Here is a 57,671-nt window from a genome sequence, read left to right as displayed (position 1 = left end):
GAGCGTTCAGTATATTAATCAATTATTCAACAACCGGTTTACAATTCTTCTCTTCAATAAACTTTAAGAAGTCATCTTCGCAAAGAGGTTTGCTGAAGTAGAAGCCCTGGGCATAAGTGATGCCAAGACTTTCGAGGTATTCAAACTGTTCTTTGGTTTCAATACCTTCAACAACAATTTTGCGGCCCATTTTGAGAAGCATGGAAATCATATTTTCCAAGAGGATTTTGGCATTCTTAGTTCCTTCAGTTCCGTTTTCCTTAAAGCATGGCCACAAAAGACTCTTATCAATCTTAATGAGTTCAAAATCGGCCTTGGCAATTCTCGAAAGATTTGAATAACCGGTACCAAAATCATCCATTGCAAAAGAACAGCCGAACTTTCTGAGTTCTTCCATATTCTTTTTGAGCATGTAACCCGAAGTAACCGCAATGGATTCAGTAATTTCAAGATTTACACAATCCGGTGAAATATTGTACTTCATAAGAAGTGATTTCATGAGTTTTGGAAGATTTGCATCAACCGACTGCAGCCCCGAAAGATTTACTTCTACATGATTCATATGTTTTTTCCTGAGACTGTTCACAGACATAAAGGAGAAAACCTTATTAAAGATCAGATTACTGAGAGGCATAATCATACCTTTTTTCTCAGCAAGAGGAATAAATTCTTCCGGTGAAATATAGCCTATAGTAGACTCGTCCTTAAGGCGAACAAGAGCTTCAACGTTTGTGTATCTCTTTTCTGCAAGACAATAAATAGGCTGATAGAACATTTCAATATCATTATTTTTGATAGCGTCTGAAACAATATGAATAATCTGGCGGCTTCGTACACGTCTTTCACGGGCCTTGTCATCAATGCGGCGGATAAAGCCGATAGAACGGCCGTAGGTTTCAGAGTCTTCGGCAAAGTCAAGGAGCTCAAGAATCTGACCATCAAAAGGGAAATCTTCCGGACAAAGAAGAACATTCGCATGAGCATTCAGACGAACAGAACGGTCATGAAGTTCCCAGGTGCGTGAGAAGCGGTCTGCAAGGATTTCAAGACAACTGTCGAGTTTATTAATCTTCTTGTTATCCATAATAAAAGCCAGAGTCATACGGTTCATACGATAACAAGGAGTCTTAAAAGATTTTTCAACAAAGCCTTTGATTTCAACAAGAATCTCAGAAATTACATTATTGCTTGCATAGTTTTCAATGATAGAAGCTTCATCCAGTTCCATACTAACAATTGCGTAATTTTTTCCGCGGCTCATATATTCCTGAAGAACAGTTTTGAGCGCGTAGTAGTTAAAGGCACGAGTTTCACTATCCAGATATTCCGAAGGATTTTCGAGCGACAGGAACATCAGAAGGATGATAGCAGAAAGTCCGACACTGGAAATAAGGATCTTTGGTTCAATAATCTGTATACCACCAAAACCAATCCATAGAACCATAGTCATCAGTACACAAATCTGCTGTTTACGGTGTTCTTTATCATTCAAGTGGCGCAGAGTCTGGAAAACCGTAAGGCCCGAATAAATAATCAAAACCGCATAAACACAATTAACCATCAGACCATATGAATAAATGCCATCATCTTCGATGTAATACTCAATAGGTGCAAAAACAACAGAAGCAAAAGCAAAAACATAGGACGTGATAATCAAAGACAGTTCCGGCTTGGTATAACGTCTCTGATTACGGTTAATCATATCTATGTAGAGATAAATTGATGAAAGCGCAACATAAAGGAAAACAATAAAGCCCTGATGTGTAAAACGAACAAACCATTTTGGAGTTGTATCATAATAAACAAGGGCAAAAACTGTGGCAAAATCAAAAATCAGATAGAAAAACGAGCTGATCATCAGAACCGTAAAGATTCTGTTGGAAAGAAGTTTAATCTTTGGGCGTAAAAAGTAGATGACTTCGAGAATCAATAAAATCGAAAGAGAGGCTATCTGAAATCTAATATGGTTGAAAAGGAACGAATTCATCTAAACATATATTTTACAACGAGATATGCTTTAACGCTAGCAAAATATTTCCATATAAAATATACTTTCGCTATGAAATTCACGCATCTGCTTTTTGATATGGACAATACACTTTATCCCGCAAGTTCTGATATGGATAAAGGAATTACACGCCGCATGCTTGAATGTGTAGCTGATTTTTTCCACACAGATTTAGAAGGAGCCAGCGCGCTGAGGGCAGAACGCATTGTTCACTATTCTACTACACTTGAATGGCTCAGAGCCGAGGGAATGAATGATATTGAAGGCTTTCTTGCCCATGTTCACCCGGATAACGAAGCAGATGAATTACTGCCACAACCTCGTTTAAGAGAGTTTTTGCTTTCCCTTAATATGCCAATGTCGATTCTTTCAAATGCGCCTCATGAGCATGCAGACCGCGTTCTTGCAAAGCTTGGAGTAGCAGATCTTTTTGAGGCAGTAACTGATATTCGTGATGCAGACTTTAACGGAAAGCCATATCCGGGATCTTATCTTGCGGCCCTTAAAAAAGTAGGCGCAGATATAGAAACAACACTTTTTCTTGATGATATGCAGAAATACACTGATGGTTGGGTTGCTCTTGGAGGAACCGCAATTTTGATTGGTGATAAAAATGGTAAACCTCTTACCGAAGATGCTCAATCTATGATTGAGGCTCGCAAGGCAAACACAAGCGGAAAAGTGGGAAAAACATTCCGTATGGACTCAATTTATGAATTAACCCGGTGGTTGGGTAGCCCTCAGGGCGTATCGAAACCATAATCAGGAGATCTCAATAATTATGAAAATCTTATGCATCTGTCTTAGTTCAACTTTACAGCGTACAATTTCTTTTAAGGAGCTTAATCTTACACAGGTAAACCGTTCAGAACATTACCGCCTTGATGCTTCGGGTAAAGCAGTAAACTCTGCACGCGTTTTGAATCAGCTTGAAAAAGGTGCTGCGACAGTTGTTTGCCCGCTTGGAGAAAATAATCTTAAAGCATTTACAGATGCTGCTGAACGTGATGAACTTGAGCTTTGTTATGTTACAATTCCGGGAAATACCCGCGAGTGCTGGACTTTGCTTGACCGCAATGCCGGAACTACAACAGAACTTGTAGTTGGAGAGCCACTTCTTGAAGGCGAAAAAGATTTGAAAGCAGTTTCTTCTGCTGAAATCAAAATACTGAAGTTTATTAATGATGCATTGCCACAGGTTGATGCGGTTTTGCTTGCAGGAAGCCGTCCAAAAATCTGGAGTGATGACTTATATGCTACTATCTGCGGAATGACCCGTGATGCGGGAAAGCTTTTCCTTGCTGATTATATTGGTGAAGATATGAAGAAAACCCTTGCGGCTTCTATACCGGACATCATAAAAATCAACGAAGAAGAATTCCGCGCCACATTCCCGGAAATGGACGGGCAGCCGCTGCAGCAGGCCATCACAGAAAAAAGCCGGGCTCTCAACAACATCATCGTAGTAACCAGAGGCTGCGACTCCACATACGCAGCGGCTCGCGGCCAGTTCTCCGAGTGCCCAACCGAAAAAGTCGCCGCGCTCAACACCACCGCCTGCGGCGACAGCTTTAACGCTGGCTTTATTTACGAATACGTTCGCACCGCTGACCTTTCCGCCGCCCTTCAAAAAGGAACCTGGTGTGCCGCCCGCAACGCCGAAAACGAAGCCCCGGGAACTTTACACCCATAAAAACCGAAAAATTTCCCCTGCTAGGTAATACAGCCGATTGAATAAAAGGGCCACTTAATAATATAATGAGAATTAGGCAACCGGTTGCCTAATTACATAGTACCGGGCAAACCCGCCCACAGGAGATTATTTATGAGTATTGAGAAAAAGCCGCTTGTAAACGACCTTTACACAGCTGACCCATCAGCACATGTTTTCAATGGAAAGATTTATATTTACCCATCTCATGACGAAGATATCGACGTTGAAAGTAATGACAATGGCGACCAGTATGACATGAAAGACTATCATGTTTACGAGATGAAAGACACAGAAACATATCCACGCGATTGTGGCTGCGTTTTCACTCTTAAAGATGTAAAATGGGCAAGCAAGCAGCTTTGGGCTCCTGATTGTGCCGAAAAAGACGGAAAATACTACTTCTACTTCCCTGCTCGCGACAAGAACGGAATGTTCCGCGTAGGCCTTGCAGTTGGTGACAAACCGGAAGGACCTTTTACTCCAGAAGATGATTATATCCAGGGAACATATTCTATTGACCCATGCTGTTTCCAGGACACAGACAATAAATACTACCTTACAATGGGTGGTCTCTGGGGCGGTCAGCTTGATCAGTACCGCAATAACAAGTGGAGCGCAGACAACAAAGAACCACAGGGCAAAGAACCTGCTTGTACTCCAAAAATCGCTCTTCTTAAAGACAATATGAAAGAGCTCGCAGAAGACCTTCGCGACCTCGTAATTGTAGACGAAAATGGTGACCCACTCACTGGTGGTGATGATGTTCGCCGCTACTTCGAAGATCCATGGTTGTTCAAGAAGGGTGACACATACTACTTCACATACTCAACTGGTACATCACATCTTCTGTGCTATGCAACAAGTAAGAATGTTTACGGTCCATATACTTATGGCGGATGTATTCTTTCTCCAGTTTTGGGATGGACAACTCACCACTCAATTCTTGAGTTCAACGGTAAGTGGTACCTCTTCTACCATGACTGCGAACGCTCAAAGGGAATCAACCAGAAGCGCAACGTTAAGTTCCGCGAACTGACATTCAAGCCAGATGGAAAGATCCAGACAATGGATGGATTTGACCGCTAATTCTATATAGGAAAAAGAAGGCCCCGGTGGTTGAGCTTGTCGAAACTACCGGGGCCTTCGTTTTTTTTAACCTATTTTAGATAATCATCAATCTGTTTAGCACATTCACGGCCTTCGGAAATGGCCCAGACAACCAGTGACTGGCCGCGGTGCATATCGCCCGCGGTAAAGATTTTTGGAACTGATGTGGCATAGGTGGTTTCGACCCTTCTACCAGGCTCAGGGACCGCAGGCTCAACCACCGGGGTGTTTACTGTACCGCGAGGTCCAAGCTCTACTCCAAATGCATTTGCTGTATATTCTTCACAACCAACAAAGCCTGCAGCAACAAGAAGAAGATCACAAGGAAGAGTTTTTTCTGTTCCAGCACGTTCAACCAACTGACGTTTTCCATCAATCATCTTGAACTCTACTTCTATTGTTTTTACAGCTGTGATATGTCCGTTTTCGCTAATCACTTCTTTTACAGTTGTTTCATAAACACGTGGATCATGTCCAAACTTTGCGATTGATTCTTCTGCACCATAATCAACCTTAAGTACCTTAGGCCACTCTGGCCAAGGGTTATTTGCAGCACGTTCAACAGGAGGACAAGGCATCATCTCAATCTGCACTACTCCACTTGCTCCAAGACGGATTGCAGAACCACAGCAGTCGTTACCAGTATCACCACCACCAACAATCACAACATTTTTGCCACGAACTTCAATTCCAGATTTTGCAGCAAGGGCAGAAGCAATCTGATCATTTGTAGATTCTGTTCCGATTTTTTCTAGAGCTTCATTTGTCTGAACAACACTCTTTGTAACTGCTGTAAGGAAGTCTACGGCAAACATAACTCCACCGGCAGCGCCCTTATTCAGTTTATCCATTCCAGCTGCCGCGAGGGCTCTGGCCTTTTTAGCACCACAGCACAAAGCAACTGCATCAAAATCCTGAAGAATCTGAGAAGCAGCGTAATCATGACCAACATCAGCATTGAAAACAAACTCAAGGCCTTCTGCCTTCATCAGATTGATACGGCGCTCAACAATCTTTTTGTCGAGCTTCATATTTGGAATACCGTACATCAAAAGTCCGCCGGCTTTATCTTCGCGTTCGTAAACGGTAACGCTGTGACCGCGGCGATTGAGCCAGTCTGCACAGGCAAGACCTGCAGGACCCGCACCAATTACGGCAATCTTTTTTCCGCTGCGAACTGCAGGGATTTCCGGCTTCATGTATCCAGTTTCAAAAGCTTTTTCGATAATAAAAAGTTCGTTGTCGTGAACGGTTACAGGGCCGTTAAAGGTGGTTTCGATACACCCGCTTTGCGGGCACTCAACCACCGGGTTACCCAAATTACAGGCTTTTTCACAGAGGGCAGGACAAACACGGCCGGTAAATTCAGGGAAGCTTGAAGTTTTCAAAAGGCGCCAGGCAGCCATATCAAACTGGCCGTTATAAAGGGCGTCATTCCATTCCGGAATATAATTGTGAAGCGGACAACCGGTAACCATTCCGGAAAGCTTCATTGCGCTCTGGCACATTGGAACACCGCAGTTCATACAGCGGGCAGCCTGCTCACGGCGAGCCTTTTCATCAAGTTTAGGATGGAATTCTTTGAAATTGGTAATTCGTACGAGCGGCTCTACACTGCCGTTCTCCACACGCTTATAATCCATGAATCCTGTTGGTTTTGCCATTTTAATCCTCGCAAATAAAAAAGGCGCCGTAAGAAGAATCCGAAATTTCAGACTCTTTTTACGGCGCCTTTGCCTTAAACTAAATTGTTCCTATATTATTGCAAAATGACATATTGTTGTCAAGTTATCAGAAAAAAGCTGATTTCTTATATTACAAAACCACGTGCAAACGCTGGTAACCTTCTTAAGGACCTCCGCACACCTGACTTCAAAAAATATGCTCTCAAAGTTAAAACTCCTGGCAGCGTAAAAGCTCAGGATATGAAAGAGCTTGGAAACAAGTCTAGCCACCTCGTTCAGAAGATGAATGATACACTTGTTGCTCACAAGCAGCACATCTCAGAACTCGGTGAAGATTTGCCAGAGGTAGTAAACTGGAAGTGGCACACACCAGAAGATAAATAATTAAGATTTATCGGATGAAAAAATCCGGCAGTTGGGTTTCTTCTGACTGCCGGATTTTTTTTATTTTTTCAACATGAAGCGTTTAGCAATTGCGATGCCTACTTTGTAGGTGATTGGGCGAAGTGCCTTGTCTGCTTTCTTCAGTTCTTCACGGATAGCGATATTCTGAGGACAATGCTTTTCGCACTTGCCACAGCCTATACACATACTCGCTGTCTGATTCTGCTTACGAAGTCCTACAGTCTGGGCAAATTCCCAACGGCCCGAATGTTTGCTTTCCGTGTACATCTCATTGTAACAGCGGAAGATTGCAGGAATATCAACATTCTTTGGACACGGCATACAATAGCGGCAGGCCGTACAGTTTACTTTCATTTTGGAGTTGATTTCTTTTTTGATTTTTTCGAGGAAATCTAAATCGTCCTGTGTAAACTCACCCGCTTTTGCTTCACTTGCAACGCGGCAGTTTTCCTGAATCATCTGAATGGAATTCATTCCACTCAAAACGCAGGTTACTGCTTCCTGATTAAAGAGCCAGCGGAAAGCCCACTCTGCAGGTGACCAGCCACGCGGATTTTCCTTAATCATCTTTTTTGCAGTTTCTGGCAGAAGGTCTACAAGCTTTCCGCCACGCAAAGGTTCCATAATTAAAACAGGAATACCAAGACGGTGTGCTTCTTCTACACCTGCCCGGCCGGCCTGAGCAAATTCATCAAGATAATTGTACTGAACCAGACAGATATCCCAGTCATAATCATGAAGAATCTTCATAAACATTTCGGTATCGCCATGGAAAGAAAATCCGATATTTCTGATGGCGCCAGATTTTTTCTTTTCTGCAATCCATTCAAGAACGCCGTTCTTTTTCAGATTCTCCCAGGCAACGAAATCTGTGAGATGATGCATGAGATAATAGTCAACATAATCTGTCTGAAGACGCGAAAGTTCTTCATTAAAATAACGGTCGAGTGCAGTATTGTTATTTACCAGATACTGAGGAAGCTTTGTCGCAATTTTTACTTTATCGCGGATATTGTTTTTCTTGAGGATGGTTCCGAGAGCTGCTTCACTACCCGTGTAAATATAGGCGGTATCAAAATAATTAATACCGGCATTGTAAGCTTCCATAATTTCTTTTTCCGCTTTATCAATGTCGATTGCACCCATATTGGTTGTAAAACGCATACAACCATAACCTAAAAGAGAGATAGGATTTCCGTTTTTATCGTTTCTATACTGCATACATAAAAATTACTACCAAATTTGAAAATTTGGTAGTAATTTTTTTTCGGTTTAGTAACTTTTCTACGCTGTGCACTTTCTGAAAGCCGCGAGAACTGCTTCTTCGTGGTCAGAAATAGTCTTTTCCTGCTCGGCGATTTCCTTCATGATGCGAAGATAATCGTTAGGGATGATTTTCTTGAACTTTGTCTTCATGTTATCCCAGTCTGCAAGAATTGCCTTTGCACGTTCACTACCTGTTTCTTTTGCATGCTGTTCGATGAGGGCGTGGAGACGGAGTTCGTCTGTTGTGCCGCTGAGAGTTGTTGTATCATCATCAAGAGCGTACATCTTAACAAGTTCGTGGTTTAGACGCTTGTAGAGATCGTGGTTCTCATCCATAACGTATGCAAGGCCACCACTCATTCCGGCGCAGAGATTCTTTCCTGTTCCGCCGAGAATTACTGCTGTACCGCCGGTCATATATTCAAGACCGTGGTCACCGCAGCCTTCTGCAACTACTGTAGCACCTGAGTTACGTACGCAGAAACGTTCACCGGCAACACCGTTGATAAAGGCTGTACCGCTTGTTGCACCGAAAAGTGCTACGTTTCCTACGATAATATTGCTGTCGGCAGCTCCGTCAAAGGCGGCAGGTTTAGTAATAACAAGTTTACCGCCACTTAAGCCCTTACCGAAGGCGTCGTTGGCGTCGCCTGTGAGACGGAGTGTAAGCCCCTTTGGAATGAAGGCACCAAAGCTCTGTCCTGCACCGCCCTTGAAGTTTACGCAGTATGTATCGTCGGCAAGGGTGTTACCAAACTTCTTCTGAATCTCTGAGCCAAGGATTGTACCGACTGTGCGATCTGTTGACTGGATGTCAATTGCATCAGCGGTGGTTGAGCTTGTCGAAACCACCTTCTTTGCTCCTTCGAAATCTGGAACAAGCTTTGTGAGGTCGATACGCTTTTCGAGTTCGAAATTGAAGAGGGAGCGGTCTGATTTCCAGGCGTCTTTGTCCTCGGCTGAAGTAGCGAGAACTCGGCTCATATCTACTAAGCCGGCACGCTTGAAGCCCTGCTTATCTTTAAGCTTGATAAGATCTGTACGACCGCAGAGTTCTTCAACAGAGTGAACTCCGAGCTTTGCCATAATCTCGCGCATTTCCTGTGCGATGAACTTCATGAAGTTTTCTACATACTCTGGTTTTCCAGGGAACTTAGCACGGAGCTTTTCGTTCTGTGTTGCAACACCAAACGGACAGGTATCCAGCTGGCATACACGCATCATAGAACAGCCCATAGAAATAAGAGGAGCAGTTGCAAAACCAAATTCCTCAGCACCAAGAAGAGCCGCAATTACAACATCGCGGCCACTCATCAGCTTACCATCAGTTTCAATTACAACACGGCCACGAAGACCATTCTGAATCAAAGTCTGATGTGTTTCTGCAAGACCAAGTTCCCATGGCAAACCTGCGTGGTGAATTGAGCTGATAGGTGCCGCACCGGTACCACCGTCGTGTCCGGAAATCAAAATTACCTGAGCACCGGCTTTTGCAACACCGGCAGCAATTGTACCAACGCCTGCTTCACTTACAAGCTTAACAGAGATGCGGGCAGCGCGGTTAGCATTCTTCAAATCGTAAATCAGCTGAGCAAGGTCTTCAATAGAATAAATATCATGATGAGGTGGTGGCGAAATGAGGGCTACGCCAGGAGTTGCATAACGTGTCTTTGCAATCCATGGATAAACCTTTTTACCAGGAAGGTGTCCACCCTCGCCCGGCTTTGCTCCCTGGGCCATCTTAATCTGAATTTCCTGTGCACTGAGGAGGTACTCTTCTGTAACACCGAAGCGGCCGGAAGCAACCTGTTTGATAGCTGAGTTGTATTCTGTACCGAGGCGCTCTGGCTTTTCTCCTCCTTCACCAGAGTTTGATTTTCCGTGAAGGTGATTCATAGCGGCAGCCATGCACTTGTGGGCTTCTTCAGAAATTGAACCGTAAGACATGGCACCGGTCTTAAAGCGCTTAACGATTTCATCTACGCTTTCTACTTCATCAATTGAAATCTCTTTACCTGACTCGTAATTAAAGTCGAGCATTGCACGCAGAGTATGAGGGTGATCATTTGAATCAACAAGCGCTGTGTACTCCTTAAAGCGTGCATAGTCTCCATTTCGGGTTGCCTGCTGAAGAGCCACGATTGTCTCAGGATTATAAAGGTGACTTTCTGCCTGAGGACCGCGGCGGAACTTGTGCTTACCGAACGAATCGAGGTGCTGGTTTACTGTAAGACCGGCAGGGTCAAAGCCCTGATCGTGATGATAGCGAACATCCTCTTCGATTTCCTTGAGGCTTACACCACCAACGCGGCTTACTGTATTTGTAAAGTATTTTTCAATAACATCAGATGCAATACCAACTGCTTCAAAAATCTGAGCAGACTGGTAAGACTGAATTGTTGAGATTCCCATCTTTGCGGCAATCTTTACAATTCCATTTATGATTGCTTTGTTGTAGTCATCGATTGCTGTGTGATAATCCTTGTCCAAAAGCTTCTGATCGATGAGTTCGGAAATTGCTTCGTGAGCAAGGTAAGGATTGATTGCACGAGCACCGTAGCTCAAACACATTGCAGCCTGATGAACATCACGAACCTCGGCGGTCTCAAGAATAATTGAAACTGCAGTGCGTTTCTTTGTGCGGATGAGGTACTGCTCAACAGCTGAGGTTGCAAGGATTGCAGGGATAGCAGCGTGGGTTTTATCTACACCGCGGTCACTCAAGATGATGATGTTATAACCTTCGGCGTAAGCAGCGTCAATCTGAGTAAACAGATTCTCGAGGGCCTTTTCGAGACCTCCGGTAGTTTCGACAGGCTCAACCACCGAACTTTCGGCTTCAACCACCGGAAACAGAATAGACAGAGTCTTTGCCTTAAGGCCCGGCTGGTTGAGAGCCGCAATTTTTATGAGGTCTGTACCTGTCAGAATTGGATTATTGATTTCGAGAACACGGCAGTTCTTTGGAGTTGGTTCGAGAAGGTTTCCATCAGTTCCAACGTAAACAGTTGTGTCTGTTACAATTTTTTCGCGGAGGCTGTCGATTGGAGGGTTTGTTACCTGAGCGAACAGCTGCTTGAAATAACTGAAGAGGCTTGGATGCTTTTCACTCATAACAGCGAGCGGAGTATCAACACCCATACTTGCTGTAGGTTCAACTCCATTCTTTGCCATTGGCAGAACCATTTCATTTACATCTTCATAGTTCCAGCCGAATGCGCGGTACAGAATGTTGCGTTCTTCAAGAGTGTGAACCGGAATCTTTTTGTTAGGGATTTTAAGATCAGCAAGATGAACAAGATTCATATCAATCCATTCGCCATAAGGATAAAGGTTTGCATACTGATTTTTACATTCTTCGTCGCTGATGATTTTTTTCTGAACTGTATCTACGAGGAGAATACGGCCCGGCTGAAGGCGTGATTTGATTTTGATATTTTCTTCAGGGATATCGAGAACACCAACCTCTGAACTGAGAATAAGCATTCCGTCTTTTGTGATGTAGTAGCGGCTTGGGCGGAGACCGTTGCGGTCGAGTGTTGCACCAAGAAGGTCACCATCGCTGAAGAGAATTGCGGCAGGACCGTCCCAGCTTTCCATCATAGTTGCCCAGTAGTGATAGAAATCTTTTTTGAGGGAAGGCATGTTGTCATCGTGCTTCCAAGGCTCCGGGATACACATCATAACTGCGAGTGGAAGAGGAACGCCGTTCATCAAAAGGAACTCGAGTGTGTTATCGAGCATTGCAGAGTCTGAACCGGTTGTGTCTACAGCAGGCAGTACCTTTTTCATCTGATCGCCGGAAAGCTTCTTTGATTCAACTGTTTCTTCGCGGGCAAGCATACGGTCAACGTTTCCGCGGATTGTATTGATTTCACCGTTATGTGCAATGAAGCGGTTTGGATGAGCGCGCTGCCAGCTAGGCTGTGTGTTTGTAGAAAAGCGCGAGTGAACGATTGCAAGGCTTGAAGCATAGTCAGCAGACTGAAGGTCTTTGTAGAAAGTGCGAAGCTCGTGTACGAGAAACATTCCTTTGTAAACGATTGTACGGCTACTCAAAGAACAAACGTAAGTAACCGCGGTGGTTGAGCCTGCGGTCCCTGAGCCTGGTCGAAGGGTCGAAACCACCTTTGATGCTTTTTCAAACTCACGTCTCAAAATATAAAGCTTTCTATCAAACTCAATTCCCGTCTCGCAGTCTGCAGGCTTCTCTACAAAGCCCTGCCAGATTTCAGGCATGCAGTCGCGGGCTTTTTTACCGAGCACTTCGGCCTTTACAGGAACCTTACGCCAGCCAAGGAACTTGAGACCTTCGGCTTTTACGCAGGCTTCGAAGCGGGCTTTCTCTGATGTCTCACCGCCAGCAGGGAAGAAGAACTGACCGATTCCGTATTCTCTTTCGCCGAGTTTTCCAACAAGGTCTGCAGCTTCTTTCTTAAAAAAGTCATGGCTGATCTGAACCAGGATTCCAACACCGTCTCCAGTTTCACCACTGGCATCTTTACCTGCGCGATGCTCCAGTTTTTCAACAATACTCAGAGCATTGTCCACAATTTTGTGCGACTTGCTTCCGTCAATATTTACAACTGCTCCAATTCCACAGTTATCATGTTCAAAACTTGGCTCGTAAAGTGTTTTCATTTTAACCTCGAAAAAAAAAGAGGCCGTAGACAAAATTTCGCCATTAACGAAACCTTATCTACGACCTCTTTGCCGTATTTTTAAGTTCTTTAATAATAATAAATTTCTGCAACAATAGTCAAGTAGTTCTAAAAAGAACTACTCTTAAAGTGTTTTAGTAAGCTTTGTCGTGAACGCCTGCAATTGCACGTCCACTTGGCTCGTCCATGTTCTTCCAGGCAGCATCCCACTCGAGGGCTTTTGCAGTTGAGCAGGCAACACCTGCCTCGTGTGGAACACAGCGTGCGGCAGAGTCGCTTGGGAAGAGTCGGCTGTAGATTTCGCGGTAGTAGTATTCCTCTTTTGTTTTCGGAGGATTTACCGGGAAACGGTTTTCGCGGCGTGCAAACTCTGCATCGCTTACTTTTTCTTCTGTCATCTTTTTGAGGGTATCAATCCAGTTGTAGCCTACGCCATCAGAGAACTGTTCCTTCTGACGCCATGCAATACTTTCCGGAAGAAGATCTTCAAAAGCTTTGCGTAGAATCCATTTTTCCATTCTCTGTTTGCCGTCCGGCAATTTGATATTCATCTTGTCGCTTGGGTTCAAGCCCATTGCGATATCAATAAAATCTTTATCCAGGAAAGGAACACGGCCTTCAACACCCCATGCCATAAGAGACTTGTTTGCGCGGAGACAGTCGTAAAGGTGAAGCTTGCTCATTTTACGAACAAGCTCCTCATGGAACTCCTGAGCGTTTGGTGCCTTATGGAAGTAAAGGTAGCCGCCGAAAAGCTCATCACTACCCTCGCCTGAAAGTACCATCTTGATTCCCATTGATTTGATTACGCGGGCAAGCAGATACATTGGAGTAGAAGCACGAACTGTTGTGATGTCGTAAGTTTCAATATGATAAATTACATCTGGGAGGGCATCGAGGGCTTCCTGAATTGTAAAGTGAACTTCGTGGTGAACAGTTCCGATGTAGTCTGCGGCCTTCTGAGCAGCGATGAGGTCTGGAGAACCTTCAAGTCCAACTGCAAACGAGTGGAGCTGTGGCCACCAGGCGGCTTCCTTACTGTCTGTTTCAACACGTTTTTTACTGTATTTCTGAGTTACGGCAGCAATGATTGAAGAGTCGAGACCACCGGACAGTAAAACGCCGTATGGTACGTCGGACATCAACTGAGCTTTTACAGCAGCTTCAAGACCGTTACGAACTTTTTCTATAACTGTAGGGTTAATAACTTCGCCCTTATCATCAGTTGCTTTTGGAGCGTTCTTTACTGCATCGAAGGTCTCCCAGTCACGGTGGTACCAGCGAACAGGGGTGGTTGAGCCTGTCGAAACCACATCTTTAGAGTAGAGATAACAGCCATTAGGGAACTCTTCGATTGTCTGGCAGTCGCCTTCAAGAGCCTTGAGCTCGCTTGCAACGTAATAGCGGCCGGCTTTGTCCCAGCCCTGATACAATGGGATAACTCCGATTTCGTCGCGGGCGATGAGGTAAACATCGTGCTCGCTGTCGTAAAGAGCAAAGGCAAAAATACCCGAAAGCTCTTCTATCATTTTTGTGAAGTCACCGCTCTCACGATATTTTTTGTACAAAGGAATGATTACCTCACAGTCGCTTCCTGTGCGGAACTTATAGCTGCCTTCGAACTTAGCACGGATTTCTTTGTGATTATAGATTTCACCGTTCGCAGCCAGAATGATTTTTTCATCATCACTTACAAGTGGCTGCTTTCCAGAAAGAGGGTCTACGATTGAAAGACGTTCGTGACTCAGGATTGCATTATTACCAGTGTACACGCCGCTCCAGTCCGGCCCACGATGACGAATCTTCTTAGACATCTCCAGAACCTGCGCGCGAAGTTCTTCTTTCAATCCCTCCGCAATCGGTGCACTACCGCTGTTTAAATCAAATGCTCCTACAAAGCCACACATAATAACCTCCGAGGCAAAAAAAAGAGGTCGTAGATAGTACTTCGCAAAACGCGAAATATTATCTACGACCTCTTTGCCGTTTCTCTTTTTATACTACTTTGGATATTTTGTGTCAATAAATGGGAATTACGTGTATAATAAACCAATGGAAATCTCACTTTATAAGATAGTTTCCTTTTCCATCATTCTGATTTTCTCTCTGATTCTCTCCATTCAGGACTTAAAGCGCATGACGGTTGGGATTAACCTTCAGTGGCTGTCAGTTTACTGCGCCCTACTCTGTCATATTATTTTTGCGCGCGAAACAATTTGGATTTACATTCTCTCCAGCATGATTTGTGGAGCTTTTTATTTTGTTGTTAGGAAAATTACAAAGAACAAGCTTGGTCCCGCTGATGTCTGGTTTGGATTTTTTCAGGGGCTTTTTCTTGTACCCATGATACTTCCGCTTTGTTTTGGAATTGAAGCACTTGCTGCTCTTTGTGTAATTAACAAAAGATTTGGAAAAGTAAAATTTCCTTTTATTCCTTTCATGGCTGCAGGCCTGATTGCAGCTTATATAATTCAATTGAACTGCGTGGAATGACTACCGAACGGTAGGCAGTCCACGCGGGAACCTCCAGAATATTCTGAATTAACTAGTCTTGGAGAGCCTCGTATCCCTCTTCGCCAGTTCTAACCTTTACGACATTCTGAACATCGTATACGAAAATCTTTCCGTCGCCGATGTGGCCTGTGTAAAGAACTTCCTTAGCGGCTGTTACTACGAGGTCAACTGGAACTTCGCTGACTACGATATCAACCTTAATCTTTGGAAGAAGAGTCATATCCATTTCAACACCACGATACTTCTGAACATTTCCGTGCTGCTGTCCACAACCAAGTACGTTTGTAACTGTCATACCTGTTACGTTGATGTCGTTCATTGCAGCCTTGAGCTCGTCGAACTTACTCTGGCGTGTAATGATTGTAACCATATGGAACTTTGCATCTGGGCGAGCTGTTGCCTTTGCAACTGGAACTGCCTTTTCAACAGGAACTGAACTTTCTGAAGAAGCTGGAGCATCGCCACCGAGTACCTGTGGAGCCATGATGAATCCTGCGTAGCTTGAATCGATTCCGTGCTCGAGCTTATCGAGTCCGACAATTTCTTCTTCGCGGCTTGCACGAAGTCCGTGGAACTTCTTGATAAGGCTGAATGTGATGATCATACAAACTGTTGTCCATGCAACGATTGTAACTTCACCAAGACACTGAACGCCGAGATGCTTGAAACCACCGCCGTAGAATACACCGTTTTCAACGTTGAACAAACCATCAGACAATGTACCCCAAATACCGTTTGCAAGGTGAACTGCTACGGCACCAACCGGGTCATCAATGTGAAGCTTCATATCAAGGAACTCAACAACAACTACTACGATGATACCTGAAACAATACCGATGATTGATGCACCGAGAGCATCTACTGTAGCACAAGTAGGAGTGATTGCAACAAGACCAGCAAGAGAAGCGTTGAGTGTCATAGAAACATCAGGCTTACCGTTCTTTACCCATGTAAAAATCATTGTTGTAACAGCAGCAACTGCAGGAGCGATTGTTGTTGTTGTGAATACAGCAGCAAGACCACCAACACCAAGAAGCTGAGTACAAGCAGCACCGTTGAATCCGTACCATCCGAACCAGAGGATGAAAGTTCCAAGAGCACCAAGAGTCAAAGAGTGACCTGGAATAGCGTGTACCTTTGTTACTTTTCCGTCCTTATCATAATCATACTTTCCGATACGAGGACCAAGGAACATAGCACCAATCAAAGCTGCTGTACCACCAACTGAGTGAATTGCAGCACCACCGGCGAAGTCTACGAAACCAAGCTGAACAAGCCAGCCCTGTGAGTTCCATACCCAACCAGCTTCAATTGGATAAACAACTGCAGAAATTACTGCAGAGTAAATACAGTATGCAGAGAACTTTGTTCGTTCTGCCATTGAACCAGAAACGATTGTTGCAGCTGTTGCACAGAATACAAGGTTGAAAACGAATGCTGACCAGTCGCCTTCAGCGAAGTTTGTAAACAACTGCATATTTGGTTTACCAATTACACCAAAGAAATAATTTTCACTCATCATCAAACCGAATCCGAGTAACATAAACATAGGAGTTCCGATACAGAAATCCATCAGGTTTTTCATGATGATGTTACCTGCATTCTTCGCTCTTGTAAAACCAGTTTCAACCATTGCGAATCCGCACTGCATAAAGAATACAAGTGCAGCGCCGATCAAAAACCACACGCTCCAAACTTCACTCATATGTTACCTCCTGAGTAAGGCCGCCCGGTAGGCGGCCGGTGATAAATAGCAAACCGTTAAAAAAAATTGCGAAAGCAATTTTTTAGGTTTACCACCTTAATTGTTAAAAAAATAAGCGATGAAAGCAGACTTATGCACTGTGCACAAATACACAAGTCCGACCTCATCGCCGTAAATAATAAACGCTGCGTGTTACTACCGCTCGTTAGGAGCGAAGTATGCGCAGCGTCATTGCCAGAATTAATAAAAAAAGCGTCGAAGAGATAATTCTTCGACGCCTTTGTCTGAGATATTTTTGTTATAACGAATTCAAAAAAAATGGTCAATAACTTTTTAACAAATTTTTCGCAATTTTTTATTTTCTTGCTCACTAACAATTTACGTTGTATCCTTAACCTATGGGTAAATTAAAACGAATTCCAGTAATAACAAAGAAGGTTGCTGTAGCTGTTATGATTGCCGGCTTTCTTCTTTGTTCTGCTATTGCTTTTGTAGGATACCAGTCTTTTAATAAACAGTTCCGAAAGCAATATGATTCAAATATACGTTCTATTGCAGCCGCCGCCTGCGAATGTCTTAATCCGGATATGTTTGATGACTACCTTACGTTAGGCAGCAAAGATGGAGAATGGGATGGTATCAATAAGATTCTACAGGATTTTGTAGATAAGTTTGAACTTAATCTGCTTTATGTTTCTCATGTAGAAGGTTCTGATTTTACAGAAATCACTTATTTTTATAATCCGGTTATGAAAGGTGGAAAATGGACAGAGTTCCCTTTCCTTTACAGCGAACACTATGAAGAACCGAATTATAACAAAAGCGCTAAACGAGTTTTCGAAAATGGAGAAACAATAGTACGTCATACTTTGAAAACTCGAAGCGGCTCACACATTACCGCCATGACTCCAGTCCGCAATTCGTCTGGCCAGATAGTCGCCGTGCTGGGCGCACAGAAATCCATTCAGGAATACGTGGATGCCGGCAGAAAATACATGCACCGCATCATCATTGTTGAAATTCTCTTTGCCGCAATCTTCTTTGCACTGTTCACTTTCTACTTCAGCCACTTTTTGATAAAGCCGCTTGCGCTCATTACCCGCGAAACAGATCACTTTGCGTCCTTTGGCGGGCAGCCTTCCGATCGTCTTCTCGAAATCAAAAATCATGATGAGATTGGAATCCTTGCACATTCGGTTCATCAGATGGAATATGACATCTGCAAAAACATGGAAGAAATCAAAAGCATGACTGCAGAAAAGGAGCGCATAAGCACAGAGCTTTCGGTTGCTGCAAAAATCCAGAGTGATATGCTTCCAAAAGATTACCCTGCCTTCCCGGACCGCAAAGACTTTGATCTTTTTGCAACAATGACTCCGGCAAAGGAAGTTGGCGGCGACCTTTACGACTACATTCTGCTCGACCCGGACCATCTTATGATTACTGTAGGCGATGTATCTGGCAAGGGTGTTCCGGCTGCTCTCTTTATGGGAAAGTGTAAAGTTCTTATTGCACTTTATTCTCTGCTTGGCTTACAGCCTAAAGAAATTCTTGAGCGTGCGAATGTTCAGCTTTGCAAAGGAAATGAGTCTGGACTTTTTGTTACTGTATGGCTGGGCATTTATACCTTCAGCACCGGCGAGCTCAAGTTTGCAAATGCAGGACATCCGTTCCCGGTTTTATATCAGAACAACGAATACAGTTTTCTGAAAACGAAACCAAACTTTGTTCTTGGCAGTATGGAATACATACCGTACGAAGAACACAGCATTACGCTGAATAAAAACGACCGTATTTTTATTTACACCGACGGCGTTACCGAGGCCACAGATTCAGATAATCAGCTTTTTGGAGACGAGCGGCTTCTTGAAGCTATGAAGAAGACCGAGCACTTGACGGCACCAGAAACGCTTACAAAAGTACGTGAAGCAATTGATGAGTTTGTTGGAACTGCTGAACAGTTCGACGATATTACAATGCTTACATTTGAGTTGAAATAAAAGAAGGCCGGTCTGTTTTCACAGGCCGGCCAGCTTTTAGAGTAAATGTTTTTTCTTACGCTTTACCATAAGCCTAGCGAACACTGAACAGGAGATCGCCGTAGCTTGGGAATGGCCACAATTCTTTTGGTGTGATGGTTTCAAGTTCATCAGCACACAGACGCAATTCGTTCATTGCAGCAAATACATGCTCGCGGTAGAAGAATGCTGTCTTGCTTGAATCACCTGCATCAGCAGTTTTCTTTGCTTCAAGAACTTCGCTTTCAAGCTTGTCTGTTTTGCTGTAAATGCTGCTTGTAAGTGCAGAAACTTTTTTGAGCATAGCACTTTCGTAAGTTGTATCGCACTCGCCGCATGCAGCTTTTTTCAGATTGATTGTTTCTGCCAGTTTGTTTGCATATTTGCTTGCAGCTGGAAGAATATCTTTCTTTGCCATCTCGAGCATAGTTTCTGCTTCGATGTTGATGATCTTAGAGTAGTTTTCGTTATGAATCTCGAAGCGGCTTGTAAGTTCAACCTTGCTGTATACGCCAAACTTTTCGAATACCTTAACATTCTTTTCATCAAGGATGTGTGGAAGAGCTTCTGGTGTAGATTTGAGGTTGTAAAGTCCGCGCTTCTCTGCTTCCTTAACCCAAGAATCATCATAACCGTTTCCGTTGAAAATGATTCTCTTGTGCTCTTTGATTGTCTTCAAGATCAAGTCGTGGAGTGTTGCCTTGAAGTCACTTGCTTTTTCAAGCTGATCAGCAAACTGGCTGAGTTCTTCTGCAACTACTGTGTTCAAGAATACGTTCGCACATGCGATTGATTCGTTAGAACCAAGCATACGGAACTCAAACTTGTTGCCAGTGAAAGCAAATGGTGAAGTACGGTTACGGTCAGTTGTATCTTTGTTGAAGTCAGGCAGTACTGTAACACCAATCTGCATTTTTTCTTTTTCGTGTTTTCCGTAAGGAACGCCTTTTTCGATGCTGTCGAGAATTGCGCTGAGCTCATCACCCAAGAAGATTGAGATGATTGCTGGAGGCGCCTCGTTAGCTCCAAGACGGTGGTCGTTACCAGCCGATGCTACAGAGATACGGAGAAGATCCTGATACTCGTCAACAGCCTTAATGATTGCACAGAGGAAGAGGAGGAACTGCGCATTCTGATCAGGTGTTGCACCTGGGTCAAGAAGGTTCTTTCCAGTATTTGTAGAAATAGACCAGTTGTTATGTTTACCACTTCCGTTTACACCGGCAAATGGTTTTTCATGCAAAAGACAAACCATTCCATGTTTTGCAGCAACCTTTCTCATCATTTCCATTGTGAGCTGGTTGTGGTCACATGCAAGGTTTGTTGTAGAGAAGATTGGAGCCAACTCATGCTGAGCTGGAGCAACTTCGTTATGTTCTGTTTTAGCAAGAATACCAAGCTTCCACAGTTCTTTGTTCAAGTCTTTCATGAATGCCTGAACACGAGGTTTGATCATACCAAAGTAGTGATCTTCAAGTTCCTGTCCCTTTGGAGCTTTTGCACCGTAAAGTGTACGGCCTGTATAAATCAAGTCTTCGCGTTTGTCGTAAACAGATTTGTCTACAAGGAAGTATTCCTGTTCTGGACCTACTGTTGTTTTTACGCTTGTAACATTTTCGTTTCCTTCGAAAAGTTTAAGCACGCGAACGGCCTGTTTTGAAATTGCCTGCATAGAGCGAAGCAATGGAGTTTTCTTATCAAGAGCTTCACCTGTGTAAGAACAGAAAGCTGTTGGGATACAGAGTGTACCATCTTTGATAAATGCATAGCTTGTTGGATCCCATGCTGTATAACCGCGGGCTTCGAATGTAGCGCGGATTCCTCCACTTGGAAAAGAAGAAGCGTCTGGTTCACCCTGAACGAGTTCCTTACCGCTGAACTCCATGATTACTTTTCCATCACTTGTAGGAGTAATAAAGCTGTCGTGTTTTTCGGCAGTGATTCCTGTAAGTGGCTGGAACCAGTGTGTAAAATGAGTAGCGCCTTTTTCGATAGCCCAGTCTTTCATTGCGTTTGCAACAACAGTAGCAACCGAAGCGTCGAGTTTTTCGCCGCCCTCAATAGTTTTCATAAGCTGTTTGTAAGTTTCCTTAGGCAAACGAGCTTTCATAACAGTTTCATTAAAAACGTTCTCGCCAAAAATTGGTGTTACCTCATCCATCTTTTTATTCTCCTTAAAAAGACAAAGGCGCTGCATAACTTCCCGGAGCGTCCTCCAGAAAAAAATGCAGCGCCTTTGCTTATATGTCCCAAAATGTGCCGGTGCCACACCGTTGATGTCTTACGGTGCGCATTCCGGCGTTAAAACAAAAAGGTCGCAGAAATACCATTTCTGCGACCTCATTGCCGTTTGATATTTTTGTTATACAGTTTCAAAAAAAAATTGTCAATAATAAATTTAAAAAAATTATATTATTTTACGAGTTTCATTCCGCTGATTGTTACGAAAGCGATTTTGGTTCCGAGGTCGTCGGTGATGTCGATTTCGTAAAGACAGGTAGAACGGCCATCTTTGATTAAACGTGACTCTGAAATCAGCTTTGTTCCTTTTGCCATTCCTATGAAATTAATCTGACTTGTTACTGAAACAGTCTGTGGCTGATTGAAGTTTGATGCTACGGCGAAGGTGTAATCTGCTAGCGTAAAAGTTGCACCGCCCATTACTCCGCCGTAAGCGTTCTGATGTTTTCTTGTGATTTCCATTGAGCAGCGGGCATAATGGTCCCCTACTTCTTCAATTACAATTCCGGTTGTTTCTGTTGCGTAAAGATCGCCGCCGAAAAACTCGCGGGCTTTTTCTAAATCTGTCATAAACCTATTCTACCTTTTATAAAATGATTCCGCCAGCGAGAAGTGCGGCTCCAAGCAAGAGGAAGGCGATGTCGCGGAAATGTACCTTGTATGATTTTGTACAGCAGGCTCTTGTGCGAAGATAAAAGCCTCGGAGTTCTGCAGCAGTTGCTGTTGATTCAATTTTGCGAACTGAAGAAATGAGCAGCGGGAAGCAGAGTGGCAGAATCATTCCGAACTTTTTGAAAGGATTTTTCACTTCGAAGTCTACGCCGCGTGCCTGCTGCGACTCGATAATTCCGCTCATCTCAATTGAGAAAATCGGAATAAAGCGGATTGCACTGGTAAAGGTAAAAGCATATTTGTACGGAATGTGCAGATACTTTACCATTGTGTTTGAAAGGTCGTTGAGGTTTGTTACCGAAATCAAAACTGAAAGTGGAAGCGCTGCACCCATAAGACGAAGCACAAGAAGAAGTGCCTTCTGAATCGCAAGGCCTGTAATATAAAAACTACCGAATGTTAGGATTGGATCTCCCTGACGGATTACCAGCACCTGAAGAACAAACAGGAAGATAGACATTTTGATAAGGCCTTTGAGAATTCCCAGAGTTCTTTTAAGCAGACCATTTCCGTGAACGAACCCTGTGTTACCTGCTGCAGCCATCAACACATTGAAAAGAATTACACCAATCAAAAAGAATGGATTTGCAGAACAGAACGAAGCTGCACAAATCAAAATTGAAACAAATATTTTTACGAGGGGATGCATTTTATGAAGCACTGAGCTTCCTGGTAAGTAGTCTAAAAAGCCTTTCATTTACATCACCTCTTTAATTTTCTTAATCATTTCGTCATCTGTAAAAATGCCGTTGAAGCTGTCACCGAGCAGCATTGCAACCTGAGCAATCTGCGGAGCAAGAAGGCGGGCTTTACTGAGCAGCGCCTTGTTGCTGAGAACTTCGCGGGTTGCACCCTGACCAAGGATTTCTCCGCGGTTCATGACGATGACAGTTTTTGCGAAGTCGAGAACAACTTCCATATCGTGACAGACCATAATTACTGTGGTTCCATTTTCGTTGAGTTCGCGGATTCTGCTCATCACTTCCATACACTCGCGGTAATCAAGACCGGTTGTAGGTTCATCGAGAATTAAGATTTCCGGATTAAGCGCGATAAGACATGCAAGACAGAGTCTCTGACGCTGACCACGGCTCATATTAAACGGCTCTGTATCGCCATCAAAATTGAATTCTTCAAGAGTTTTTGCGACGCGTGTTTTTATTTCGTCTTCAGGGATTCCGTTGTTACGCAGACTGAAGGCAATTTCTTCGCGGACTGTTGCGCAGCAGATCTGGCGATCCGGATTCTGGAAAAGGAAGCCGATGTGTTTTGCAAGTGCGCTGACCTTCTGCTTTTTTGTATTTTCACCAAGTACGAGTACGTCGCCAACGCTTGGCTTTAAGAGTCCGTTTGTAAGTTTTGAGAAGGTAGATTTACCCGCACCGTTTGAACCGATGATCGAAATAAAATCTCCCTTATGAACTTTTACGTTTAAGTCGTGAACATTGGCAGTTTCGTTGTAGGAGAAGCCAACGTTGGAGAACTCGAGAACGACATCGGAATTTTCTGAGTTCTCGGCCGGCTTGGAGATGTCGGCACTTTCAACCGCTTTATCATCAGCAACAAGTTTCTTTCCGGTTACCTTACGAATAAACTCCGCCGCTTCTTCCGCATTCAGACAGATTCTGTCTTCCGGCTTCATGCCAGCAGGAGCAAGTCCTTCAGCAACCATCTTTCCAGTGAGAGTCAAAACGCGAGGACAGTTAATTCCGGCCTCTTCCATTTCACGCTGATGTGTAAGGGTACTTCTGATTTCGCCATAGTGAACGCAGGTGCCGTGTTCAAGAACAATAAGTTTTTTTACGAATTCGCAGAGCAGCATAATCTTCTGCTCTGCTACTACAATTGTGATTCCCTTTTCTTCGTTGAGCTTTTTAAGCATCTCAAAAATCTGAACCGAAGAAGCAGGATCGAGCTCGCCGGTAGGTTCATCAAGAACAAGAATGTCCGGTTCGAGCGCAAGAATTGCCGCAATCACAACCTTCTGCTTCTGACCGCCACTGAGAGAAGAAATCTCCTTGTGACGAAGCTCGCCGATTCCAAGAGTATCGAGCGAAGATGTGATACGACTTTCAATTTCATCAGCTGGGATACCAAAGTTTTCAAGACCAAAAAGAATCTCGTCTTCAACAAAGTATCCGGTAATCTGACTTTCAATATCCTGAAATACAGAGCCAACCTTCAAGGCAAGTTTTCCCGCATTAATATCAAAGGTGTCGGTTCCATCAACCTTAACACTGCCGTAAAAATCTCCGGTGTAGTGATGCGGGATAAGCCCGTTGATGCAGTTACAAAGTGTTGTCTTTCCCGCACCAGACTCGCCGATGATTCCTACGAATCCGCCTTTTTCAATTTCCAGCGAGATTTTGTCCAGAGCATTTTTTTTAGCTCCGGCGTATTTGAATGTCAGTTCCTGTATTTCGATCATTTTAAAAACTCCGTCATTGCGAGGAGCGTAGCGACGTGGCAATCTATAATGGATTGCTTCGCTGCGCTCGCAATGACACTTTATTCTGCTTTGTTTTCTTCTTCAATAATTGGTTTCTTGAGTGCTTTCATAAGTGGTACATAAAGTGCACCAACGATGATTGCATTCAAAGTTGCAGTACCAAGTACGATTGGAACATATGCTGCAAGAGCTGATGGATCAGACTTAATGAATACGAAAAGAAGCACAACATAAAGTCCGCCAGAAATTACTGTACTTACGAAAGTTGTAATTGCTGCAAGACCAATCTTCATTCCCTTTGACTTAGCAGGGATAAAAATCAAAAGTCCCATTGCAAGAGCACCTGCTGCTTCAGAAGCAAAGTTCAGGTATGGAGTTCCAGGGAAGAACTGGCAGATTGCACCAGCGATGATACCGATAATCAGGCTGTAGTAAACCTTTGGTCTGATCAAAACAATTGCCATACAGTACATTGCGATAATGAAGTTTGGCTTCATTCCAAAGAAGTTGATAAAAGTTCCAACGAAGAACTTAAGTACAGCGCCGGCTGCAAGTAATACTGCTGTAAGGAGCAGGTCCTGAAGGCTGATGCCTTTTTTTTCTGTCTGAGCTAATTCTCTTTTTTCCATTTTGTTTACCTCGTTACTATAGATAGTAACATATAACATTGTTTCTGTCAACAGAAACAACATAAAAGAAAATTATTTTTTTTCTTCACTAATTGTTTTTACCAGCTGCCAGCCTATGCTGCCTTCTCGCAGAAGTGATAGAGCTTCTCCAAGTTTTACCCATTGTGCAGAATCAACTTCACCGGATAATTTTAAGGATTGTTTTGAGACATTTGCCTTATAGCCCAACATCAGCATTCCACGTTTCTCATAAGGATAACTTTTTATAAACTGCAGCGATTTAACATCCTGTCCAATTTCTTCTTTTACTTCCCGAACAACAGTATCTTCTGCAGATTCTCCAATCTTCATAATTCCAGCAACACATACATATTTTGTAGTCGATACATAATTCTGCTTTAATAAAGCTATCTCTCCACATTCGTTGACCACCGCTGTAATGATACTGGTTGTGAACATATCCCATAAAGGAATTTTACAATTTTCACAATATGGGATAATTCCTTCATCACCAATTTCTTTACCAGTTAATTTAGTTCCACAATGTGGACAATAAGTAAAATGCATTTTTCTACCTCACAATTTTTTTACATATCATAACTGATATCAGATTCTAGGTCTAATAATTTATTTTTATTTTTTTCCAACTCTCAGTTGTTTTAATTATAACTTCTCCGCAATGTCATAAATGAGACGCTCTGTTTTTTCCCATCCAAGACATGGGTCGGTGATGGATTTGCCATAGATGCCTTCGCCGATTTTCTGGCAGCCGTCTTCGATGTAGCTTTCAATCATAAAGCCTTTGACCAGGCGGGCAACGCGGTCGCTGTGGCGGCAGGAATTGAGAACATCCATGATGATGCGGGGCTGCTCGAACGGATTTTTGTTGGAGTTCGAGTGGTTGGTGTCGATGATGACGGCCGGATTTTTGAGCTCGCGTTTGTCGTAGGCATCGCAAAGGCGGACCAGGTCTTCGTAGTGGTAGTTCTGCTGGTTAACGCCGTGCTTGTCTGTTGAACCGCGGAGGATTGCGTGACAGTGCTCGTTGCCTTCTGAGTGGACTTCCCAACCGCGGTAAATAAATGTATGAGGATGCTGAGCGGCAAGGATTGCGTTCATCATAACTGCGTAGTCGCCGCTGGTAGGGTTTTTCATTCCAACCGGGACTTCGATACCGCTGGCTGTGAGACGGTGCTGCTGATCTTCTACTGAGCGGGCGCCTACGGCTACGTAACCAAGCACATCATCGAGATACTGATAATTTTCCGGATAAAGCATTTCGTCTGCGAAGATAAAACCGGTTTCTTCTACAGCACGCATATGCATATGACGGCAGGCTACGATTCCCTTGTAAAGATCCGGTTTCTGACTTGGATCCGGCTGATGAAGCATTCCCTTATAGCCTTCGCCAGTGGTGCGCGGCTTGTTTGTGTAAATGCGAGGCACCATCATAATTTTATCTTTTACCTTTTCCTGAACCGGCACAAGGCGATTCATATAATCAATTACGGCCTCTTCGTTATCCGCAGAACAAGGGCCGAGAATCAAAAGGAGCTTGTTCGAGCGGCCCTCAAAAACTGCACGCAATTCCGCACGCTGCTCCTCAACTATTTTTCCAACTTTTCCCGAAAGCGGGTACTGTTCTTTTACCTCCGCCGGGATTGCTAATCTTTTTTCAAACTGCATATTCATTTCTGAAACCTCCATAATTGTATATCCTAAAATCTCCCCAGTACTTTTAATTTATCGCATCTATAATTCATCTCCGAGAGCATCTGATGATAAGCCGGAGTTCCGTACTCGCCTTCTGCCTCGATGTAAAAATAATAGCTCCAGGCCAGGCCCTTGAGCGGGCGGCTGTGAATTACGCTCATGTTGTAACCGAACTCGCCGAGCTTGTTCAAAACTTTTACCAGAGCGCCCGCTTCATTCTTCACCGCGAACATCAAGATAAAAGTGTTGTTGTCTGAACCGGTTTCTACTCTCTCTCCTTCTTTTTTTGAAAGAATCGCAAAACGGGTTGAGTTGTCCTGATGACCATTTATGCCAGGCTCCAGAATCTCAAGCCCATACAAAGCCGCAGTGTCCGCGCTCGCAATCGCGGCAACTGAAGGGTCCCCGAGCTCCGCCACCATCTTCGCCGCCCGCGCCGTATTCACCGCCTCCTCGACAGCAAAACCGTGCGCCGCAATAAACTCCCCGCTCTGCTCCAGCGCCTGCGGGTGACTCACAACCTTCCGCACGCTCTCCACGCGAGCGCCCTTTACCCCGAGCAGGTTCTGCATCACGTTCAGCGTATAAACGCCGTTCACAAAAAGCGAGCCCTGGAACATAAGGTCCGTAACCTGGCCAACTTCGCCGGCATAAGAATTCTCTATCGGAAGAACGGCGTAGTCGCAATCCCCCTTCTCCACCGCCTCATAAGCCGAGCGGAAATCTCCATACGACTGCAGCTCCTGCTCGGGGAAAATCCGACGTGCCGCGATGTGAGCGAATGCGCCTTCAATTCCGCTATATGCTATTTTCATAAAACCTCCGAAAAAAAAAGCGGTTCTACCCGAAAAGATAGAACCGCTTTTTGTATCAGCTGTATTTTCTACATTCTATGCTTTTCGTACAACGCATCTCTTGCCAAAAAAGTAAAAGGCAAAAAATGAGAAGAAAGCAAATGTAAAAAATGAAATTCCAAAAATCATTGCTGCAATACTAGCGAAAGGAAAATATTTCGTCAATATGTTATTATTTATAGAAACATAATTTTTTGTTATGTGGCGACACTTTTTCACCCCGCCCGTATGCATCTTACACCCCCTATCCTGCATCTTGCCGAAAACCGTATTGTGCGCAGGGCCAGCCGCCCTTATTATGAAAACAGACTTACAAAACGGCCGAACACCGAGAATTCTCGGGCACACGGCTGCTCAAGGAGATCCCATGATTTTAGAAGCAATCTTACTAGGCGCCTCAACCGGCACCTACTGTTCAATGTACTGCGGCCCAGTGCTCATTCCGTTTTTATGCGGCACAGAAAATCCGGGCTACAAACGTAATGCCGGCCTCACAGGCGCATTTCTCGCAGCTCGCCTCGTAACCTATTTTATCCTCGGCGCAGTTTTCGCGGGCCTCGGTTATCTCGTAAACGACTACATCGACCCGGTATTCGCAAGAAAGCTTTCTCTCTTCGCCTACATCTTCAGCGGACTCATCCTCCTGTGTAATTCACTCGGTGTAAGATTCCCTTGGGGCTGTTCACACCAGGGCTGCAAGGTTCCAAAGCTCCGCCACATCGGAAACGACTGGGTAACCGCAGTTGTCGCAGGCCTCGCCGTTGGACTTCACATCTGCCCGCCACTCTGGACTGCAATGACCCGCTCAATTTTCGGCGGCCACGGTATCACAGGCCTTTTCTACTTTGTATTTTTCTATATCGGAACCCTGCCATTCTTTATTCCACTACTCGGCATTCCGTTCATCACAAAAAGAGTCGGCATCATCAGACAGATTTCCCGAATCGCACAGCTTTTGATAAGCCTGTACTTTATTTTCATGCTCGGCCTGATTCCGCTGCTCTTCGGTTAATTTTTTGAGAGGTACAAAATGATTTCAAGCATTATCTTATCTTTTTTAATGTTCTTCACAATTTTGATTTTCGTAGTTTTTTCAAACGGCTTTGCACCTGCCGCAATTGTCTGGGGAGCCTTCCTCTTCTTCCTTTATGTGAGAATGACTTTTTCTGAGCGCAAACGAACCGGAAGCGGAACAATCTACCGCCGCATCTTCCAGACTATTTTTGCAGTAGGCTTCTGCATCGCCTTCATTTCAGATTTATATGCAGAGCGCGGAAGCATGGCAATCACAAATCAGGCAATGAGCAACTCTGAACTGCCCTTCTGTCACATCGCAATTCCACAGGTACTCATTCCTCTTCTGATTACAAAATCAATCATCTTCCCTGCAAGAATTACCGGCCACTACGCAGCAGTTGCAAGCATGTTTTTAATCTGGCTTATCTGCACAATCACAATCGGCCGCGGCTGGTGCAGCTGGGTTTGCTTTTACGGCGGATGGGAAGACGGCTTTTCACGAATCGGAAAAAAGCGCCGCATCAACCTGCTTCCAAAAAACAAAGAGATCCGTGAGTTCAGCTTTGCCTTTCTGTTCTTCATCGCACTTGCGTCTTTGTGTGAGCTTGCCTGCGTTTACTGCGAATGGTTCTGTCCGTTCAAGCTCGTCACAGAGTACAGTCCTGTAAACTCAATTCCAAGTCTGATTGCAACAATTCTTTTCGTAGGACTTTTTGTCGGCCTTGTTATCGTGCTTCCGATTCTCACAAAAAAGAGAACCCAGTGCAGCGCCCTCTGTCCATTCGGAGCCTTTGCTTCACTCACAGACCGCCTGAGCTTTTTTGCAATTAAGATTGATACAGACAAATGTGCGGGCTGCATGAAGTGTGCAACTGCCTGCCCGTTCTGCGCAATCGACATCAAAACAATTCAGGATAAAAAAGGCCGTCCGGAACTCACCTGTGCAAAATGCGGTGAATGTATCGGTGCCTGCCCGAACAAAGCAATCTCTTACGAATTCCGTTTCAATCTGAAAAAAGGCGGCTGCAACTGCGGCTCAAAATCATCAGCTCCAAAAACAAAGTTCGGTCGCGTAATTCAGGAGCTTTTGCAGCCAGCACAGCTTTTCCGATACGCTGCCTTCACCTTCTCGGTAATCATGTCTTCCGGTTTTATGGTAAAAGCCCTCAATCTGATTTTCAGCCCGCTCGCCGCAATAATTTCTGGAGGTGCAAAATGAGAAAACTGAAAAAGCTTTTTATTACAATCGTCTGCTTCTGGGGAATTGCGATTTTCTTTATGGCATCCTCAAATCTTTCTGATGCGCTTGGAAAAGTGCTTCATGTTCATCCCTCTTATACCGGAGGGGATATTGCAAAGGTGATTACAGAACCGACCGGTGCACCACAGCTTGCACGCTACACCGTTCACAAGCCTGTCACAAATGCAAAGTGGCAGCAGAACGCCGAATACTGGCAGCTCGTTCTGGACTTTAAGGAAGGAGTGATTGCAGACAAGCAGAACTTCAAAATCAAAATTGAACTGCCGGAAGTTTTCGAAGTTCAGATTCAAAATAATGAAGGACGCGTTTACGACAACAACGGAAATTACATCTGCAACACAGAGCTTTATATTCTGAACGATAACTCTCAGCTCAAGCTCCGTATTCCTCTTCAGGACAAGCGGCTGCAGAAAGTTCTAGGTGCCGCAACAACTCACCACACGATTATTTTTGAAGATGATGAGGCTTCATTTGAAATCAATATGAAAAACTAAAAATTGATGTTACAATAGATTCATAATGAAAGTTACTATTCTTGAAAAACAGGCCGGCGAAGAAGACGAGCTGATTGTAAAATGCGATTACCTAGATGATAGCCTCACCAAGCTGATTAATCAGTTTAAGGGCAGCAAGGGCAAAATGAATTTTTACAAGGATTCCAAAATCGTTTTTGTTGAGCCGGAGGAAGTTCTTTATTTTGAATCTGTTGATGACTCGGTTTTTGCTTACACCAAAGACTGTGTTTATGAAACTCGATCTAAATTATACCAGCTGGAAGAGGAGCTGCCTGCAAATATCTTCTTCCGTGCCAATAAGGCAGTCATCGTGAATCTGGATAAAATCGACAGCCTTGCTCCGATTTTCGGCGGACGCTTTGAAGCTATTTTACAGAACGGCTACAAGGTTGTGATTTCACGAAATTATTTAAACACACTCAAGGAGTTACTCGGCTTATGAAAGTTTCTGATAATAAACATGAAATGATTTCTGAAATGATAAATATCACCACCCGCGTCGTAACTATGATTTTTATTATCATAACGATTTCTTCAATACTCGCAGGCGATGCAAAAACAATCCGCTTCGGGCTTGAAGATATTGCCGGCGTTCTTCTGATGGGACTCACCTCGGGTGTTGGATTTGGAGTTTTCTACATCAAAAAAAATATGAGCGCAAAGCTGATTGCGATTGTTCAGATTTTTTATTTTCTGATTTTGAATGCAGTACTCCTTTTGATTGGTCTGAACCTTGGCTGGTTTAAAAAAGAAATCCCCTCGCTTGTGGCGATGGAGATTATGTTTATCGTAGTCTACTTTGTTGTAACTCTGCTGGTTTATCTTGTCGACTTCAATGAAGCCAAAAAGATAAACCAGAAACTTAACGACCGAAAGAAGCTTTAATTCTTTCGATTGCTTCGATTGTTCTTTCGCGGCTGCCAAAGCCTGTAAGGCGGAGGTAGCCCTCGCCCATCTTTCCAAAGCCGCTTCCCGGAGTTCCAACTACCTGGCACTCTTCGAGAAGTTCGTCGAAGAAGCTCCAGCTTGTAAAGCCTTCCGGAATCTGAAGCCACACGTATGGAGAGTTCTTTCCACCAAAAGCCTTAAAGCCTGCCGCACTTACGCCTTCAAAAATCAGGCGTGCGTTTTCGCGGTAGAACGAAAGATTTTCCTGAATCTGTTTCTGGCCTTCTTCAGAATAAATTGCCTCGGCAGCACGCTGGGTAACGTATGAGACACCATTGAACTTTGTTGACTGGCGGCGGAACCAAAGCGCATTCAACTCAGTGCCGTCAAAAACAAGTTCGTGAGGAACTACTGTGTAACCACAGCGCAAACCTGTAAAGCCCGCAGTCTTTGAGAACGAACGAAGTTCAATAGCGCATGACTTTGCACCTTCGATTTCATAAATAGATTTTGGAACATCAGGTTCTGTAACAAACGCTTCGTATGCAGAATCAAAAAGAATCAGGCTGTGATGAGCGTTTGCATAATCTACCCACTGCTTGAGATAGTTCTTAGGAGCCACAGTTCCGGTCGGGTTATTCGGGAAACACAGATAAATGATATCAGGAACAGCATCGCCCTCTGCCGGGAGCGCAGGCAGGAAGTTAGTCTCGGCGCTGCAAGGAAGAATTATAATTTTGTCCTTACGGCCGTTCATAATATTTGTGTCAATGTAAACAGGATAAACCGGGTCACAAATTGCAACAGTGTTATCAGTTGCAAAAATATCGCCGATGTTTCCGCAGTCTGACTTAGCACCATCAGAAAGGAAAATCTCATCGAGCTTGATGTCGATTCCGCGCTTAGTGTAATCCCATTCCAGAATCTTTTCGCGAACAAAATCGTATCCCTGCTCTGGCGGATATCCGCGGAAAGTTTTCTCATCAGCCATTTCATCCACTGCCTTGTGCATTGCATCGATTACAACCGGGCAGAGAGGCTTTGTAACATCACCAATCGAAAGCTTAATAACATCGCTGTCCGGGTGTGATGCGATGAACTCGCGGGTCTTTTTATTTACTGTAGAAAAGAGGTAGCTCGCCTCCAAGTCTAAAAAGTTTTTGTTGATTTTCATTTTATTCTCCTATAATTCAACATCACCTGTGAAAACATTTTCTGCCGGACCCGTCATAAATACGCTGTCTGTTTCGTTACCGCTCCACTGAATCTCAAGATCTCCACCAAGCAGATGCACAGTAATTTTCTCACCCGCATCAACAAGGCCGTTCAGAATTGCCGCTACAACAGTTGCACAGGTCCCGGTTCCACAGGCAAGAGTCTCGCCTGTTCCTCGCTCCCAGACCCGCATCCAGATTGTGCGACGGTCTTCAACGTAAGCAAACTCTGTATTTGTTCGTTCCGGGAAAAACTTGTCGTTTTCAAAAAGCGGCCCAATTTCGCAAACTGGAAACTCAGAAGGCTTTTTATCAATGAACACAACCGCATGAGGATTTCCCATTGAAACGCAGGTAGTTTTGTATTCAACACCGCCGATAGTCAGAGGATAGGAAATTACGTGACTCTCATCGGTGGTTGAGTAGGCCGAAGGCCGTATCGAAACCACATTTATATCCACCGGAATCTTTTCCGCTTCCAGAATCGGGCGTCCCATATCAACCGAAAGCTTAGTCACCTTATCCCCTGGCTCTCCACTAACTACCGTTAGTTTTTTTACAGCGCCCATAGATTCAGCAGTAAACTCGCGGCCACAGGCACTTCCGCATTCCTTAGTGTAACCTGCATCATAAACATATTTTCCAACACAACGGATTCCATTGCCACACATCTGGCTTCGGCTTCCGTCGGCATTGTACATCACCATTTCAAAATCAGCCTTAGTACCTTTTTTGATGATAATGATTCCATCACCGCCGATTCCAAAATGACGATCAGACAACTTTATGGCTGCCTGCTTTTCGCCTTCAGCTCCGCCCGGAAAATCATTCTTCGTACAATCAAAATAAATATAGTCGTTTCCACAACCATGCATTTTTGTAAACTTCATGCGGCCTCCTTCCCCGGCTGCAAAACCGGAGCAAAAAAAAAGAGGCCGTAGACACAAATCTTCCAAAAGAAGATTTATATCTACGACCTCTTTGTCGTCTAATGTGTTTTAACTTTTCAATTATAAAATGTCAATAGTAGTTCTAAAATATACTACTATTTACTATTGACGATAATTCTCTTCCGCTGTATAACATTAAAGAACAAAGACGTTCATTCGATTTGAGGACTTATTGTCCCCAGATGGAGTGAACGTCTTTTTTTTTGTTCATGCTGACATCAGTTAAACTGATGCAGCATAACATAATCATATAAGGATGCTTTCGCACCTTATAAATCAGCTTCAGGCCGACAATCTTTGATCGCGGCCTAACCCATAGAGGAAGTCAATTTATGCAAACTGCATATCTTATTCTGGCAGACGGCACATTATTCGAAGGAAAATCAATAGGTGCAAGCGGTATGACAATCGGTGAAACAGTCTTTACCACTGGAATGACCGGCTACATCGAAACACTCACAGACCCAAGTTACTACGGCCAGATTGTTACCCAGACCTTCCCGTTAATCGGAAATTATGGCGTAATGCCACAAGACTTTGAAAGCTCAAAGTCCTGGGTGCGCGGCTATGTAGTCCGCGAGCTCTGTGACCAGCCTTCAAACTTCCGCTGCGGCGGCACCCTCAGCGACTTCCTTAAATCTCAAAACATTATCGGCATCTGCGGCATAGACACCCGCGCCCTCACTAAACGCCTACGCGAATCTGGAGTTATGAACGGCATGATTATCAGCGGCGTAGACACATGCCCTGCCGTAACCGAAGAACTCTTAAAAGAAATCAAAGCATATAAGATTGAACAGGCTGTTGAAAGTGTTCAGCAGAACACTGACGGGGGCGTTACGGGGGTGTCCCCCGTAGAGAGGGTAGCGACCAACGAAGTGGGCGCGCAGGGGGAAACTTCCCCCTCAAAATCTATCGTCCTCTGGGACTTCGGCGCAAAGGCCAACATTCAACGCGAACTTGAAAAACGAGGCTGCCGCGTAAAAGTAGTACCTTGCACAACCACAGCAGACGAAATCCTCGCGCTCAAACCGGACGGACTCATGCTCAGTAACGGCCCAGGCGACCCGGCCGACAATGTACAGATAATTGAAGAGTTGAAAAAGATTTGTGAATACGACAAGCAGATGGTTTCGATACGGTCTTCGACCTACTCAACCACCGAAGACGACTCAACCAGCAGAGTTATCCCAATCTTCGGAATCTGCCTTGGTCACCAGATGCTCGCTCTTGCGCGTGGCTGTAAAACCAGCAAACTCAAATACGGTCACCGCGGTGGTAACCATCCTTGTAAAGACACTGAAACTGGTCGCGTCTACATCACAAGCCAAAACCACGGCTACGCTGTAGAAAATGCCTCACTGCCATCATACGCAAAAATGAGCTTCTTCAACGTAAATGACGGCACCGTAGAAGGCATCACCTACACCGACATTCCGGCCTTCAGCGTACAGTTCCATCCGGAAGCCTGCGGCGGTCCTCACGATACAAACTTTTTGTTTGACAGATTTATGTCTCTAATAAATATTTGTTAAAGACCTCGTAATTAGTCCAGTCATCCTTGCAGGCTACTGCGAACTCAATGCATTTAAAATATCCGTTAAACTCATCCACAATTTTCTTTGCCGCCTTCGCTACAATCTCAGGATTATTTCTGAAAGCCCCGCAGCCGAAAGCTCCTAGAATCAGAGTTGTGCAGCCATTTTTCAGCGCAACTGAAAGAATCCGTCGCCAGCGTTTCACATGCAAAGCAAAAAGTTCATCGTCCGAAATATCCTCATCATATAAATCCGGAGCTGCACAGGTCAAAACATTAACGTTGAACCACTCGCTTTTATCCAGGAGCTTCATTTCCGAATCATCACTTTTAAAGACCGTAACACCCGTACTATAAATCACATCGTCTGTTGCAAGCGGGTCGTCATCATCAATGTGCTTGTCGTAAAAATCCTGACGCATTTCATCAGTTGAAATAGCGGCGTACAGTGTAGACAGACGGCAAAGACTTTCCTCCTGAGCTCTCGCACCATAAATTACGCCGCCACCAGGTTCAAAACTATTCGCAAAATTCAAAACGCCTACAGATTCGTTATTGTACGCTTCCGCCGCCTGGAAGCTTCGTTTTTTACTCACAACGATTTTTGTCTCAAATTTCGGCTTTATATCAGAAATGTCGACTTCATCTTCTTCCAGGTACAGTTTTTGGTTCGCCAGTGTAAACTCCACAGATGCTTTCAGTGTTTCATCTGTCGAATACAACTTCATTGTGTCTTTAAAAACATCTTTAAAAAAATCACACATATAAGTCTCCAATTATTTTTTATAAAAATACAGTTCTGCACACTTAATTATAAACCACACACCTGTGCGAAATACTCCCATACCAGGACCATCGCCATCGTATCAAGCTCGCAATAACGGAGCAAAGCCTGTTCGATGGTCTTTTTGTGCACATCACTTGAAAGAGTACTTTCCCCAAAGGTCTGAAGGTAGCGGTAAATAACAAGCGGAAGACCACCATTATTGATTTGTGTATTCGCATTAAAACCTGCATCCTCGTCCTCTTCTTCGGAAAGCTGTTTGCGTAACTGCGCTTCAGTCAGGTTGCCTTCTTTTGCGATTTCACGAATAATCGGCTCTTCAAGTTCTTTCAGGTGTGGAAGTACTTTGTACGGATTTTTTACATCACCATTCTCGTCTTTAACAAGCAGAGCGATTGCGTTTTCGCTCGTGTAGTTCAAACTTTTGATTTCCGAGCCATAGATTGGATTACCGTATTTTTGCTGTAAATACGAGCTGCTTTTGAGTACTGCCGGAAGCACCTGCTTGATTGAATTTGAACCTTTCATGCTTGGATGCCAGTAGTATTTTTTTACAACGGCACACAAGTCAATCATGTCGCGTTCACCTTTACGTTCTCCATAATTCGTGATTGTCTCGATAAACGCCATCAACTCTTCCTTGTCCGCTTCTCTGGAATATTCCAGCTGGTCATGAATGCCGTTTAGAATCGTATTTTCGTGCTGCGCATAGCGGAAAACGGAACCATTGTCTTTTTCAAGCTGTCTTTTAAGTTCTCGGACAAAAGCAAAATTTGGGAATTCGCCCGGCTCTATGTTCAAAAACTGTCCCGCATGTTCAATCCGTCCGTCTTCATAAATGACATGATGAGAAAACTGAAACGCAACATTTTCAAACGGTCTCATTTTCGCATGATATGGAAGTGCAGAACTGGTCGTCTCAAAGTCAATCATGTGAAGTGGATAAACCCACGACTGCATTTCTTCTCTCAGTGCGTCTTTCAAAATATACGGTTCAGTACGGTTTTGATTTACGCTATCAATCTGAAGCCATTTGCGTTCCTTGTTAGACAGCGCATTGCCATCACTTTCTTCTCGAGGATATATTTTTTCGGTGATGTCGCTGATAAAATAAAGTCCTTTTTCTATCCATTTGTTTTTGGTGTTATTACCAGACAATCCCGTTCCATTCAGTTCTTTTATCGAAGGCTTTTCAAAATCAGCGTCGGTAAAATTCGCCATTTTTCGCCAGCATTCTTCATAGCCGCTCTTTTTTCCGGATGCCCTTCCTTCATCACTCAATGTAAACGGACATTTGAAACATTTTGAACTGAGCGCGCAATAGACTTTTTCATTATTTACATATCGTTCTGCCTGCTCTTCTATAAAATCAACAAACGGCTTTCCCAGGAAATCCATCTGCTCGCAGGTTCTTCCCGCAATAATAAGGTCACATTCTTCATCTACATCGAACTGATGAATGACATGAGTATGATTGCTTTCCAAAACATCATATGCATCTGGAATAATTTCAGCGTAAGACCGTCCATTTTTATCGCTCTTGATTCTGAACAGGCTGTTCAACCGGGGAATATCGTTCACTTTTGTTTTATCTGCAAGCATAAGAGCTGCATGAACTGTATAATCCTGATTTGGATAAAGCTCTTTAAGCGCATTTGTGATAACCCATTTCTGAAAGGCGACATCGTACACATAATCACGGATAGATGATTCTATAGTAATCAAACCGTCTCTGTTTTTTTTAGAGAATGATTTTCCTTCTGCCCATGATTTTGCTTTTACTTCAATGAGTGTGATTTTATTTCCGTTTTTCTGCACAATGTCGGCGCGAACAAAGCAGTTTTTATATTTGAACGCAGCCTCCGCAATGTTCACCTTTTCCTGCTTGAACAGTTCTTTTGTACGCTCCAAAGGCTCATCATAACCGGAAAGATCTTTCAAATCGTTTTCTTCGGGAACTCCACTATAGATTTTTGCGATTGCTCCAACCTGAAAACCACCTTCCGCAAGAGACTTCAAAAAATCATCGTCTGCACTTTGATTTTCATACTCATTGTTTCTCATGTAATATGCCTGCATTGGGCAGTGCATCGCTGTCTTAAAAGCTGATTTTGTGAATAATTTGGTATTCATTTTATTTCCCCAGGATAGAAAATAACAATAACTTTTTCACTCCAAATTCTTTCAATTATTAACTCCTCATAATATAGAATATACTACGAAGGTATTCCCATTTTACGGGAATACCTTCGTTTATTCATAAAATCTTATTTGGAAGATGAGAATTATAATCGAATGTTATTGTCAGTTTTTTACCTATTGCCTCTTCGAGAATTTTCATTTCTATCCATCAATTCATATCTTCTGTCCAGTTTCAAAAGTTCATTATAAAGAGAATCTCGTAACGGATTCAGTACGTTTGAAAGATAATCATAAACAGTATTGTACCACTTCTCTTCTGAACGCAAATTAACCATTCCCAGTTCATCCAGAGAATTAATTACCAAATCTGAAATTTTAATCAACGTAGGAAGCGAATTAATTTTTGCGCGTAAATCATTTTCAAGTGGAATCATATGGTCAATTGAAATACCTTTCCATGCAATACTTGTTTTTTCAAGAATGATTTTATTTTTTGATGTTCTTGTGTAAAGCGGGAAAATACCGTCGTTAAATACCACAAGAAAAGTTCCATCCTTGAGATATTGCATTTTCTGAACATCTTTAAAGAGACGTACATCATTTTCATTTGGTCCCACAATAATACGCATTTCGTTTAAATCATCTTCCAGAAGAGAATTCCAGCGTTTATCTTTAGCTGCTGAAAATAATTTTTTAGGAAGTCTTGTTAGATATAAAAGACCATTTTGTCCGCCAAAATTTGGATACCATCTGTTTTGTGTATTCATTCGGAACTTGAATTTACTCATCAGTTCTTTATGATTAAGTTCAGAAATAACCGTACTATCTGGAATTTCTGCTACTGCAACTGGCATCGTTTTTGAAGGTTCTGATTGAGGCTCTGGAATCAGATTCTGTTCTTCAATAAGTTCATCTTCATCAAGTTCTCCATACTTTGATTCAAGAAAATCTATGAACTGGTTAAAACCGCTCTGTCGGTTGTTCCAGTCTTTTTTATCTGTGCCTTTTGCCTTCTTTTTCTGTTCGTTAAGGAAAATACTTGTTAGATTATAAAGATTTGATTCTTTTGCGAAGTTATCATCGATATAAAATAACGGGAAATTCTGGAACCAGTTTTTGCCAAAAACTTTATTTATTTCTCGCGCAAGCGCTTTAATATAGGACTTGTAACTTGAGGCAGAGCCTTTTGAACCAACAATTTTTTCTTCAAGAAGCCATACACCAAACTCATCAATAAGAAGGTCAAAATTATTTTTTGAAGTTGAAGCGCTTTTTTTCACAGCCTTTTTATTATTTTTGCCGGTATTAGGATATGGCAAAGTTTTTATCAGGTAGCGCGAAAATGATTCTTTTGAACCTCTGTTATTTGTAAAATTAACATCATCACATAATATATGTAAATGAAGACGTGATGGATCATCACTTCGTGTAGACAACTGTGTATCTGTAAATGTATTTGCTGGAATACAAAAAACATTTATTTCTTGTAAATTCCAATCATTTAATATAAGCCACCAATCCTGTTTTAGGCAAACAATTTCCGGATTAGCCCAATAAACTGGAGCTTTAGGGGTTGAATTTCTACTTGCATAGGTGCAGTTATTTTTGTTAACAGGAATACCGTTCATTATACAAAGATTAATTGCTTCTGATTTTTTAAGATTTTTCATTATTTTTCTCCTTTGATTTATTATATTACAAGTTTATGTTTATAAAAAAACTTTTAATCCACAACCCAACCGGCTTCGATCATTGCTTCAAGGTTGCTGAAGGTTGCAATAACTTCTTCTATTGGAAGAGGCATCCATCCTGAGCCGTCTATGCTCTGAAGCATACAGCCATTCCCTGCAATTTCGCGGGTTGTGTTTTTAAGTTCTTCACTCCAAGCTCTTTCCATCGCAAACTCCTTATTCTTTCTTTCAGAATAATGTAGACAAATTGGTTCTCATTTTGTGAAAAAATAGCCTGTTTTTAACAATTTTCGAAAGCAAAATGTCAAATTCGAAACTGAAGATAAAGGATAATTCTATTTAAGCTTTTTTACTTTTGGTTAAAAATTTCTCCATCAGTACATTTTATTTTTGCACTGCGCTTGTTCAGCCAATGAGTGCTCATAGTATTTTTCCAGTTTTCAATAGTACCTTCGTATTTTAATTCATCTATGTAATAACCTTTTTTTGAAAAATCAACAGTACAATCAGAACAATGAAGCCTTCTTATATTCAAAAATGCTCCTCTTGTATTGATTTTATCAAATTCAAAAATAGTACCGTCATAAAAAATGTCATCTAAACCACAACCATAAAAAGCCCAGGTTTGTATTTCTTTTAGAGATTTTGGCAAGATTACATTTTTTAATAAGGAAGAACCAGAAAAAGCGTGTATACAAATTTTCTTAAGATTCTTAGAAAAATGCACTTGTTGTAACTTTCTGCAGCATTGAAATGCTTTCGGGCCAATGAGTTCTACAGAATCAGGCATGTCTATTGTTTCAACATCTTTCAAATCTGTTGTTCTAAAACATATTGTTTTATCTAAAGAAATACCATCTCTCATCCAATCATCATGAAACCCTTGTACTACTATAGCTCTTGTTCCCTCAGGAATGACAACGTTCTTTTTATCCCCTTCGTAATAATTCAAACCTTCCATTCACATCTCCTTGTATATACATGCTTATTATTTTATGCAGTCCCTACAGAGCTACCTCGCCGTCTGAACATTTCACAACCTTTGCGGGAACATCTTCGCGCCAAGTCTCGAATTTGAATCTTGGCATGGCTTTCCATTGCGCCATCGTGCCATAAAAAACAACTTCCGCAAGAGCTTTGCAGCCCTTAAAGGCATCATAATCAATAAACTCCACACTCTCAGGTATTTCCATAGATTTAAGCAATGCGCAGTCCATAAACGCTTCATAGCCGATTGTTTTCACGCCCATAGGTATCTTCACTGATAAAAGAGATTTACAGCTATCGAACGCGCGCTTACCGATTACCGTCACACTTGGAGGGATTACCACTGCCTCAAGCGAGGCGCAATTACAGAACGCATCCTCGCCAATTTCCGTAACGCCCTCAGGAATTACAACGCTGGTAGCTTTTTTGTCGAGGCAAACCTCAAGAAAGCCGTCTTCCACTATGAGAACAGGCTTCTGCCATTCTCCGTCTGAACATTTCACAACCTTTGCTGGTATAAAGTAGAGCAAATCAATTTTGCCCTCCACAGCTTCCCATTGTGTCTTCGTGCCACCGAACTCCACTGTTTCAATCGATGTACAATGTTTGAATGCCAAATAACCGATTTTCTTTATGCTCTCGGGAATTACCACCGACTCCAGCGTTACGCAGTCATAGAACGCGCGCGAATGGATTTCCGTAACACCCGCAGGGATTACTACATTCACAACGTCCTTATTACAGCTTGTTACAACACCATCTTTAATTGTTAAACTATTATTCTCACTTGCCATTTACAAAAACTCCTTATGATAAACTTATTTCCTTCTTATATTGTATCACAGATTTTCAGTTCTCATGCAGAAAATCTCTAATCCACAACCCAGCCGGCTTCAATCATTGCTTCAAGGTTGCTGAAGGTTGCAATAACTTCTTCTGTTGGAAGAGGCATCCATCCTGAGTCTTCAATTCCATGGATTTCTATGCTTCCGTTTCCGGCCGAAACATAAATACCGCTTTTCCCGTCTATGCTCTGAAGCATACAGCCAGTCCCTGCAATTTCGCGGGTTGTGTTTTTAAGTTCTTCACTCCAAGTTCTTTCCATCGCAAACTCCTTATTCTTTCTTTCATAATAATATAGATAAGTTGTTCTCCACTTTGTGAAAACATTGTCTGTTTTACTCAGAATAAGCGTCGCAGTCAGTACAATGAATAATACGCACATAATCCATAATCCAACTGTCGCCGAAGTAGCCATTCAGAGCTTCTCCAGTAGAGGCATAAGTCAATTCTTCAACCCAAAATGGCTTTTTTTCAAAATCGATTGTGCAATCGTTGCATATAATTTTTTTGATGGTGACAGGAGTTCCATCAGCGTTTTTTATTGAAAGCAAAGCCTTAATATTTCTTCTTGCCAGCAACCAGACCGAACCTTCATAGACAAGCTCTTCAATATTGTTTATGCCCTTGGAAATAACCACATTTTCCATGTCGCCGTCGTTAGTTTTTAACATTCCGTTTTCTATTAACAAAATTATCTCCTCCTTTTTTTTTAATCGAGCTTTAATTACCTGTCTTTAAACCACTCTCCGTAAAGAGTGAGCCATTTGGGTTTTGGGTCATCGTCGTAATAGTAGTCTGGAAGCATCATTTCGTGTTTAAAGGCAATCTTTATGCCTTTTTTTAAGCGAAAGACCTTCCATGGGCTTTTCTCAAGGATCTTTTTTGCTTCTTTGAAAGACCCCCATGTCCACTCAGGATCTACATTAAATGATATCATAGGCATGAGATCACATTCGTTTCCATACCCGTCTTTGTGAACCGGGCCAATTACGATGCCGTTGTAGTTTTTAACATACTCAAGCCCCAGGAAGAATCTTTTTTCATCTTCCGGGGTTACGGCAGCAAGTATTTCTTTTAAGCAGCGTTTTTTTGCATTAATACAATTCATAAGCTATTCCTCCTGATAATTAAGCGCCCAGAAGCCATGGACCAAGCTTTGATAAGCCCCAAATAGCCCCAGCGATGGCAAGCGGAATTGCAAAGTATTTGATTACACCAAGCAATGCAACAAAAAGCTCTCCAAATTTTACGATAAATGCACCAATAATTATTATAAGTACTGTTAATAAAAGAAATGATTCCATAAGACTCTCCTTTTACATATGTTCCCAAATTGTCCATACAATCCATACGATTCCAAGAATTACAAGAAGCTTAAAACCTACATAAGGAATCGAACCCGCTGTCTGCAGCCCCTGTCCGAGCCAATTCATAAAACCAGTCATACCACGCCCCTTATATTAGAACTTGAAACATTCGAACAGGCTGTTTGATTTTTTTGAGTCGGACCCCGGTTTTGGAGATGGTTCAGATATTTGCTGAACAGGCATGTCTGAAACATTGCCTGACCATTTTGAAGTCTGATGCCCGTCTAAAGCATCAGCAATTCTTTCCAGTGCACGAACCTTTCTGATTTCCAGTTCGTCCATATCGTACTGGGTGTAGTGATGCCCCGCACCCCAGTCCCTTGGTTCATTTACAATATTTGACATAAGTGCCGCCTCCTGATTTAGCTGTATATATATAATAAATAAGTTGGTCCTATCTATGTGAAAATCCTAAATTTTTAATTTTTGACAAGTTTGTAGTTTTTATTATTTTTTTTACATAAATCGATATCATTTTTTGTACCGGTTGAAATACCATCCCACAGGATAAGAACACAATTCGCAGCCGCAACCATATCGGCATTACGGCGATGACCAGCCCCACGGCCATAGCGGGCCCAGTCTGCCTTATGAGTTTCAACAGGCACACCATTAGCAATAGCCCAGGCTTTACCCATAGCATCCACGCCTTTTGCACCACCTTCGATTAAAGTGAGGTCTGAAAGCGGAAAATCTTTTTCAGCAATAAGGGCTGAAATTTGTTCTGAAACCCATGCTGCATCTGTAATTGAACGGCTACCACAAACTAAAAGTTTTGTCATAAAAAAATCTCCTTATAACATATAGTATAGTAAGGTATCATTCCCAGGTTTAGGGAATGGCATATTCTTTGCTCTAAAGAGCAACCTCTCCGTCAGAACATTTCACAACCTTTGCAGGAACAACTCCGATCCAATAACTGTCCTTTTGCACAGCTTCCCATTGAGCCATTGTGCCGCCGAACTCAACTTTTTCAAGCGAGTCGCACCAATCGAACGCCTCCCCACCAATTGCCTTAATGCTCGCTGGAAGTACAAGTGTTGAAAGTGATTCGCAGTGTTGAAATGCCCATAGACCGATATACACAACGCCTTCTGGAATTACCACCTACGAAAGCGATTCGCAGCCAGAGAATGCCCCAGCGCTGATTTCAATAACCCCCTTTGGAATTTCTACTGTTGAAAGGCATTCACAGCAAGTGAAAGAATAGAAGCCGATTTCTGTAACGCCATCGGGTATTACAACGCTCCTTGCATAACTGTCGATGCACTTTACAACTACACCATCTTCTATTAATAAAGTTTCATTTTCGTTTGTCATTTAAAACCTCCTGACCTGTTATTTTTTAATAATCAAAACCTTCCCTCGATATTTACGCCGCGCCAAAGCCAATTTGTCTTCCAGAACCCTCGTTATGTTTTTCATCCTGGATTTTGCAAAGCTCGCTGATGATGTAGTCCGGCGTGCGTTCATCTGAATCCATAAAACGAACGCGGCTGGCAAGCACGCCGAAATCTCCAGGTGTCACCGAGTTCATTCCTGAAAGGCGGCGAATCTGCGAATCTTCAAAGGTCATTCCGCCAAAATAACGGCCAAGCAGAGCTCTTATACCCTCTTCAACAAGCGGCTTGAATTCTGTAATGATATGGAAGCGGCGGTTCATAGCAGGATCCATTATCTGCTTAAGGTTTGTGGTACAAATCAGAATACCAGGGAACTCTTCCATTTGAGTAAGAAACTCGTTTACCTGAGTGCGCTCCCAGCTGTAACTCGCATTTTCACGGTTCGCAAAAAAACTGTCGGCTTCATCAAAAAGAAGAATACTATTTGTTCTGGCCGCCTCATCAAAAGCATCGCGGATATTCTGCTCACTCTCACCAACCCATTTACTCAAAATATCGCTGACACGCCTTAAAAGAATCGGTTTTCCAAGCGCCTGCGCAATGTAGCGTGCAAACTCTGTTTTACCGGTTCCACTTACTCCGTAAAACAGCATGCGGATTCCGTTCTGCGCATCACCTGTGCCACCAGACTTTTCTGCAAAATCAGTTGCATTCTGAATCATGCGTACAATCTGAGAAGGTTCCATAGAAGCATTCAAAACACTTAAATCATAATTGCCCGAAACTCTTTCGCGCATACGTGATTTTCCGTTAATTAAGAGTGCATTTTCCTTGAGCACAGATTTAATGTCCTGCACAAGAGAAGCTTTTTCTTCACCAAGACTTTTAATTGTCTTGATTACATTATCAACAGAAGCACCAGTAACCTTATACTGCTCCATCAGATCAAGAATCTGATTATTAAGCCCGCAAGGCAAAGCAAGTGGCTTAAGCTTAGTTTCTGTAATGCTTCTAAGCTGGCTTCTTGGCATTGAATCAAACTTATATGAATAGGTAAAACGGCGAAGAGTGCTTTCATCAATCTGAGAAGTAAAATTTACAATCCAGATGACTTTATTACGGCTTTCTTCGAGCATTGAATTTACGGTGCCTTTTATTTTTGAAGGAACCTTTGTTCCGAAAAACGAGGAATCGCAGGTATTTAAAACAGTATCTGCCTCATCAATAATATAAATAGAGTCGCTGGAGCTCATAGAAAGAAGGCAATTAAGACGCGAGAAGATATTTGCTGTAATCTCGCGTTCTCTGGAAACCTCACGTATATTCTTAAAAATATAGGTTTTAAGACCGCTCTGTTTTGCAAGTGCTTTTGCAAACTCTGTTTTTCCGCTGCCAGGTTTTCCATATAAAAGGAAAGACAGGCTTTCGTTGCTTTTAAGCATACGACTCATCAGTTTTTTTGTGTTATCTGGAACATTAAAGCTTTCAAGATTGTAGCACGAATCGCAGTCTAGCTTTTTAAGAAGATCGTAAAAGAAAGGATGCATTGAACCAGCTTCTATACATTCAAAAAAATCATCGTCGATTCTGCCCTCTTCGGTAATAAAACCGTAAAGACGAAGCTTAGAGTCATTGCGCATAAGTGCCGAAAACTGTCTTTCAGAAAAACCGAGTATTCTTGCCTTTATTTCCATCTGGCAGTTTTCTGAAAAATTGTCCATCAGAAAGCTAAGAGTTTTATTTGTAGAAAATCTGTAGCAGCACTGAAGCATGCTGATTTCTTCGTCCGTAAGTCCAACTTCTTTTTTTACGAACTCAAATTTTCCAATTGAATTAAGACTCCTTTTGAGCTGAGGAGGGATTTTTTCCAGCAGGCAAGCTTCCTCTGCAGGAGTTTTATTGATGAGGAAGTTTGCAATAAGGCTCAGCAAAAATTCGACTGAATCAGAAACATACTGAATTCGGCGTAAATTAATTTCAATGAATGACAGTTTTTCATGAGTACAGGTACGCATACGGTCAATTGTTTTATCTTCTTCAAAAGAATATGGTGTTCCGCTGTTCGTAAAATAAAGCAAATCACTATTTGTATTTTCATTTACAGGAATTTCTTTGAGAATCTTATTGTTTTTATATTGATTAATTATTTTTGTAAGATAATTTAAAATCTCTTTTTCCTTACCCATTTTATTGGCAAGACTTTCAAAAAAGTCGAACAGTGCATAAAGGTAATCATCCCCATCTTCTTCATCAGGATAATTGTCCAGTTTATAACTGCAGATTTCGTAAAGATAATAAGCATAAATTCTGCATTCCTCTATGGATGCATTTCTCAAGTTTTTTGTTTTCTGACGATTTCTTAATGATCTTAATCCACTAGCTCTTCTCATAAAATCCTCCAAAAAATTTTATATATATGTAATAGATAAAAAGGTTCCATCAATGTGAAAATTCTGGTCATTTTTTGGATATTTTTTTAAATTTTTTACGTTTTTACACGTCGGTTGTATAGGCTTTTACTTCTTTGATAAAGTTTTTGAAACCCAGAGCCCACTTCACATAAAGTTTCATTTACGATATATTGTTTTAAGTCAATGGCGACACTATCCCGAGGGGTGGTGTCGTTTTTTTTTGGAGCGCAAAGATGCCTTTGAATAAAAACATTCACAAAGTAATGATTATCGGTTCGGGTCCTATCGTAATTGGACAGGCCGCCGAATTTGACTATGCCGGAAACCAGGCATGTAAAGCACTTAAACAGCTGGGGCTTGAAGTTTGTCTTGTGAATTCAAATCCGGCAACGCTTATGACGGATCATTCAATGGCAGACGAGATTTATCTTGAGCCGCTTACGCTTACAACCCTTCAGAGAATCATTGAAAAAGAAAAACCGGATTCCCTGCTTTCAACCCTTGGTGGACAAACTGGTCTTACCCTGAGTATGGAGCTCGCGAAATCCGGTTTTTTAAAATCGCATAATGTTCAGCTGCTCGGTGCCCGCCCGGAAACAATCGACAAGGCAGAAGACCGACAGATGTTCAAAGACACAATGGAAGCAATCGGTGAGCCGTGTATTCCTTCAAAAGTTGTAACTACATACGAGGATGCAGCAGATTTTGTTCATAACGAAATAGGCTTTCCTGCAATTATCCGCCCGGCCTTTACCCTTGGTGGTACCGGCGGTGGAATCGTAAACAACGACCGCGAGCTTGATGAAATTGCCCACAACGGACTTCACCGTTCCCCTATCCATCAGATTCTTGTAGAAAAATGTATTTCCGGCTGGAAGGAAGTTGAGTTTGAAGTTATCCGAGATTCAAAGGCAAATGTAATTACAGTCTGTTCAATGGAAAACTTTGACCCGGTTGGAGTTCACACCGGAGACTCAATCGTTATTGCACCGACGGTAACTCTTGCAGATAAAGAATATCAGATGCTCCGAAGCGCAGCCCTGAACATCATAAGCGCCCTTGAAATTGAAGGAGGCTGTAACTGTCAGTTCGCGCTCAACCCGGACAGTTTTGAATATGCAGTAATCGAAGTAAACCCTCGTGTAAGCCGTTCTTCGGCCCTCGCCTCAAAAGCAACAGGCTACCCAATCGCAAAAGTTGCAGCCCTCATTGCAGTAGGTTTTACCCTCGACGAAATCCCGAACTTCGTAACAAAGAAAACCAAGGCTTGCTTCGAACCGGTTCTCGACTACGTAGTTGTAAAAATGCCGAAATTTCCCTTTGACAAATTTGTATACGCAGCCCGCAAGCTTGGAACTCAGATGAAGGCAACCGGAGAAGTTATGGCAATCGGCCAGAATTTTGAAGAGGCAATTCTAAAAGCCTGCCGCGGCCTTGAAGTTGGCGTAAAAGATTTGAACCTCCCGGCCTTTGTAAAAGAAGGCGACGAGAAAATCCGCGAGCGCGTAGCACAGTGCACCGACCAGCGCATTTTCGCAATTTATCAGGCACTCAAACGCAAGCTCCTTACTGTTGAACAGATTCACGACATCACAAAGGTAGACGAATGGTTCTTGTGGAAGCTTGAAAAGATTGCAAAGATGGAAAATGGGGGCGTTACGGGGGAAACCCCCGTTAGAGGGGGTAGCGAGCAACGCAGTGCGAGCGAGGGGGAGACTTCCCCCGCCTTACTCTACCCGCCACGCAGTTTCAAAATGGTCGATACCTGTGCCGGCGAATTCGACGCAGAAACCCCTTATTTCTACTCCACAACCGGCGGTGACAACGAAGCCGAAGCCTTTCTTAAAGAAACAGCCCAAGTTTAATCACAAATTTGCATAAAACCGTCTATTACCTATTGACATAATAGGTAATAGGATTTATATTCTCCTTGTAAAGCAAAACCTATCATATCAGTAGGTTTACAAAAAAATCACACATGCCGTATAGGCGTAATATAAGGAGAAAAACTATGGCAGACATCAAACAGAGTTCACTGGAATTGATCGGAAAAACACCACTTTTACAGCTTAACGGCTATTCAAAAAAAGCAGGTATTTCCGGAGCAACTATTTTAGCAAAGCTTGAATATCTTAATCCGGCAGGAAGTGTAAAAGACCGCGTTGCTCTTGCAATGATTGAAGATGCAGAAGCAAAAGGCATTTTGAAGCCAGGTGCCACAATCATCGAACCAACATCTGGAAATACAGGTATTGGACTTGCAGCTGTAGCCGCAGCAAAAGGTTACCACGCAATTCTTACATTGCCAGACACAATGAGCGTTGAACGCCGTAATCTTCTTAAAGCCTACGGTGCAGAAATTGTACTTACCGAAGGTGCAAAAGGAATGAAGGGAGCAATTGCTAAGGCAGAAGAGCTCCAGAAGGCAACACCGGGAAGCATCATTGCAGGACAGTTTATCAACCCAGCAAACCCGGCAATCCATAAAAAAACAACAGGACCTGAAATCTGGCAGCAGACAGACGGAAAGGTAGATATCTTTGTAGCCGGAGTTGGTACAGGTGGAACAGTAACTGGTGTTGGTGAATATCTTAAAGAACAGAATCCTAATGTTAAAGTTGTAGCCGTTGAGCCAGCAACAAGCCCAGTTCTTTCAAAGGGTGAAGCTGGTCCTCATAAGATTCAGGGAATCGGTGCCGGCTTTGTTCCAGATGTTTTGAACACAAAGATTTACGACGAAATCATCACAATCGAAAATGAAGATGCTTTTGCAGAAGGACGTGCTTTTGCTCAGAGCGAAGGTATCCTCGTAGGAATCTCAAGTGGTGCCGCTCTCAAGGCAGCAAACATTCTTGCACAGCGCCCGGAAAACAAAGGAAAGACAATCGTAGTTCTTCTCCCAGATTCAGGCGACCGCTATCTTTCTACACCTCTGTTCAGTGATAATTAATTTGAAGGAGGGGAAGGACTTCCCCTCGCTCCAAAGGTGGTAGTTTCGACAAGCTCAACCACCACCTTTTCCGCTACCCCTTCTAACGGGGGTTCTACCCCCGTAACGCCCCCGCATAAGGAGTCCGCCCATGCCTAAATCATTTTCCGAACTTGAAAAATCACATCCTTGCTTTGGCAGCCACGGTGCAACTACAGGCCGTATACATCTTCCAGTTTGCCCAGGCTGTAACATCGCGTGCCGCTTCTGTGAACGCTCAATCAACACAACAGAAAACCGACCAGGCGTAACGGGCCGTGTTCTTAAGCCAGAAGAAGCCGCAGAAATCGTAGGCAAAGCAATTGAAATCAGCCCGGAAATCAAAGTGGCTGGAATTGCAGGCCCTGGCGATACACTTGCAAGTGACAATGCATTCAAGACCTTCAAAATAATTGGCCGCGAGTTCCCGCATCTCATAAAGTGTATGAGCACTAACGGCTTACTGCTCAACGAGCGTGCCGATGAAGTAATCAATGCCGGAATCGACAGCCTTACCGTAACAGTAAATGCCGTAGATCCAGAAATTGAAGCTCAACTCAACGACTACATCATCTGGCACGGAAAGAAAATTGAAGGTGTTGAAGGGGCAAAAATCCTCATAGAAAATCAGCTTGCCGGAATCAAAAAAATTGCAGACGCCGGAATTACCGTAAAGGTAAACACTGTATTAGTTCCGCGCATAAACGGCGCCCACATAGCAGAAATCGCCGCGGCGGTCGCCGAAGCAGGAGCCGAAAAGTACAACATCATACCACTCATTCCATCGGCAAAACTCAAAGATGAACCGGCTCCAAACTGTGCAGAAATCGAAGCCGCACGCCGTGCTGCCGGAGAATATATCGAACTCTTTTTACACTGCAACCACTGCCGTGCAGATGCAGCAGGAGTACCGGGAAAATCAGATATTTCCCGCCAGCTTTATGCAAAAATTGGCCCGGGCAGTTATGGAGAAAACTTCTCTCATGGCTGATAAATATCGAGTTGCCATTGCCTCAACCGACGGCGAAAGTGTAAACACTCACTACGGAAAATCAGAAATCTTCTATATCTATATCGTCGATGATGATGAAGGCTACGACCTTCTTGAAAAACGTAAGGTTACGCCTGTATGTCAGGAGGGCTTTCACAACAAAGCCGAAATGGATAAACATGTCCAGCAGTTTACAGACTGCAAGTATGTAATTGCCAGCCGCATAGGAAATGGAGCGATTCAGTCTCTCACTGCAGCAGGCATTACTGCAATGGAGCTTCCTGGCAGCATCGACGATGCAATTCTAAAAGTCTGGAAATATAACAGAATTCAGGGCTTATTTAATTAAATAGTTTTCTCTTGACATAACGTTAAGTTGCATATAAAAATAAAAAAAAACTTAAAACTAAAAAAAGGAAGAAAACTATGAAAAAACTTAGATTTTTATTTTTAGCCTTAACGCTTATTTTTGTTTCCTGTGCTACTACAACTCAGATTATAAATCCTGACAACGTAGCCCCAGAAGACCTGTCTGTTCTGAAAACATCAGATACTTCTATAAACATTAATGCCATTGATGGAAAGGAACTACCGGTTAACACTCATTCTGTTAGTGTTGCTCCTGGAGAACATGAGATTACCTTGTCGTATCACAATGTCGGCGGAACAAATTCAATTGTTGCATTGATGAATTTAAGTGCAACCCTTCTTAATCAGCCGAAAACACAAAAGGTTATTATTTTACCTGGGAAAAAATATAATATCAGATACAGCATCAATATAGCTTCTAATGAAGTTAATTATTCTCTTATTCCAGAGCCTTCAAGCGCGGCTGATTATCTGATAAATTCTACAAAAACAAGTCTGACCGAAGTAAAACGTCCTGAAGGTTATAAAGCTTCAATCGATGTTTATGATGAATTACCAACAGATAAGAATTTTGAAATACTTGGTTATGTAAAAAGCACTTTGAATACACATGGTGCACGTGTCAAGAAAGTTTCTGTCGAAGAAATGGTATATATTCTGGAAGAGGCTATGAAAGAAAATAATGTTGAATTTGATGCCATTGGTTATAAGACAATGACAACAGGCTCTTTCCCTATGTGGCACATGACTATTGAGGCACTCGCCCTTAAGTATACTGAATAGAATTTTTTAATAATTCGACTTTGTTAAGCGCACGGTAAATCCGTGCGTTTTTTTATTTATTTAAAAGAATTTTCAAATACCTATTGACCAAGTAGGTAAATAGAAGTATATTGTTATTACCTAGTAAAATAATAGGTTATAGTTATAAACTCAATATTCTTTTAAGGTACGGAACTGTTTTCCGTGCGAAGGAGCTTCCTATGGGAGAAATTAGACAGATAGCAATTTATGGTAAGGGCGGAATCGGAAAATCTACCACTACACAGAATTTGACAGCAGGACTTGTTGAGCATGGAAAAAAAGTAATGGTTGTAGGATGTGACCCTAAAGCAGACTCTACACGCCTTTTGCTTGGAGGACTCGCTCAGAAAACAGTTTTGGACACAATCCGCGATGAAGGTGAAAACGTTGAACTCGACCGTATCATGAGAACAGGTTTCGGTGGAACACGTTGTGTTGAATCAGGTGGACCAGAGCCAGGAGTTGGTTGTGCAGGCCGTGGTATCATCACATCAATCAGCATGCTTGAAAATCTTGGTGCTTACACAGACGACCTTGATTTTGTTTTCTACGACGTACTTGGTGACGTTGTTTGTGGTGGTTTTGCTATGCCAATCCGCGAAGGAAAAGCTAAAGAAATCTATATCGTAGCTTCTGGTGAAATGATGGCTCTCTACGCCGCTAACAATATTGCAAAGGGTATCAGTCGTTATGCAAAGGCCGGCGGTGTTCGTCTTGGTGGAATCATCTGTAACAGCCGTAACGTAGACCGCGAGCTCGACCTTCTCCGTGCTTTCTCAAAGGAACTCGGAACTCAGCTTTTGTATTTCGTTCCTCGCGACAACATCGTACAGCGCGCCGAAATCAACCGTAAAACTGTAATTGAATATAAGCCGGATTCAGCACAGGCTCAGGAATACCGCAACCTTGCAGAAGCCGTAATCAATAATACAAACTTTACAATTCCAACTCCAATGACTCAGGAACGCCTTGAAGAGATTCTTCTTGAGTACGGTCTCATGGATGCCCTTGAGGACGATTATAAGATTTAGTTATTCGGTGGTTGAGTGCCTGCGAAGCAGGTGTATCGAAACCACCAGTTTTCTGGAGTTCAAATGTCAATAAAAGTAGCCATTGCATCATCAGATAAAACAAACATAGATTTACACTTTGGTCAGGCCAGCCAGTTCGAAATCTACGAGCTGCGAGGCAACCACTTTGAATTCCTGGAAACCCGCAAGGCGCCAAAAATTGAACCGTCTTCAGAAGACCTTTCTGCGGACGCCCCGGCTACCGGCTGCGGCGGTGGATTTGGCGGAGGCTGCGGAAGCGGTTGCGGTGGTGGCTGTGGAAGCGGCGCCGGTGGTCCTGTTTCACCAGTTGTTGAATCACTTTTAGACTGCCGATCTATAGTTGCCGCACAGATAGGTCAAAACGTGCGCCGCCAGTTTGAACGAAATGCAGTAAGCGTATTCGACATCGAACTTCCGATAGAAGAAGCCTTACAGAAACTCGCCGCCTATTATTTAAAATTCGAGGACTAGTCCATGCCATTATCTATAGAAACTAAATGCGTACATCTTGAAAAGCAAGTTCAAAACGAGGCAGACGAAAAGCCTGCGTGTAATCACTATGGTTCAATAAGTTTTCCAATTTATCAGACGGCAACCTACGCTCACCCTGGTGTTGGAAAAAGTACAGGCTTTGATTATTCACGCCTGCAAAACCCAACCCGCGAGCAGCTGGAAAAAATTGTTTGCCAGCTCGAGCATGGTACAGACGCATTTGCACTTTCTACAGGAATGGCAGCCATCACCCTGCTTATGGAAATCTTTAAGCCAGGGGACCATCTTATTGTTGATTCAGATTTATACGGCGGCACAATCAGACTTTTCGACAATGTTTCCGTAAAAAATGGAATAGAGTTTACAAGAGCAAACTGTTCAAGTGATGACATTGAATCTCTCATCAAACCAAATACTAAAGCCATCTACATCGAAACTCCAACAAACCCGATGATGAACGTAACAGACATTGCAGCTGTTGCAGAAATCACCCGCCGTCACAATATTCTTTTGATTGTAGACAACACCTTTATGTCTCCATATTTTCAGAATCCTCTGGACTTAGGTGCAGACATTGTTGTTCACAGCGGAACAAAATTCCTTGCAGGTCATAACGATACTCTTGCAGGCTTTATCGTAGTAAAAAATGCAGAGCTTCAGGAAAAGCTCCGCTTCCTCATAAAAACAACCGGAGCAGGCCTTGCTCCTTTTGACAGCTGGCTTGTACTACGCGGCATCAAAACCCTTGCCCTTCGCATGGAAAAGGCTCAGTCTTCAGCTTTGAAAATTGCTCAGTGGCTCACAACCCAGCCTCACGTAACTTCAGTTATATACCCTGGCTTAGAAAATCATCCTGGTCACAAAATAATGCAGAAACAGTCGCGCGGCTTTGGCTCAATGGTAACCTTCCGCGCCGACACCGTAGAAAAAGCACTTTCAGTTCTTGAAAAAGTTCGCCTCATTAAATACGCCGAAAGTCTTGGTGGTGTAGAAACACTTATCACCTACCCTACCACACAGACCCACGCCGACGTTCCCGAAGAGCTCCGCCTCAAAAACGGAATCACTCCGGAAACACTGCGACTTTCAGTTGGTGTTGAAAATGTTGATGATTTGATTGCAGATTTGCAGCAGGCGTTGAATTAACAGAAATCGTAATACAGATCCTGAAACAAGTTCAGAATGACGGCTTTCTTAAATCTTAATCTCACTATCACACAATTTAAGTGCTTCGGTATCGTGGCTGGCAATCAGAATGGTTTTACCTTCGTTTGCCAGGCCGCGGAAGATTTTTATGATGGATTGAGTCTGTTCTAAATCTACGGAATCGGTCGGTTCGTCGGCGAGAATTATTGCTGGATTATTGATTAAGGCGCGGGCTATGAGAACTCTGTGATTCTCTCCGCCAGAAAGTGTGTTAGGATAATTCTGTGCAAGGTGTGCAATTCCAAGAGAACCCAGAAGCTGATTTGCTCTTTCAGTTATTGTTTTAGCCGTTCCATCATCAACTTTTTTATTTCCAAGAAATGCCGGAAGTCTTACATTATCCAGCACTGTAAAGTTTTCCAAAAAACTCTGTTCCTGAGAAACAAAGCCAATATTCTGATTTCTAAACAGACTAAGATTTTTATCATCAAGAGAAAGAAGATCTGTGCCATTTATTACAAGTGAACCACTATCCGGCTTTTGCAGTCCGGCAATGATAGAAAGCAGTGTACTTTTTCCCGCACCAGATTTTCCGGTAATTCCCACGAAGGCTCCGTTCTCAATCGAAAAGCTGAAGTCTTTTAGAACATCAATTCGTCCGCGTGGAGTAATGAATGATTTATTTAGATTTACTGCTTCTATCATTTTATACCACCATATATCTCTTTTTTAGATACCTTAATAGCTCCAAACACTGCTGCCACAAGACAAGCTGCAATCAAAATCACAAAAGTAATAACCGCAAACAGAATCACCTGCACCGGCCCTGACAAAAGAAACGGCATGTTCAGTTTCTGTGAAATTAAAAGATTAAACGGCAACAGAATCAGTGCACTAAGGAAAACTCCGGTTACGGCACCAATACTTCCAAGAAGTCCCGCTTCTGTAAATACAATTGAGCGAAGCTTAGGGAAATCTGCACCAAGTACACGCAAAATTGAAAACTCCCGCAAACGCTCATTTATTGAAAGTGTAAACACAATCGAAAGCGTAAGAACTGTAATCAGAATAATAAGCACACTTCCCGCATACAAGAAAATCAGAAACGAAGAAATGTTTTCCATGAGGCCGGAAATAAACTTACCGCTCTGAATAACCTGAACTCCAGGAACTGCACCTTTAATGCGTGCTGTAGTACTGTCAGGCTTTGCACCTGGTGCAAGCTTTACAAATATCACGCTGGTTTTTGATTTTGTATCGCCATCAGAAATAAAGCCAAAGCCCTTTGCCTTCGCATCATCAAAGATTTTCTGAAGACTGTCTATGTCTGTATAAATTACGTTATCCATGCCGGTTCCGCTTTTTGCAAGACGGGCACTAACGTTGTGTGTGTGCTCAAAAAAACGCACAGTATTTTTCGTTGTTGTAATATTACTTCCGGCAAGAATTATTTCACCGCCGGAAGTAAGTAAAACTTTTTTTCTAGCCCACGATTTTATAATGAAGTCGCTTGATGGGTCAAAACCGATAATTTGAATCGGGAAGTCACAGCAGCTTTCACTAAGGCTTGTCAGATAAAACTGACTGGTTACTGCTGCAACTCCCTGAACCTCTCCGATGGCCTTTTCAACGGTTTTATCCATGTAAAAATAACTTGGCTCTCCGGAAAGAAGAACTCCTTCTGCCTGAGCTTCGTAGCCTTCCGGTACAATCATAAGGTCTGCACCTATACGAGTATTTATTCCTTTGAGCCCGCCTTTAATGCTTGCCGTCAGAAGAAGCGTACCAAACAACATCCCTGCTGCTAATGCAACGAGGACTATTAGGGCTGCCGTTCGGTACGGCTTTCTTTTGATGTTGGCAAGCGCAAGGCTTTTTACAGTTATCGTTTTTTCCATAAAAGCACTGTCTGAACTGCTGAAATTACAAAAATAACAATTCCAAATACCAGTACTGTTGGTGCTGTTACCTTGTGGCAGTGCATGCTTGCCATTCCGCAAACCTTTGCAAAGGTGTAAGGTGCAACTCCAACGAGTAGGCCAAGCAGGGCTGTAAGGCCGGATAAGATGATGTTGATGTTTTTCATGATGTTTCTCCCCGGTGGTTTCGATACGCCCTTCGGGCACTCAACCACCGTATTATATTTAAGCTCTGTTTCCGTTAATTTCTTTATATGTCTTTGTTGCGCTGTCGTAGATGTATCCGTCGGGTACACCAAAGAGCTCGATATAACCTGTTTCAATAAACTTTTCGATGTCTGTTTCTGCCTTTAAGATTCCTGCTGTCTGGAGCTGGCGGGCAGCGGAATCAAAGGTTTTCTTTCCGAGTGAACGGCTTGGCTGATAGTTCAATTCTTCAAGCAAAGCAGCATTAAAGTCGAGGTCGCCTGCAACAAGATCATTTTCAATCTGGAGCTGGGCTGCAGCACGAGGTTCTGCTTCAACAAATGCGGCTGCCTTCTGCAAAGCGCGTGTAACAGCTGCTGCTCCTTCCGGATTTTCACGAAGAAGCTTGTGAGTTACAAACTGCTGGCAGCAGTATTCTTTTACGAACTTTTCATCAATTCCTGTATCAAGAATTTTTCTGAAGCCATAAGCAAGTTCTCCCTTTGTTGCAATTGGGTCGTGTGCACCAATTACATCAACAGCACCATTGTTCAAAGCAATTGCAAGATCACTTGAAGCATAAGCTACAAATTCAACTTCAAGATTATCAGCTGTAACGCCAATACCTTCATCCATAAGCTTACGTTTAAGGTTCATTACAGAACTATCTGCAAGCCCTGGAACACCAATCTTCTTTCCACGCAAATCTGCTGCAGAATAAATGTCACTGTCTGCACGAACATAGTACTTAGTACATCCAATATGGATTCCAGAAGTAAAGGAAATTGGAAGTCCGTTTTCCATAGCCTGAAGCTGTGTAGCATAAAGTCCGTAACCAGCATCAACCTTTCCTGATGCAATCATTTCACCAAGAGTTGCACCACCTTCCAGCTGAGGAACGTATTCAGCCTTCTGACCGATTTTTGCCAGCTCTTCATCAAAGAGTCCAAGCTTCCATGCAACGTGTACAGGGGCACCACAAAGGTTTCCTGTCTGATAGTTGATGCGGACTACTTTCTGAGCCTGACTAGAACTGCCTGCAGCTTCATTTTTTTTGCTGCAAGCTGTGAATGTAAGTGTAACAGCAGCCAGAGATGCTGCTGCCAGAATAATTGATTTTTTCATATTACCTCCTGAGTAATCTTTTTTATTA

At 42.9% G+C, this 57,671-nt stretch carries 56 protein-coding genes and 1 pseudogene (1 of these 57 cut by a window edge); 20 read left to right on the top strand and 37 right to left on the bottom strand.

The features are described from left to right. Window positions 1-22 precede the first annotated feature (22 nt). Window positions 23-1,987 (bottom strand): EAL domain-containing protein, encoded by a 1,965-nt coding sequence (locus BM161_RS02190; RefSeq protein WP_083425640.1) that lies wholly within the window; start codon window positions 1,985-1,987, stop codon window positions 23-25. A gap of 72 nt (window positions 1,988-2,059) precedes the next feature. Between BM161_RS02190 and BM161_RS02185 the strand changes: the two genes are divergently transcribed. The 3 genes from BM161_RS02185 (at window position 2,060) to BM161_RS02175 (ending at window position 4,808) form a co-directional block, all read left to right on the top strand. Then, window positions 2,060-2,770 carry an HAD-IA family hydrolase gene (locus tag BM161_RS02185; RefSeq protein ID WP_074930035.1) on the top strand — a complete coding sequence of 237 codons (711 nt, stop codon included), beginning with the start codon at window positions 2,060-2,062 and terminating at the stop codon, window positions 2,768-2,770. A 19-nt stretch (window positions 2,771-2,789) separates the two neighbouring features. Next, complete coding sequence (locus tag BM161_RS02180) at window positions 2,790-3,701, top strand: 1-phosphofructokinase family hexose kinase (protein ID WP_074930033.1); 912 nt, start codon at window positions 2,790-2,792, stop codon at window positions 3,699-3,701. A gap of 132 nt (window positions 3,702-3,833) precedes the next feature. Then, window positions 3,834-4,808, top strand: a complete 975-nt coding sequence (locus tag BM161_RS02175) for a glycoside hydrolase family 43 protein (protein ID WP_074930031.1) — start codon at window positions 3,834-3,836, stop codon at window positions 4,806-4,808. Between the two features lie 71 nt (window positions 4,809-4,879). On the opposite strand, the gene BM161_RS02170 is transcribed toward BM161_RS02175, so the two are convergent. Then, entirely contained in the window at window positions 4,880-6,493 is a 1,614-nt protein-coding gene (locus BM161_RS02170) for a glutamate synthase subunit beta (RefSeq protein ID WP_074930029.1), read from the bottom strand. Between the two features lie 105 nt (window positions 6,494-6,598). Between BM161_RS02170 and BM161_RS02165 the strand changes: the two genes are divergently transcribed. Next, window positions 6,599-6,898 carry a phosphoketolase family protein gene (locus BM161_RS02165; protein ID WP_074930027.1) on the top strand — a complete coding sequence of 100 codons (300 nt, stop codon included), beginning with the start codon at window positions 6,599-6,601 and terminating at the stop codon, window positions 6,896-6,898. Between the two features lie 60 nt (window positions 6,899-6,958). Here the strand turns inward: BM161_RS02165 and BM161_RS02160 are convergent, their stop codons facing one another. The 3 genes from BM161_RS02160 to asnB all read right to left on the bottom strand — a co-directional run bounded on the left by BM161_RS02160 (window position 6,959) and on the right by asnB (window position 14,753). After that, window positions 6,959-8,140, bottom strand: a complete 1,182-nt coding sequence (locus BM161_RS02160) for an aldo/keto reductase (RefSeq protein WP_074930025.1) — start codon at window positions 8,138-8,140, stop codon at window positions 6,959-6,961. 63 nt (window positions 8,141-8,203) lie between these two features. Continuing rightward, window positions 8,204-12,826, bottom strand: coding sequence for a glutamate synthase large subunit (gltB, locus tag BM161_RS02155; protein WP_074930022.1), 4,623 nt, complete (start codon window positions 12,824-12,826; stop codon window positions 8,204-8,206). A 154-nt stretch (window positions 12,827-12,980) separates the two neighbouring features. After that, the gene (asnB, locus tag BM161_RS02150; protein WP_074930020.1) at window positions 12,981-14,753 is read right to left on the bottom strand and encodes an asparagine synthase B; all 1,773 of its coding nucleotides are present in this window, start codon (window positions 14,751-14,753) and stop codon (window positions 12,981-12,983) included. A gap of 145 nt (window positions 14,754-14,898) precedes the next feature. Between asnB and BM161_RS02145 the strand changes: the two genes are divergently transcribed. Continuing rightward, window positions 14,899-15,339, top strand: a complete 441-nt coding sequence (locus tag BM161_RS02145) for an A24 family peptidase (protein WP_074930017.1) — start codon at window positions 14,899-14,901, stop codon at window positions 15,337-15,339. Between the two features lie 52 nt (window positions 15,340-15,391). Here the strand turns inward: BM161_RS02145 and BM161_RS02140 are convergent, their stop codons facing one another. After that, window positions 15,392-17,065, bottom strand: coding sequence for an ammonium transporter (locus BM161_RS02140; RefSeq protein ID WP_074930015.1), 1,674 nt, complete (start codon window positions 17,063-17,065; stop codon window positions 15,392-15,394). Window positions 17,066-17,463: 398 nt separating this feature from the next. On the opposite strand from BM161_RS02140, the gene BM161_RS02135 reads away from it, so the two are divergent. Beyond that, complete coding sequence (locus BM161_RS02135; protein WP_074930013.1) at window positions 17,464-19,065, top strand: PP2C family protein-serine/threonine phosphatase; 1,602 nt, start codon at window positions 17,464-17,466, stop codon at window positions 19,063-19,065. 73 nt (window positions 19,066-19,138) lie between these two features. On the opposite strand, the gene BM161_RS02130 is transcribed toward BM161_RS02135, so the two are convergent. From BM161_RS02130 to BM161_RS02095, 8 genes are all read right to left on the bottom strand, one after another. Then, window positions 19,139-21,244: a glutamine synthetase III family protein gene (locus BM161_RS02130; protein WP_074930274.1), complete on the bottom strand. Its 2,106-nt coding sequence runs from the start codon at window positions 21,242-21,244 to the stop codon at window positions 19,139-19,141. A gap of 251 nt (window positions 21,245-21,495) precedes the next feature. Next, window positions 21,496-21,894 (bottom strand): PaaI family thioesterase, encoded by a 399-nt coding sequence (locus BM161_RS02125; protein ID WP_074930011.1) that lies wholly within the window; start codon window positions 21,892-21,894, stop codon window positions 21,496-21,498. A 16-nt stretch (window positions 21,895-21,910) separates the two neighbouring features. After that, window positions 21,911-22,693, bottom strand: coding sequence for an energy-coupling factor transporter transmembrane component T family protein (locus BM161_RS02120; protein ID WP_074930009.1), 783 nt, complete (start codon window positions 22,691-22,693; stop codon window positions 21,911-21,913). Further along, complete coding sequence (locus tag BM161_RS02115; protein ID WP_074930008.1) at window positions 22,694-24,424, bottom strand: ABC transporter ATP-binding protein; 1,731 nt, start codon at window positions 24,422-24,424, stop codon at window positions 22,694-22,696. Between the two features lie 80 nt (window positions 24,425-24,504). Further along, complete coding sequence (locus tag BM161_RS02110) at window positions 24,505-25,074, bottom strand: tryptophan transporter (RefSeq protein WP_074930006.1); 570 nt, start codon at window positions 25,072-25,074, stop codon at window positions 24,505-24,507. A 72-nt stretch (window positions 25,075-25,146) separates the two neighbouring features. Then, complete coding sequence (locus BM161_RS02105) at window positions 25,147-25,641, bottom strand: NAD(+) diphosphatase (RefSeq protein ID WP_074930004.1); 495 nt, start codon at window positions 25,639-25,641, stop codon at window positions 25,147-25,149. A gap of 96 nt (window positions 25,642-25,737) precedes the next feature. Beyond that, window positions 25,738-26,766 carry a 3-deoxy-7-phosphoheptulonate synthase gene (locus BM161_RS02100; RefSeq protein ID WP_074930271.1) on the bottom strand — a complete coding sequence of 343 codons (1,029 nt, stop codon included), beginning with the start codon at window positions 26,764-26,766 and terminating at the stop codon, window positions 25,738-25,740. 26 nt (window positions 26,767-26,792) lie between these two features. Further along, window positions 26,793-27,602 (bottom strand): prephenate dehydratase, encoded by an 810-nt coding sequence (locus BM161_RS02095; RefSeq protein WP_074930002.1) that lies wholly within the window; start codon window positions 27,600-27,602, stop codon window positions 26,793-26,795. Between the two features lie 406 nt (window positions 27,603-28,008). Between BM161_RS02095 and BM161_RS02085 the strand changes: the two genes are divergently transcribed. The 5 genes from BM161_RS02085 to BM161_RS02065 are packed head-to-tail and all read left to right on the top strand — an operon-like array spanning window position 28,009 to window position 31,319. After that, window positions 28,009-28,653 (top strand): sulfite exporter TauE/SafE family protein, encoded by a 645-nt coding sequence (locus tag BM161_RS02085; RefSeq protein ID WP_074929998.1) that lies wholly within the window; start codon window positions 28,009-28,011, stop codon window positions 28,651-28,653. Window positions 28,654-28,671: 18 nt separating this feature from the next. Next, window positions 28,672-29,877 (top strand): 4Fe-4S binding protein, encoded by a 1,206-nt coding sequence (locus BM161_RS02080; RefSeq protein ID WP_074929996.1) that lies wholly within the window; start codon window positions 28,672-28,674, stop codon window positions 29,875-29,877. After that, on the top strand, window positions 29,874-30,413 hold the full coding sequence (locus BM161_RS02075; RefSeq protein ID WP_074929995.1) for a hypothetical protein: 540 nt from the start codon (window positions 29,874-29,876) through the stop codon (window positions 30,411-30,413). Before BM161_RS02080 ends, BM161_RS02075 begins: the two co-directional genes overlap by 4 nt. Window positions 30,414-30,438: 25 nt before the next feature. Then, on the top strand, window positions 30,439-30,876 hold the full coding sequence (locus BM161_RS02070; protein WP_074929993.1) for a LytTR family DNA-binding domain-containing protein: 438 nt from the start codon (window positions 30,439-30,441) through the stop codon (window positions 30,874-30,876). Beyond that, entirely contained in the window at window positions 30,873-31,319 is a 447-nt protein-coding gene (locus BM161_RS02065) for a DUF3021 family protein (RefSeq protein WP_074929992.1), read from the top strand. The genes BM161_RS02070 and BM161_RS02065 overlap by 4 nt, the downstream gene beginning before the upstream one ends. On the opposite strand, the gene BM161_RS02060 is transcribed toward BM161_RS02065, so the two are convergent. Then, window positions 31,297-32,496, bottom strand: coding sequence for an LL-diaminopimelate aminotransferase (locus BM161_RS02060; RefSeq protein ID WP_074929991.1), 1,200 nt, complete (start codon window positions 32,494-32,496; stop codon window positions 31,297-31,299). The genes BM161_RS02065 and BM161_RS02060 overlap by 23 nt on opposite strands. A 9-nt stretch (window positions 32,497-32,505) precedes the next feature. After that, entirely contained in the window at window positions 32,506-33,426 is a 921-nt protein-coding gene (gene dapF, locus BM161_RS02055) for a diaminopimelate epimerase (protein WP_074929990.1), read from the bottom strand. A 392-nt stretch (window positions 33,427-33,818) separates the two neighbouring features. Here dapF and BM161_RS02050 point away from each other — a divergent pair, with 392 nt between their 5' ends. Continuing rightward, window positions 33,819-35,021, top strand: coding sequence for a carbamoyl phosphate synthase small subunit (locus tag BM161_RS02050; protein ID WP_074929989.1), 1,203 nt, complete (start codon window positions 33,819-33,821; stop codon window positions 35,019-35,021). On the opposite strand, the gene BM161_RS02045 is transcribed toward BM161_RS02050, so the two are convergent. The 16 genes from BM161_RS02045 to BM161_RS01985 form a co-directional block, all read right to left on the bottom strand. Continuing rightward, window positions 34,996-35,787, bottom strand: coding sequence for a TIGR02452 family protein (locus BM161_RS02045; protein WP_074929988.1), 792 nt, complete (start codon window positions 35,785-35,787; stop codon window positions 34,996-34,998). The genes BM161_RS02050 and BM161_RS02045 overlap by 26 nt on opposite strands. Before the next feature lie 47 nt (window positions 35,788-35,834). Further along, window positions 35,835-37,940, bottom strand: coding sequence for a DUF2779 domain-containing protein (locus tag BM161_RS02040; RefSeq protein ID WP_074929987.1), 2,106 nt, complete (start codon window positions 37,938-37,940; stop codon window positions 35,835-35,837). Between the two features lie 179 nt (window positions 37,941-38,119). Continuing rightward, window positions 38,120-39,619 (bottom strand): hypothetical protein, encoded by a 1,500-nt coding sequence (locus BM161_RS02035; protein ID WP_074929986.1) that lies wholly within the window; start codon window positions 39,617-39,619, stop codon window positions 38,120-38,122. A 53-nt stretch (window positions 39,620-39,672) separates the two neighbouring features. Beyond that, window positions 39,673-39,846 (bottom strand): hypothetical protein, encoded by a 174-nt coding sequence (locus tag BM161_RS14330; protein ID WP_177206194.1) that lies wholly within the window; start codon window positions 39,844-39,846, stop codon window positions 39,673-39,675. Between the two features lie 143 nt (window positions 39,847-39,989). Continuing rightward, a complete protein-coding gene (locus BM161_RS02030) occupies window positions 39,990-40,601 on the bottom strand; it encodes a leucine-rich repeat domain-containing protein (protein WP_074929985.1) in 612 nt (203 codons plus the stop codon). Between the two features lie 43 nt (window positions 40,602-40,644). After that, a complete protein-coding gene (locus BM161_RS02025; RefSeq protein WP_074929984.1) occupies window positions 40,645-41,421 on the bottom strand; it encodes a leucine-rich repeat domain-containing protein in 777 nt (258 codons plus the stop codon). 77 nt (window positions 41,422-41,498) lie between these two features. Continuing rightward, window positions 41,499-41,732, bottom strand: coding sequence for a hypothetical protein (locus BM161_RS02020; protein WP_074929983.1), 234 nt, complete (start codon window positions 41,730-41,732; stop codon window positions 41,499-41,501). A gap of 73 nt (window positions 41,733-41,805) precedes the next feature. Beyond that, window positions 41,806-42,159 carry a hypothetical protein gene (locus BM161_RS02015; protein WP_074929982.1) on the bottom strand — a complete coding sequence of 118 codons (354 nt, stop codon included), beginning with the start codon at window positions 42,157-42,159 and terminating at the stop codon, window positions 41,806-41,808. 35 nt (window positions 42,160-42,194) lie between these two features. After that, window positions 42,195-42,578, bottom strand: coding sequence for a hypothetical protein (locus BM161_RS02010; RefSeq protein WP_074929981.1), 384 nt, complete (start codon window positions 42,576-42,578; stop codon window positions 42,195-42,197). 19 nt (window positions 42,579-42,597) lie between these two features. Beyond that, window positions 42,598-42,774: a hypothetical protein gene (locus tag BM161_RS14325; RefSeq protein WP_177206193.1), complete on the bottom strand. Its 177-nt coding sequence runs from the start codon at window positions 42,772-42,774 to the stop codon at window positions 42,598-42,600. A 12-nt stretch (window positions 42,775-42,786) separates the two neighbouring features. After that, window positions 42,787-42,915: a hypothetical protein gene (locus tag BM161_RS14505; RefSeq protein ID WP_256380934.1), complete on the bottom strand. Its 129-nt coding sequence runs from the start codon at window positions 42,913-42,915 to the stop codon at window positions 42,787-42,789. A 15-nt stretch (window positions 42,916-42,930) separates the two neighbouring features. Continuing rightward, window positions 42,931-43,182 (bottom strand): hypothetical protein, encoded by a 252-nt coding sequence (locus tag BM161_RS02005; RefSeq protein ID WP_074929980.1) that lies wholly within the window; start codon window positions 43,180-43,182, stop codon window positions 42,931-42,933. Between the two features lie 74 nt (window positions 43,183-43,256). Next, window positions 43,257-43,619: a DUF2493 domain-containing protein gene (locus BM161_RS02000; protein ID WP_074929979.1), complete on the bottom strand. Its 363-nt coding sequence runs from the start codon at window positions 43,617-43,619 to the stop codon at window positions 43,257-43,259. A 73-nt stretch (window positions 43,620-43,692) separates the two neighbouring features. Then, window positions 43,693-43,944 (bottom strand): leucine-rich repeat protein, encoded by a 252-nt coding sequence (locus tag BM161_RS01995; protein WP_074929978.1) that lies wholly within the window; start codon window positions 43,942-43,944, stop codon window positions 43,693-43,695. Continuing rightward, entirely contained in the window at window positions 43,945-44,157 is a 213-nt protein-coding gene (locus BM161_RS01990; protein WP_074929977.1) for a leucine-rich repeat protein, read from the bottom strand. Window positions 44,158-44,209: 52 nt separating this feature from the next. After that, window positions 44,210-46,570 (bottom strand): AAA family ATPase, encoded by a 2,361-nt coding sequence (locus BM161_RS01985; RefSeq protein ID WP_074929976.1) that lies wholly within the window; start codon window positions 46,568-46,570, stop codon window positions 44,210-44,212. 254 nt (window positions 46,571-46,824) lie between these two features. Here BM161_RS01985 and carB point away from each other — a divergent pair. The 8 genes and pseudogenes from carB to BM161_RS01945 form a co-directional block, all read left to right on the top strand. Beyond that, window positions 46,825-48,435, top strand: a pseudogene (gene carB / locus BM161_RS01980) (carbamoyl-phosphate synthase large subunit); the annotation flags it as partial. A 167-nt stretch (window positions 48,436-48,602) separates the two neighbouring features. Continuing rightward, window positions 48,603-49,541, top strand: a complete 939-nt coding sequence (gene cysK / locus BM161_RS01975) for a cysteine synthase A (RefSeq protein WP_074929975.1) — start codon at window positions 48,603-48,605, stop codon at window positions 49,539-49,541. A gap of 130 nt (window positions 49,542-49,671) precedes the next feature. Continuing rightward, window positions 49,672-50,550 carry a radical SAM protein gene (locus BM161_RS01970; RefSeq protein WP_074929974.1) on the top strand — a complete coding sequence of 293 codons (879 nt, stop codon included), beginning with the start codon at window positions 49,672-49,674 and terminating at the stop codon, window positions 50,548-50,550. Further along, window positions 50,543-50,899: a NifB/NifX family molybdenum-iron cluster-binding protein gene (locus BM161_RS01965; RefSeq protein ID WP_074929973.1), complete on the top strand. Its 357-nt coding sequence runs from the start codon at window positions 50,543-50,545 to the stop codon at window positions 50,897-50,899. The genes BM161_RS01970 and BM161_RS01965 overlap by 8 nt, the downstream gene beginning before the upstream one ends. Before the next feature lie 77 nt (window positions 50,900-50,976). Beyond that, on the top strand, window positions 50,977-51,702 hold the full coding sequence (locus BM161_RS01960; RefSeq protein WP_074929972.1) for a hypothetical protein: 726 nt from the start codon (window positions 50,977-50,979) through the stop codon (window positions 51,700-51,702). Between the two features lie 200 nt (window positions 51,703-51,902). Next, window positions 51,903-52,754 (top strand): nitrogenase iron protein, encoded by an 852-nt coding sequence (gene nifH, locus BM161_RS01955; protein WP_074929971.1) that lies wholly within the window; start codon window positions 51,903-51,905, stop codon window positions 52,752-52,754. A 63-nt stretch (window positions 52,755-52,817) separates the two neighbouring features. Continuing rightward, window positions 52,818-53,246 (top strand): NifB/NifX family molybdenum-iron cluster-binding protein, encoded by a 429-nt coding sequence (locus BM161_RS01950; protein ID WP_074929970.1) that lies wholly within the window; start codon window positions 52,818-52,820, stop codon window positions 53,244-53,246. A gap of 3 nt (window positions 53,247-53,249) precedes the next feature. Next, the gene (locus tag BM161_RS01945; protein WP_074929969.1) at window positions 53,250-54,413 is read left to right on the top strand and encodes a trans-sulfuration enzyme family protein; all 1,164 of its coding nucleotides are present in this window, start codon (window positions 53,250-53,252) and stop codon (window positions 54,411-54,413) included. Between the two features lie 48 nt (window positions 54,414-54,461). Here the strand turns inward: BM161_RS01945 and BM161_RS01940 are convergent, their stop codons facing one another. The 5 genes in view from BM161_RS01940 to BM161_RS01920 are tightly spaced (at most 58 nt apart) and all read right to left on the bottom strand, a layout consistent with a single transcriptional unit that may run on beyond the window. Then, the gene (locus BM161_RS01940; protein ID WP_074929968.1) at window positions 54,462-55,118 is read right to left on the bottom strand and encodes an ABC transporter ATP-binding protein; all 657 of its coding nucleotides are present in this window, start codon (window positions 55,116-55,118) and stop codon (window positions 54,462-54,464) included. Beyond that, window positions 55,115-56,311 (bottom strand): ABC transporter permease, encoded by a 1,197-nt coding sequence (locus BM161_RS01935; protein WP_074929967.1) that lies wholly within the window; start codon window positions 56,309-56,311, stop codon window positions 55,115-55,117. The genes BM161_RS01940 and BM161_RS01935 overlap by 4 nt, the downstream gene beginning before the upstream one ends. After that, window positions 56,296-56,499 carry a DUF4418 family protein gene (locus BM161_RS01930; protein WP_074929966.1) on the bottom strand — a complete coding sequence of 68 codons (204 nt, stop codon included), beginning with the start codon at window positions 56,497-56,499 and terminating at the stop codon, window positions 56,296-56,298. The genes BM161_RS01935 and BM161_RS01930 overlap by 16 nt, the downstream gene beginning before the upstream one ends. 58 nt (window positions 56,500-56,557) lie before the next feature. Next, on the bottom strand, window positions 56,558-57,643 hold the full coding sequence (locus BM161_RS01925; protein WP_083425637.1) for an ABC transporter substrate-binding protein: 1,086 nt from the start codon (window positions 57,641-57,643) through the stop codon (window positions 56,558-56,560). 25 nt (window positions 57,644-57,668) lie between these two features. Then, a protein-coding gene (locus BM161_RS01920) for an ABC transporter ATP-binding protein (protein WP_074929965.1) crosses the window boundary here: on the bottom strand, window positions 57,669-57,671 show its 3' end. Its footprint extends 777 nt past the window's final position; only the last 3 of its 780 coding nucleotides appear in the window; its start codon lies off the right edge, out of view; its stop codon occupies window positions 57,669-57,671.

Origin of the sequence: Treponema bryantii, from assembly GCF_900113965.1 — a bacterium.
In the GTDB taxonomy this organism is placed as follows: Bacteria; Spirochaetota; Spirochaetia; order Treponematales; family Treponemataceae; genus Treponema_D; species Treponema_D bryantii_A.
This window is presented reverse-complemented; position numbering and strand designations above follow the sequence as displayed.

Coding starts and splice junctions, on each gene's coding strand:
- BM161_RS02080 (WP_074929996.1), top strand. CDS start 28,672: ATGATTTCAAGCATTATCTTATCTTTTTTAATGTTCTTCACAATTTTG.
- BM161_RS01970 (WP_074929974.1), top strand. CDS start 49,672: ATGCCTAAATCATTTTCCGAACTTGAAAAATCACATCCTTGCTTTGGC.
- BM161_RS02125 (WP_074930011.1), bottom strand. CDS start 21,894: ATGACAGATTTAGAAAAAGCCCGCGAGTTTTTCGGCGGCGATCTTTAC.
- BM161_RS02050 (WP_074929989.1), top strand. CDS start 33,819: ATGCAAACTGCATATCTTATTCTGGCAGACGGCACATTATTCGAAGGA.
- BM161_RS02110 (WP_074930006.1), bottom strand. CDS start 25,074: ATGGAAAAAAGAGAATTAGCTCAGACAGAAAAAAAAGGCATCAGCCTT.
- asnB (WP_074930020.1), bottom strand. CDS start 14,753: ATGTGTGGCTTTGTAGGAGCATTTGATTTAAACAGCGGTAGTGCACCG.
- gltB (WP_074930022.1), bottom strand. CDS start 12,826: ATGAAAACACTTTACGAGCCAAGTTTTGAACATGATAACTGTGGAATT.
- BM161_RS14330 (WP_177206194.1), bottom strand. CDS start 39,846: ATGGAAAGAGCTTGGAGTGAAGAACTTAAAAACACAACCCGCGAAATT.
- BM161_RS01965 (WP_074929973.1), top strand. CDS start 50,543: ATGGCTGATAAATATCGAGTTGCCATTGCCTCAACCGACGGCGAAAGT.
- BM161_RS02165 (WP_074930027.1), top strand. CDS start 6,599: ATGACATATTGTTGTCAAGTTATCAGAAAAAAGCTGATTTCTTATATT.
- BM161_RS02010 (WP_074929981.1), bottom strand. CDS start 42,578: ATGAATTGTATTAATGCAAAAAAACGCTGCTTAAAAGAAATACTTGCT.
- cysK (WP_074929975.1), top strand. CDS start 48,603: ATGGCAGACATCAAACAGAGTTCACTGGAATTGATCGGAAAAACACCA.
- BM161_RS02095 (WP_074930002.1), bottom strand. CDS start 27,602: ATGAAAATAGCATATAGCGGAATTGAAGGCGCATTCGCTCACATCGCG.
- BM161_RS02185 (WP_074930035.1), top strand. CDS start 2,060: ATGAAATTCACGCATCTGCTTTTTGATATGGACAATACACTTTATCCC.
- BM161_RS02060 (WP_074929991.1), bottom strand. CDS start 32,496: ATGAAAATCAACAAAAACTTTTTAGACTTGGAGGCGAGCTACCTCTTT.
- BM161_RS02070 (WP_074929993.1), top strand. CDS start 30,439: ATGAAAGTTACTATTCTTGAAAAACAGGCCGGCGAAGAAGACGAGCTG.
- BM161_RS01940 (WP_074929968.1), bottom strand. CDS start 55,118: ATGATAGAAGCAGTAAATCTAAATAAATCATTCATTACTCCACGCGGA.
- BM161_RS02030 (WP_074929985.1), bottom strand. CDS start 40,601: ATGGAAGGTTTGAATTATTACGAAGGGGATAAAAAGAACGTTGTCATT.
- BM161_RS02120 (WP_074930009.1), bottom strand. CDS start 22,693: ATGAAAGGCTTTTTAGACTACTTACCAGGAAGCTCAGTGCTTCATAAA.
- BM161_RS02035 (WP_074929986.1), bottom strand. CDS start 39,619: ATGAAAAATCTTAAAAAATCAGAAGCAATTAATCTTTGTATAATGAAC.
- BM161_RS02040 (WP_074929987.1), bottom strand. CDS start 37,940: ATGAATACCAAATTATTCACAAAATCAGCTTTTAAGACAGCGATGCAC.
- BM161_RS02100 (WP_074930271.1), bottom strand. CDS start 26,766: ATGAATATGCAGTTTGAAAAAAGATTAGCAATCCCGGCGGAGGTAAAA.
- BM161_RS02130 (WP_074930274.1), bottom strand. CDS start 21,244: ATGGATGAGGTAACACCAATTTTTGGCGAGAACGTTTTTAATGAAACT.
- BM161_RS01985 (WP_074929976.1), bottom strand. CDS start 46,570: ATGAGAAGAGCTAGTGGATTAAGATCATTAAGAAATCGTCAGAAAACA.
- BM161_RS01945 (WP_074929969.1), top strand. CDS start 53,250: ATGCCATTATCTATAGAAACTAAATGCGTACATCTTGAAAAGCAAGTT.
- BM161_RS02065 (WP_074929992.1), top strand. CDS start 30,873: ATGAAAGTTTCTGATAATAAACATGAAATGATTTCTGAAATGATAAAT.
- BM161_RS02160 (WP_074930025.1), bottom strand. CDS start 8,140: ATGCAGTATAGAAACGATAAAAACGGAAATCCTATCTCTCTTTTAGGT.
- BM161_RS14325 (WP_177206193.1), bottom strand. CDS start 42,774: ATGGAATCATTTCTTTTATTAACAGTACTTATAATAATTATTGGTGCA.
- BM161_RS02105 (WP_074930004.1), bottom strand. CDS start 25,641: ATGCATTTTACTTATTGTCCACATTGTGGAACTAAATTAACTGGTAAA.
- BM161_RS01935 (WP_074929967.1), bottom strand. CDS start 56,311: ATGGAAAAAACGATAACTGTAAAAAGCCTTGCGCTTGCCAACATCAAA.
- BM161_RS02135 (WP_074930013.1), top strand. CDS start 17,464: ATGGGTAAATTAAAACGAATTCCAGTAATAACAAAGAAGGTTGCTGTA.
- BM161_RS01930 (WP_074929966.1), bottom strand. CDS start 56,499: ATGAAAAACATCAACATCATCTTATCCGGCCTTACAGCCCTGCTTGGC.
- BM161_RS14505 (WP_256380934.1), bottom strand. CDS start 42,915: ATGACTGGTTTTATGAATTGGCTCGGACAGGGGCTGCAGACAGCGGGT.
- BM161_RS02005 (WP_074929980.1), bottom strand. CDS start 43,182: ATGTCAAATATTGTAAATGAACCAAGGGACTGGGGTGCGGGGCATCAC.
- BM161_RS02115 (WP_074930008.1), bottom strand. CDS start 24,424: ATGATCGAAATACAGGAACTGACATTCAAATACGCCGGAGCTAAAAAA.
- BM161_RS02175 (WP_074930031.1), top strand. CDS start 3,834: ATGAGTATTGAGAAAAAGCCGCTTGTAAACGACCTTTACACAGCTGAC.
- BM161_RS01960 (WP_074929972.1), top strand. CDS start 50,977: ATGAAAAAACTTAGATTTTTATTTTTAGCCTTAACGCTTATTTTTGTT.
- BM161_RS02000 (WP_074929979.1), bottom strand. CDS start 43,619: ATGACAAAACTTTTAGTTTGTGGTAGCCGTTCAATTACAGATGCAGCA.
- dapF (WP_074929990.1), bottom strand. CDS start 33,426: ATGAAGTTTACAAAAATGCATGGTTGTGGAAACGACTATATTTATTTT.
- BM161_RS01925 (WP_083425637.1), bottom strand. CDS start 57,643: ATGAAAAAATCAATTATTCTGGCAGCAGCATCTCTGGCTGCTGTTACA.
- BM161_RS02190 (WP_083425640.1), bottom strand. CDS start 1,987: ATGAATTCGTTCCTTTTCAACCATATTAGATTTCAGATAGCCTCTCTT.
- BM161_RS02180 (WP_074930033.1), top strand. CDS start 2,790: ATGAAAATCTTATGCATCTGTCTTAGTTCAACTTTACAGCGTACAATT.
- BM161_RS02020 (WP_074929983.1), bottom strand. CDS start 41,732: ATGGAAAGAACTTGGAGTGAAGAACTTAAAAACACAACCCGCGAAATT.
- BM161_RS02025 (WP_074929984.1), bottom strand. CDS start 41,421: ATGGCAAGTGAGAATAATAGTTTAACAATTAAAGATGGTGTTGTAACA.
- BM161_RS02170 (WP_074930029.1), bottom strand. CDS start 6,493: ATGGCAAAACCAACAGGATTCATGGATTATAAGCGTGTGGAGAACGGC.
- BM161_RS02085 (WP_074929998.1), top strand. CDS start 28,009: ATGATTTTAGAAGCAATCTTACTAGGCGCCTCAACCGGCACCTACTGT.
- BM161_RS01950 (WP_074929970.1), top strand. CDS start 52,818: ATGTCAATAAAAGTAGCCATTGCATCATCAGATAAAACAAACATAGAT.
- BM161_RS02045 (WP_074929988.1), bottom strand. CDS start 35,787: ATGTGTGATTTTTTTAAAGATGTTTTTAAAGACACAATGAAGTTGTAT.
- nifH (WP_074929971.1), top strand. CDS start 51,903: ATGGGAGAAATTAGACAGATAGCAATTTATGGTAAGGGCGGAATCGGA.
- BM161_RS01990 (WP_074929977.1), bottom strand. CDS start 44,157: ATGACAAACGAAAATGAAACTTTATTAATAGAAGATGGTGTAGTTGTA.
- BM161_RS02075 (WP_074929995.1), top strand. CDS start 29,874: ATGAGAAAACTGAAAAAGCTTTTTATTACAATCGTCTGCTTCTGGGGA.
- BM161_RS02145 (WP_074930017.1), top strand. CDS start 14,899: ATGGAAATCTCACTTTATAAGATAGTTTCCTTTTCCATCATTCTGATT.
- BM161_RS02140 (WP_074930015.1), bottom strand. CDS start 17,065: ATGAGTGAAGTTTGGAGCGTGTGGTTTTTGATCGGCGCTGCACTTGTA.